Source organism: Candidatus Enterococcus murrayae (genome assembly GCF_017315985.1).
GTDB lineage: Bacteria > Bacillota > Bacilli > Lactobacillales > Enterococcaceae > Enterococcus_A > Enterococcus_A murrayae.
On the sequence record NZ_JAFLVR010000007.1, the window covers coordinates 1 to 57671 of the forward strand.

At 40.7% G+C, this 57671-nt stretch carries 57 protein-coding genes and 1 tRNA gene (1 of these 58 running past the window's edge); 6 read left to right on the plus strand and 52 right to left on the minus strand.

All coding sequences use genetic code 11. The annotated features are described in order from the left end of the window. Positions 1-91: 91 nt before the first annotated feature. Positions 92-162, minus strand: a tRNA-Gly gene (locus JZO85_RS03015). A 132-nt stretch (positions 163-294) separates the two neighbouring features. Between JZO85_RS03015 and JZO85_RS03020 the strand changes: the two genes are divergently transcribed. Continuing rightward, positions 295-633, plus strand: a complete 339-nt coding sequence (locus JZO85_RS03020) for a thioredoxin family protein (RefSeq protein ID WP_207107040.1) — start codon at positions 295-297, stop codon at positions 631-633. A 64-nt stretch (positions 634-697) separates the two neighbouring features. Here JZO85_RS03020 and JZO85_RS03025 read toward each other — a convergent pair whose 3' ends face one another. Beyond that, positions 698-1336 carry a redox-sensing transcriptional repressor Rex gene (locus JZO85_RS03025; protein ID WP_207107041.1) on the minus strand — a complete coding sequence of 213 codons (639 nt, stop codon included), beginning with the start codon at positions 1334-1336 and terminating at the stop codon, positions 698-700. A 202-nt stretch (positions 1337-1538) separates the two neighbouring features. On the opposite strand from JZO85_RS03025, the gene JZO85_RS03030 reads away from it, so the two are divergent. Continuing rightward, positions 1539-3458, plus strand: coding sequence for an ABC-F family ATP-binding cassette domain-containing protein (locus JZO85_RS03030; RefSeq protein ID WP_207107042.1), 1920 nt, complete (start codon positions 1539-1541; stop codon positions 3456-3458). A 67-nt stretch (positions 3459-3525) separates the two neighbouring features. Beyond that, positions 3526-4185, plus strand: coding sequence for a C39 family peptidase (locus JZO85_RS03035; RefSeq protein ID WP_207107043.1), 660 nt, complete (start codon positions 3526-3528; stop codon positions 4183-4185). 268 nt (positions 4186-4453) lie between these two features. On the opposite strand, the gene JZO85_RS03040 is transcribed toward JZO85_RS03035, so the two are convergent. The 9 genes from JZO85_RS03040 to JZO85_RS03080 all read right to left on the minus strand — a co-directional run bounded on the left by JZO85_RS03040 (position 4454) and on the right by JZO85_RS03080 (position 12031). Further along, positions 4454-5092, minus strand: a complete 639-nt coding sequence (locus JZO85_RS03040; RefSeq protein WP_207107044.1) for a bifunctional 4-hydroxy-2-oxoglutarate aldolase/2-dehydro-3-deoxy-phosphogluconate aldolase — start codon at positions 5090-5092, stop codon at positions 4454-4456. 26 nt (positions 5093-5118) lie between these two features. Beyond that, entirely contained in the window at positions 5119-6186 is a 1068-nt protein-coding gene (uxuA, locus tag JZO85_RS03045; protein WP_207107045.1) for a mannonate dehydratase, read from the minus strand. Positions 6187-6209: 23 nt separating this feature from the next. Next, on the minus strand, positions 6210-6653 hold the full coding sequence (locus JZO85_RS03050) for a PTS sugar transporter subunit IIA (protein WP_207107046.1): 444 nt from the start codon (positions 6651-6653) through the stop codon (positions 6210-6212). A gap of 16 nt (positions 6654-6669) precedes the next feature. Beyond that, positions 6670-7542: a hypothetical protein gene (locus tag JZO85_RS03055; protein ID WP_207107047.1), complete on the minus strand. Its 873-nt coding sequence runs from the start codon at positions 7540-7542 to the stop codon at positions 6670-6672. Between the two features lie 33 nt (positions 7543-7575). Further along, on the minus strand, positions 7576-8082 hold the full coding sequence (locus JZO85_RS03060) for a PTS sugar transporter subunit IIB (protein ID WP_207107048.1): 507 nt from the start codon (positions 8080-8082) through the stop codon (positions 7576-7578). An 80-nt stretch (positions 8083-8162) separates the two neighbouring features. Next, a complete protein-coding gene (locus JZO85_RS03065) occupies positions 8163-9035 on the minus strand; it encodes a PTS system mannose/fructose/sorbose family transporter subunit IID (RefSeq protein ID WP_207107049.1) in 873 nt (290 codons plus the stop codon). 23 nt (positions 9036-9058) lie between these two features. Next, entirely contained in the window at positions 9059-9901 is an 843-nt protein-coding gene (locus tag JZO85_RS03070) for a PTS mannose/fructose/sorbose/N-acetylgalactosamine transporter subunit IIC (protein ID WP_207107050.1), read from the minus strand. A gap of 14 nt (positions 9902-9915) precedes the next feature. Beyond that, positions 9916-11019 (minus strand): iron-containing alcohol dehydrogenase family protein, encoded by a 1104-nt coding sequence (locus tag JZO85_RS03075; protein ID WP_207107051.1) that lies wholly within the window; start codon positions 11017-11019, stop codon positions 9916-9918. 13 nt (positions 11020-11032) lie between these two features. Beyond that, positions 11033-12031 carry a D-isomer specific 2-hydroxyacid dehydrogenase family protein gene (locus tag JZO85_RS03080; RefSeq protein ID WP_207107052.1) on the minus strand — a complete coding sequence of 333 codons (999 nt, stop codon included), beginning with the start codon at positions 12029-12031 and terminating at the stop codon, positions 11033-11035. Between the two features lie 293 nt (positions 12032-12324). On the opposite strand from JZO85_RS03080, the gene JZO85_RS03085 reads away from it, so the two are divergent. Then, positions 12325-13185 (plus strand): MurR/RpiR family transcriptional regulator, encoded by an 861-nt coding sequence (locus tag JZO85_RS03085; RefSeq protein ID WP_207107053.1) that lies wholly within the window; start codon positions 12325-12327, stop codon positions 13183-13185. 124 nt (positions 13186-13309) lie between these two features. Here the strand turns inward: JZO85_RS03085 and JZO85_RS03090 are convergent, their stop codons facing one another. The 19 genes from JZO85_RS03090 to JZO85_RS03180 form a co-directional block, all read right to left on the minus strand. After that, the gene (locus JZO85_RS03090; protein ID WP_207107054.1) at positions 13310-13942 is read right to left on the minus strand and encodes a YczE/YyaS/YitT family protein; all 633 of its coding nucleotides are present in this window, start codon (positions 13940-13942) and stop codon (positions 13310-13312) included. Next, the gene (locus JZO85_RS03095; protein ID WP_207107055.1) at positions 13935-15824 is read right to left on the minus strand and encodes a PRD domain-containing protein; all 1890 of its coding nucleotides are present in this window, start codon (positions 15822-15824) and stop codon (positions 13935-13937) included. The genes JZO85_RS03090 and JZO85_RS03095 overlap by 8 nt, the downstream gene beginning before the upstream one ends. A gap of 115 nt (positions 15825-15939) precedes the next feature. Beyond that, positions 15940-17382: a glycoside hydrolase family 1 protein gene (locus tag JZO85_RS03100; RefSeq protein WP_277988918.1), complete on the minus strand. Its 1443-nt coding sequence runs from the start codon at positions 17380-17382 to the stop codon at positions 15940-15942. Positions 17383-17436: 54 nt separating this feature from the next. Next, positions 17437-17778 (minus strand): PTS lactose/cellobiose transporter subunit IIA, encoded by a 342-nt coding sequence (locus tag JZO85_RS03105; RefSeq protein WP_207107057.1) that lies wholly within the window; start codon positions 17776-17778, stop codon positions 17437-17439. A 34-nt stretch (positions 17779-17812) separates the two neighbouring features. Next, on the minus strand, positions 17813-19078 hold the full coding sequence (locus JZO85_RS03110; RefSeq protein WP_242550182.1) for a PTS sugar transporter subunit IIC: 1266 nt from the start codon (positions 19076-19078) through the stop codon (positions 17813-17815). A gap of 3 nt (positions 19079-19081) precedes the next feature. Then, on the minus strand, positions 19082-19387 hold the full coding sequence (locus JZO85_RS03115; protein WP_207107058.1) for a PTS sugar transporter subunit IIB: 306 nt from the start codon (positions 19385-19387) through the stop codon (positions 19082-19084). 211 nt (positions 19388-19598) lie between these two features. Further along, complete coding sequence (gene hemC, locus JZO85_RS03120; RefSeq protein WP_207107059.1) at positions 19599-20495, minus strand: hydroxymethylbilane synthase; 897 nt, start codon at positions 20493-20495, stop codon at positions 19599-19601. Positions 20496-20811: 316 nt separating this feature from the next. Beyond that, positions 20812-21258, minus strand: coding sequence for a precorrin-2 dehydrogenase/sirohydrochlorin ferrochelatase family protein (locus JZO85_RS03125; RefSeq protein ID WP_207107060.1), 447 nt, complete (start codon positions 21256-21258; stop codon positions 20812-20814). Then, complete coding sequence (locus JZO85_RS03130) at positions 21243-21941, minus strand: sirohydrochlorin chelatase (RefSeq protein WP_207107061.1); 699 nt, start codon at positions 21939-21941, stop codon at positions 21243-21245. The genes JZO85_RS03125 and JZO85_RS03130 overlap by 16 nt, the downstream gene beginning before the upstream one ends. A 399-nt stretch (positions 21942-22340) precedes the next feature. Beyond that, positions 22341-23462 carry an aminotransferase gene (locus JZO85_RS03135; RefSeq protein WP_207107062.1) on the minus strand — a complete coding sequence of 374 codons (1122 nt, stop codon included), beginning with the start codon at positions 23460-23462 and terminating at the stop codon, positions 22341-22343. Positions 23463-23596: 134 nt separating this feature from the next. After that, a complete protein-coding gene (locus JZO85_RS03140) occupies positions 23597-24250 on the minus strand; it encodes an HAD family hydrolase (protein WP_207107063.1) in 654 nt (217 codons plus the stop codon). A 49-nt stretch (positions 24251-24299) separates the two neighbouring features. Then, positions 24300-24860, minus strand: a complete 561-nt coding sequence (gene hxlB / locus JZO85_RS03145; protein ID WP_207107064.1) for a 6-phospho-3-hexuloisomerase — start codon at positions 24858-24860, stop codon at positions 24300-24302. Positions 24861-24876: 16 nt separating this feature from the next. Then, a complete protein-coding gene (gene hxlA / locus JZO85_RS03150) occupies positions 24877-25512 on the minus strand; it encodes a 3-hexulose-6-phosphate synthase (protein WP_207107065.1) in 636 nt (211 codons plus the stop codon). A gap of 19 nt (positions 25513-25531) precedes the next feature. Next, positions 25532-26524: a dihydroxyacetone kinase subunit DhaK gene (locus JZO85_RS03155; protein WP_207107066.1), complete on the minus strand. Its 993-nt coding sequence runs from the start codon at positions 26522-26524 to the stop codon at positions 25532-25534. 5 nt (positions 26525-26529) lie between these two features. Next, entirely contained in the window at positions 26530-27180 is a 651-nt protein-coding gene (gene dhaL / locus JZO85_RS03160) for a dihydroxyacetone kinase subunit DhaL (RefSeq protein WP_207107067.1), read from the minus strand. A 6-nt stretch (positions 27181-27186) separates the two neighbouring features. After that, a complete protein-coding gene (locus JZO85_RS03165) occupies positions 27187-28347 on the minus strand; it encodes a mannitol dehydrogenase family protein (RefSeq protein WP_207107068.1) in 1161 nt (386 codons plus the stop codon). Further along, positions 28347-28778, minus strand: coding sequence for a PTS mannitol transporter subunit IIA (locus JZO85_RS03170; RefSeq protein WP_207107069.1), 432 nt, complete (start codon positions 28776-28778; stop codon positions 28347-28349). Before JZO85_RS03170 ends, JZO85_RS03165 begins: the two co-directional genes overlap by 1 nt. 16 nt (positions 28779-28794) lie before the next feature. Continuing rightward, entirely contained in the window at positions 28795-30786 is a 1992-nt protein-coding gene (locus tag JZO85_RS03175) for a BglG family transcription antiterminator (RefSeq protein ID WP_207107070.1), read from the minus strand. Positions 30787-30849: 63 nt separating this feature from the next. Then, on the minus strand, positions 30850-32304 hold the full coding sequence (locus JZO85_RS03180) for a PTS transporter subunit EIIC (protein ID WP_207107071.1): 1455 nt from the start codon (positions 32302-32304) through the stop codon (positions 30850-30852). Positions 32305-32492: 188 nt separating this feature from the next. Between JZO85_RS03180 and hxlB (JZO85_RS03185) the strand changes: the two genes are divergently transcribed. After that, the gene (gene hxlB / locus JZO85_RS03185) at positions 32493-33050 is read left to right on the plus strand and encodes a 6-phospho-3-hexuloisomerase (protein ID WP_207107072.1); all 558 of its coding nucleotides are present in this window, start codon (positions 32493-32495) and stop codon (positions 33048-33050) included. 63 nt (positions 33051-33113) lie between these two features. On the opposite strand, the gene JZO85_RS03190 is transcribed toward hxlB (JZO85_RS03185), so the two are convergent. The 20 genes from JZO85_RS03190 to JZO85_RS03285 form a co-directional block, all read right to left on the minus strand. After that, positions 33114-33980 carry a class II fructose-bisphosphate aldolase gene (locus JZO85_RS03190; protein WP_207107073.1) on the minus strand — a complete coding sequence of 289 codons (867 nt, stop codon included), beginning with the start codon at positions 33978-33980 and terminating at the stop codon, positions 33114-33116. Then, positions 33974-34513 (minus strand): DUF4428 domain-containing protein, encoded by a 540-nt coding sequence (locus JZO85_RS03195; RefSeq protein ID WP_207107074.1) that lies wholly within the window; start codon positions 34511-34513, stop codon positions 33974-33976. The genes JZO85_RS03190 and JZO85_RS03195 overlap by 7 nt, the downstream gene beginning before the upstream one ends. Continuing rightward, positions 34510-35979, minus strand: coding sequence for a xylulokinase (locus JZO85_RS03200; protein WP_207107075.1), 1470 nt, complete (start codon positions 35977-35979; stop codon positions 34510-34512). The genes JZO85_RS03195 and JZO85_RS03200 overlap by 4 nt, the downstream gene beginning before the upstream one ends. A gap of 15 nt (positions 35980-35994) precedes the next feature. Then, positions 35995-37041, minus strand: a complete 1047-nt coding sequence (locus JZO85_RS03205) for a zinc-dependent alcohol dehydrogenase (protein ID WP_207107076.1) — start codon at positions 37039-37041, stop codon at positions 35995-35997. 10 nt (positions 37042-37051) lie between these two features. Then, entirely contained in the window at positions 37052-37882 is an 831-nt protein-coding gene (locus tag JZO85_RS03210) for a PTS system mannose/fructose/sorbose family transporter subunit IID (protein WP_207107077.1), read from the minus strand. Continuing rightward, entirely contained in the window at positions 37875-38639 is a 765-nt protein-coding gene (locus JZO85_RS03215) for a PTS mannose/fructose/sorbose/N-acetylgalactosamine transporter subunit IIC (RefSeq protein ID WP_207107078.1), read from the minus strand. Before JZO85_RS03215 ends, JZO85_RS03210 begins: the two co-directional genes overlap by 8 nt. A gap of 18 nt (positions 38640-38657) precedes the next feature. Then, positions 38658-39134, minus strand: coding sequence for a PTS sugar transporter subunit IIB (locus JZO85_RS03220; RefSeq protein WP_207107079.1), 477 nt, complete (start codon positions 39132-39134; stop codon positions 38658-38660). 29 nt (positions 39135-39163) lie between these two features. Further along, on the minus strand, positions 39164-39577 hold the full coding sequence (locus tag JZO85_RS03225) for a PTS sugar transporter subunit IIA (RefSeq protein WP_207107080.1): 414 nt from the start codon (positions 39575-39577) through the stop codon (positions 39164-39166). A gap of 27 nt (positions 39578-39604) precedes the next feature. Further along, a complete protein-coding gene (locus JZO85_RS03230; protein WP_207107081.1) occupies positions 39605-41506 on the minus strand; it encodes a PRD domain-containing protein in 1902 nt (633 codons plus the stop codon). A gap of 25 nt (positions 41507-41531) precedes the next feature. Next, the gene (locus JZO85_RS03235; protein WP_207107082.1) at positions 41532-42368 is read right to left on the minus strand and encodes a class II aldolase; all 837 of its coding nucleotides are present in this window, start codon (positions 42366-42368) and stop codon (positions 41532-41534) included. A 577-nt stretch (positions 42369-42945) separates the two neighbouring features. Continuing rightward, positions 42946-44025 carry a hypothetical protein gene (locus JZO85_RS03240; protein ID WP_207107083.1) on the minus strand — a complete coding sequence of 360 codons (1080 nt, stop codon included), beginning with the start codon at positions 44023-44025 and terminating at the stop codon, positions 42946-42948. Between the two features lie 407 nt (positions 44026-44432). Beyond that, entirely contained in the window at positions 44433-45719 is a 1287-nt protein-coding gene (locus JZO85_RS03245) for a class II D-tagatose-bisphosphate aldolase non-catalytic subunit (protein ID WP_207107084.1), read from the minus strand. A gap of 249 nt (positions 45720-45968) precedes the next feature. Further along, complete coding sequence (locus JZO85_RS03250; protein ID WP_207107085.1) at positions 45969-47063, minus strand: PTS fructose transporter subunit IIC; 1095 nt, start codon at positions 47061-47063, stop codon at positions 45969-45971. A gap of 15 nt (positions 47064-47078) precedes the next feature. Beyond that, on the minus strand, positions 47079-47393 hold the full coding sequence (locus JZO85_RS03255; protein ID WP_207107086.1) for a PTS fructose transporter subunit IIB: 315 nt from the start codon (positions 47391-47393) through the stop codon (positions 47079-47081). A gap of 59 nt (positions 47394-47452) precedes the next feature. Beyond that, a complete protein-coding gene (locus tag JZO85_RS03260; RefSeq protein ID WP_207107087.1) occupies positions 47453-47926 on the minus strand; it encodes a fructose PTS transporter subunit IIA in 474 nt (157 codons plus the stop codon). 1 nt (position 47927) lies between these two features. Continuing rightward, complete coding sequence (locus JZO85_RS03265) at positions 47928-49847, minus strand: BglG family transcription antiterminator (RefSeq protein ID WP_207107088.1); 1920 nt, start codon at positions 49845-49847, stop codon at positions 47928-47930. A gap of 338 nt (positions 49848-50185) precedes the next feature. Then, positions 50186-51736: a hydantoinase/oxoprolinase family protein gene (locus JZO85_RS03270; RefSeq protein WP_207107089.1), complete on the minus strand. Its 1551-nt coding sequence runs from the start codon at positions 51734-51736 to the stop codon at positions 50186-50188. After that, a complete protein-coding gene (locus JZO85_RS03275) occupies positions 51729-52820 on the minus strand; it encodes an S-methyl thiohydantoin desulfurase family protein (RefSeq protein WP_207107090.1) in 1092 nt (363 codons plus the stop codon). The genes JZO85_RS03270 and JZO85_RS03275 overlap by 8 nt, the downstream gene beginning before the upstream one ends. Positions 52821-52823: 3 nt before the next feature. After that, on the minus strand, positions 52824-54116 hold the full coding sequence (locus JZO85_RS03280) for a cytosine permease (protein ID WP_207107091.1): 1293 nt from the start codon (positions 54114-54116) through the stop codon (positions 52824-52826). 136 nt (positions 54117-54252) lie between these two features. Further along, complete coding sequence (locus tag JZO85_RS03285) at positions 54253-55740, minus strand: PucR family transcriptional regulator (RefSeq protein WP_207107092.1); 1488 nt, start codon at positions 55738-55740, stop codon at positions 54253-54255. A gap of 347 nt (positions 55741-56087) precedes the next feature. Between JZO85_RS03285 and JZO85_RS03290 the strand changes: the two genes are divergently transcribed. Then, positions 56088-56774, plus strand: a complete 687-nt coding sequence (locus JZO85_RS03290) for a phosphoribosylaminoimidazolesuccinocarboxamide synthase (RefSeq protein WP_207107093.1) — start codon at positions 56088-56090, stop codon at positions 56772-56774. A gap of 126 nt (positions 56775-56900) precedes the next feature. Here the strand turns inward: JZO85_RS03290 and JZO85_RS03295 are convergent, their stop codons facing one another. Then, positions 56901-57200, minus strand: coding sequence for a hypothetical protein (locus JZO85_RS03295; protein ID WP_207107094.1), 300 nt, complete (start codon positions 57198-57200; stop codon positions 56901-56903). A 299-nt stretch (positions 57201-57499) separates the two neighbouring features. Next, positions 57500-57671, minus strand: the 3' portion of a protein-coding gene (locus JZO85_RS03300; RefSeq protein ID WP_207107095.1) for a PspC domain-containing protein. 116 nt of this gene lie beyond the right edge of the window; only the last 172 of its 288 coding nucleotides appear in the window; the start codon falls outside the window, past its right edge; it ends in the stop codon at positions 57500-57502.

A 57671-nucleotide genomic window follows, 5' to 3' on the forward strand; every position in this document is an offset into this window, starting at 1 on the left:
ATAAGAGACAGGGGGGCAGTAGAAAGAAAAGTATTAAATACTAAAAACACGGCTGCTTGTTGGTAGAAAGCAGTCGTGTTTTAAAAAAAGAAGCGGGTGACGAGAATCGAACTCGCGACGGAAGCTTGGGAAGCTTCTGTTTTACCACTAAACTACACCCGCATTAGTACATTAGAGAGTATAAACCTTTTTATTAAATCTAACAACTATTTCTACCAGACAATAAAATTGACAATTGAGGCAAATCTGATTATCTTACAGATAGTAAGTATTGATTTTAGAAAGGAAGACTCTATGAAGAATTTATCAACCGTTCAAAAGGCTCTTACTGAAGAAACAAATAATGTAGTCTTCATCTCCTCTGAATCATGTAGTATTTGCCATGTAGATGAACCAAAAGCAAGAAAACTTGCTGAGGATTACAATATTTCTTTTCACCATATGGATATTATGCATGAACCAAGGCTAGCCGGCTTCTTTGAGGTTCTAACAGTTCCTGCCGTTTTGGTTTATCATGATGGAAAAGAAATCGCACGACAAGCGCGTTTCATTGACTTCAAATCGTTGGAAAAGCTTTTACAACAATTACCCAAGGATTCAAAAGCAACAGATTATCAAAATGTATTCACTTAAAAAAGACTGAGCACATTGTAATGCCTCCTTATTGAGGACACTACACCTGCTCAGTCTTTTACTTTTATTTGTTATCTGTATTATGGTGTAAGAAATAAATCAATGTTTGCAATTCGTTGGTTAAATCAACGCTTTGGATAATGACATCATCAGGTGCCGTTAAACGAGCTGCTGTAAAGTTCAAGATTCCTTTAATCCCTGCATCAGCTAATTGATCAACAACTTGCTGGGCTTGTTGGGCCGGTAAAGTCAAAATCGCGATTTCAATCTGCTGTAATTTGATTTGTTCTACCATATTGTCCAATGGATATACTGGAATACCATCAACGATGCGTCCTACAATATCCTCTTTAACATCAAAAGCACAGCTTACACGAATACTGTTGCTTTGGTGAAACTTGAATTTTAACAAGGCACTCCCCAGATTACCAACACCGACTAATGCTACATTAGTCAATTGGTCATCATTTAATATCTTTCCGAAGAAATGCATCAAATCTTCAACATCATATCCGTATCCACGTTTACCTAATTCACCAAAGTAAGAAAAATCGCGACGGATCGTTGCGCTATCGACTTGGATCGCCTCACTTAATTCTGTAGATGATACTTTGGTTTTTCCAGCATTATTTAAAATACGCAAATACCGATAGTATAACGGCAATCGTTTAACAGTCGCTTTTGGAATTGAATGTTCTTTCACAATAACTCTCCTTTATCAAAAAAATTCGTAAATGTTGACTACTGCACTATAATAGCAATAATCTAACTGAAATTGCAACGCACTTGCTCGAAATTTTGTGAAAAAATCACGATTGGCTGAAATGACCGCTTCCAATCGCAACGTCCTTAAAAATATGTTAGACTAAATCCATTCGGAAAAATAAATTTAAGGAAGATATCCAATGATTTTACTACAAGCAAATCAGGTTGCCCGCTACTTTGGTGCGGATACGTTATTTGAAAATATCCATCTCGAGATTGCCAGTAAGGCGCGGATCGGTTTAGTTGGACGAAATGGCGCGGGAAAATCTACTCTACTAAAAATAATTGCCACTATCGAAGCACCAGATGCTGGACAAATTATCAAAAATAAGCAAGCCAGCTTAGGCTATTTGGCTCAAGACACGGGCCTAGATTCTCATGAAACTATTTGGAATGAAATGCTCAAGGCCTTTGATAAGGTGCGTCAAATGGAGAATCGAATGCGAGAAGTTGAAATTGCCATCGGTGAGACGCCAGAAAGCGATAGTCGTTATGCTTCCCTATTGAAGGAATACGACCAGCTTCAACATGATTTCAATGATCAAAATGGTTACGGCTATGAGAATGAGATTCGTAGTGTTCTCCATGGTTTCAAATTTGATGAAAGCTTTTATGATAAAGAGATCAGTACTTTATCAGGGGGGCAAAAAACGCGTTTAGCCTTAGCTCGAATGCTGTTAGTTAAACCTGACATCTTGATTCTTGATGAACCAACAAACCACTTAGACATTGAAACTTTGGCTTGGTTGGAGGATTATCTGCAAGGATATCCAGGGGCCCTGCTGATTGTCTCCCATGACCGTTACTTTTTGGATCGTGTGGTCAATGAAATATATGAGATCTCACGTCACAAAATCCGCCATTATACTGGAAATTATTCCCGTTATCTAGATTTAAAGGCAGCTCAGCTTGCCAGTGATTGGAAAGCTTACGAAAAGCAGCAGGTCGAGATTGAAAAACTGGAAGACTTTGTCGCACGTAATTTAGTGCGTGCTTCAACAACCAAACGAGCGCAAAGTCGACGTAAAACCTTAGAAAAAATGGACCGCCTGGATCGTCCAGATGGGAAAGAGAAATCAGCCAAGTTCATGTTTGATATCGACAAAGTGTCTGGCAACGTGGTTTTACAAGTCGAGGAAGCGGCGATTGGTTATCAGGAAACCTTATCAGAGCCCATCGATTTAGATATTCGTCGTGAAGATGCTATTGCACTTGTCGGCCCAAACGGGATTGGGAAATCGACTTTATTGAAGTCATTGATTGGACAGCTTCCCTTTATTAAAGGAGAGCCGCATTTCGGAACGAACGTTACCGTGGGCTATTACGATCAAGGTCAAGCTGATCTGCATGGAAATAAAACAATCCTAGCTGAGCTTTGGGATGAACACCCTACTACTCCTGAAAAAGATATCCGTAATGTTTTGGGCGGGTTTCTTTTCAGCGGTGAAGATGTAGAAAAGACGATTCCGCTGTTGAGTGGTGGAGAAAAGGCCCGTGTTGCTCTAGCAAAACTCTCTATGAACAAAGAAAACTTTTTAATTCTTGATGAACCAACGAACCACTTAGACATTGATAATAAGGAAGTTTTGGAAAATGCCTTGATCGATTATCAAGGAACGCTGCTCTTTGTTTCCCACGACCGCTATTTTATTAATCGTATTGCGAACAAAGTGATCGAATTATCTCCTGAAGGCAGTAAATTGTATCTTGGGGATTACGATTATTATTTAGAGAAGAAAAAAGAAGAAGAAGAAATCGCTGAATTACAGGCAAAAGAAGAAGCACCTGTTGAAGCGCCAAAGAAGAAATTCTATCAAGATAAGGAGCAGCAAAAATTAATCCGCAGTTTGCGGCGAAAAATCGAAGCAATTGAAGAAAATCTTTCTGCTTTAGATGAAAAGATTGACGAATTAGAAGTACAAATGAGTCAACCTGATGTCTTGAATGACCACGTCCAACTATTAGAACTGACAAATGATTTAGAGGCAAAAAAAGCTGAGCAAGAAGAACAGCTTTCCAGCTGGGAAGAACTCAGCTTAGAACTAGAAGAATTTGAATAACTTACAACTTTTGACCGATGACACCTTCCCTTTTTTTCGTTTTAATGAAAGAGTGGAGGTGTTTTTTATGAGGCGAAAAATTCGACCTTTTTCAATTTTATTTGGCTTTTTTTTAGTGATCGCCAGTCTAGGTATCCTCTCTTCTCGATTCTTTCACTTTAATAATGCTGTCAGCAGTCAGCAAGATTTTTCTGCTAGTGCAAATCAATATCTTCAGGAGCATGGGCAGGATTTTCCCTTATTGCTGCAAACTGACTCGCGCTGGGCGAATAAGGCCTATGGCAGCGGCTCTGATCAAAATGACCTAGCTACGAACGGCTGTGCTATCACCTCTTTGGCAATGATCCTTTCTTATCAGGAAAAGCGGACGGTATACCCTACCGAGATTTTAGAATGGAGCAGTAATCGCTATTATGAAGCCGGGCAAGGAACTGCTTGGTCTATTTTCCCTGCCTTCGCTCAAAATTATGGATTGAGCCTACAAAATCTTGGCAAGGATCAGGGCCAGATCCAACAACATATCAATCAAAACCAACCATTAGTAATCTCTGTCAATCCAGGTGAGTTTACCGATGTCGGACACATTATGGTGATCAAAAAGGATTTACAAAGCGATCAATTAATCGTTTATGATCCGAATGATTCACCAGATAAGGAACACTATAAACAAAAATATTCCTTGGATCAGCTGATGCCGCAACTTGCTAATGCCTGGGTTTATAACTAACTTAAAACAAAAAATAAAGCTGGCAGAAATATGCCAGCTTTATTTTTTTGGGGGTGCCTGCTTTCACAGGGGAAAAAGAATTATTTTTAGGGTTAAGTTCATCTTACGCCAATTATTTGAAAAAGCTATGAGCATTTTAAATAAAAGTTAGAAAAAAATGTGGCGTTATTATGAAGAGCCCTGCTTATTATAATTAACCAAAAACATTCATGCCTTCATTCTTTTTCAAGAAATCCAGCATGAAGGTTTCTTTTTTTAATGTTGGAGGCTATTTGATTTGATCAACTAACGTCTTAAGAATTTGATCCATCTTCTTTCCATTATCCTCTTTGATAATTTTTTCAGAAAGAATAAAGGAACCGCCCACTCCTAATACGTGCGGGTTCTCAAGGTACTCGACAAAATTCTGCTCGTTAATCCCACCAGTAGGCAAGAATTTCATATCATAGAACGGCCCGCTCAAAGCATTAATTGCTTTTAACCCTCCATAAATATCTGCGGGGAAAAATTTTACGATTTTGATGCCATACTCTGCTGCCAGCTGAATATCTCTTGGCGTAGCGGTTCCAGGAAAAACGGGAATGTCCCGTTCCAAGCAATACTCAATTACTTCAGGAACAACCGCGGGAGAAACAACAAAGCACGCACCATTTTCAACAGCGGTTTCAGCTTCTGCTAAGGTTCGGACAGTCCCTGCTCCCACTAGGAGTTTTTCAGATTCTGACAATCGTTTGATTGCCTCCGCAGCTAGCTCACTTCGAAAAGTCACTTCGATCAGTGGAACATCATTTCTCACCAGTATCTCTTCAGCTTTGGATAAATAATTTAAATCAGTTGCGGTGTAAAGCGGCAACAGTTTGGTTTGCATTAGTTGTTCATAAACCTGATGCTCTGTATTTACGGCCATTTTCTCTCTCACTTTCTACGAGATTCTTATTCTTTTCTTCTAGTAATAGCTTCGTGCAGCCCCTGCATATAGGTAATCCCCATCGCACGATCATACAAGCCGTATCCTGGTCTTGCTACTTCGCCCCAAAGCGTCCGTCCATGGTCTGGACGAATGACACCATCAAAGCCGACTTCTATTAGAGCCTCCATAATCGCATACATATCAAGTGATCCTTCAGTGGATAAATGCGCGGTTTCTTTGAACTTGCGATAGCCCAAAAACTCGACATTACGGAAGTGAACAAAGTTGATTCGATCACCAATTGCATGAACGATTTCTACCATATCATTTTCTGGGTCTGCGCCTAATGCGCCTGTACATAAGGTCACTCCGTTGTATGGAGAATCTACCATGCTGATGATGCGTTGCAAATCAGCCAAATTTTTGGTGATTCGCGGAAAACCAAAAATCTCCCAAGGAGGATCATCCGGATGAATCCCCATTCGCACATCTGCTTCTTCGCAAACAGGGATAATTTTTTCAAGAAAGTATTTTAAATTCTCAAATAGATCATCTTCTGTCACACCATCGTACATTTCAACTAGTGAATTGAACTTGTTCAAGCGCTCTTCTTCCCAACCAGAAAGCTGAAAGCCTTTTGATTGGCTGCTGATCAATTTGTACATGTCTCCTGGTTCCATATTGTCTACTACTGCTTGGTCGTAAAGCAAGGCCAAACTACCATCTTCATTTTCATAATTAAGCGTTGTTTTTGCCCAACCAAAAATCGGCTTAAAGCTGTAACAAATCAAGTCTACACCGCAAGCAGAAAGATTTTTGATCGTTTGAATGTAGTTGTCAATATAATGATCTCGTTCAGCTGTGCCTGCTTTGATTGCATCATGAATTGCGACGCTTTCAATTCCTAACAGTTCTAATTTTTCTTTTTCGATAGATTCTTTTAATGCCCGTATTTCTGAAACTTCCCAAACATCGCCTGGTAATTTATTCAACAATGTACCGACAACGCCGTTGATACCGGGGATTTGTCTCACATGATTTAAAGGAATGGAGTCGCCTTTCTCTCCATACCATCTAAAGCCCCATTTCATTAATTCTGGCCTCCTAGTCCTATTTAAAAGTCGTCTTCGTCATCCTCTTCCTCAATTTCGGAAACATGCCAAATATCTAAACTATCTGCGCCCTGTGCCATTATTGCAGGTGCAGCTTCTTGCACGGGTGTGCTCAAAATTTGGTGGTTGATCGTTTCCAGTAACATCGGCAGGTTTACGCCGCCGAGCACATAAACATTTTCTTGAAGTGCTGGATCTAATCCATTGGTAATCAAAACGGATTGATTGTAAGGACTAGCACTGACTAAATCTGTCAGAATGATTACCCCAGCATTTTGGTCGACCTCTTTAACAGCCGCTTCAATTTGGTTTCCTAATTCTTGGACATCGTCTCCAGGATTTAAATTGACCGTAGCAATATTATTGGTTGCTCCGACGATTACTTCCGCTGCATCCTTCAATCCATCACTTAATTTTCCGTGTGTAGCAATTACAATTCCTAACATATGCCCCTCCATTCTCTTACTGAAACAAACTCGTTACAGCAGTAATATTTTCCATGTTCAACTGCTTCGCTTTTAAATCGGCTGGATTTAAATAATAGGCGGCATTTTCCTGATCGCTTCTTGCACTGAAGAGATAACTTACCTTTTGGTCTGCCGGTTGATATTCTATCTTTCCGTTGATGTTTTTATCATTCGGTGATTTACCAACTAAATGTAACGGCGCTGATGAACCAACACTATCTAAATAATAAATTTTGCACTGTCCGCTAACCTGTTTCTGCAATTCCTCCAAGCCCTTATTGCCATAGCTGCCTTCATCTAAAAAGGCATAAGCGATATTTTTTTGCTTATTTTCTGCTATCATTTTTAACATCGCTAACAGAGAAGACGTATTGCGAACCAGTGTTTTCCGGTTAGATAACCCTTTGGTGATTTTTCCGAATAATACAAAGTAGCCTGCGTAAACGGCCATAATCATAAGAGTACTAGGTGAATTGAAGTTAAACGAATTTGGTGAAAACCGCATATAAATCAATGTACCTAGTATCCCTAAAAGGATCGCAATTATCGTGCTGAGCAAAATGAACTTAGTGGTCTTTTGGGCCTGGTCCTTGCGATTGAACAGCTGATAAGACCCGATACTTTCAGGAGGAGTATCATAGAAGGTACAAATCACGCGATCTGCCTGTTTAATGTTACCGACGTAGACATTTCGAGCAGCATATTTCTTTTGCTGGTTATATTCAATTACTTGAATATCCTTACGCATTTTTGCAATATCGGTCACCAATGCCGCTAGAAATCTTTTCTTGCTCTTTTCTGTCCGACGCAGCCGATAAACATATTGGTAACGAAATAGCCAATCTTTGAATACCTCTGTTTGCTCCATCTACACTCTCTCCTGTTCTTCAGTCAGTGAATTCTATAAGCCAAATTGTTTTAAAACATCCTTCAAGCTGGATTTTGGTGCCGATGGCGTCGCTTGGAAATAAATATTTTCGACGCCATAATTTTCATTCATGTCTTTTAATCGTTCCGCATCCTCTTTATTTAAGTAAACAGATTTGGTGACTAATAAATCTTTTTCGGGGTCCTTTTGCGCAATACCTCCGATATTCAACTCTTTCATCGGTACGCCATGTTTTACTAGATCGTAAATCACACTCACCGTTTTTGTGATCAAAATACAGTTATATTCCTTAAAATTGAATTCATCCCAATAGAATTTTGCTTTTTCCGGAGTGATTACGATCGTCTTCTGGCCTGTCCGGCTGCCAGCATTCTTATACAAATCGCGCATAAATTTATCTTTTGCTACTACTTCGTCAACGACAAAGATAGAATTTACTCCACTTTTTTGCGATAAGGTCATCATAACCTGTCCGTGAATCAATCGTTCGTCTACTCGAGCTAAGTTAATTACGCCCATTTAACACACTTCCTTTTCCACATTAAGTATTTTCTTTATTCTTCTAACAATGAAAAGTAGAATAGAGCCTCTTTTCTAAATTATAAGATTCCGACACCGGCTAAAATAATTAGAATCAAGGTCAACCAAAGTAATGCCTGGGTCACCTTCAGCCCTTTTTTCGTATAGAACCAATACACACCCATAACAACAGCCAAAGGTAGAATACCTGGCACAATCTGATCAAGAATTTCTTGGATAACGAATTTCCTTCCTGAGATCGCAAATTTCAGTGTCGATTCCACTTTTACATAGTTACCGGCTAAAATCCCCATCATAAACAAACCAAGTACGGAAAGTGCTTCAATCGCTGTTTGAACGCCCGTACTTTGCATCAAACCTGTTGCATTACGTCCCATTGTGAAGGATTGTCTAGCAAAGAATACACCCAACGCTGCTTGATAAAGCGCAAAGAAAACGAATGGGAATAACGCGCCTAACGCACTTCCTTGCTGTGCCCAAGGGACAGCGATTGCAATAAAGATATATTGCACAGTTCCTGAATCGATCGCATCACCAATTCCGGCTAATGCTCCCATCAATCCTGCTTTTGTGTTATACATCAAATCATCTTGCATCAAAATTTCTTTGTTTTCATATTCTTCTTGCGCCCGTTGCTGCTCCATTGAAGACATCAGGCCTGTGATAACACCGCCGCCCCAGCTCAACTGTGTATTGAAAAACAGAAGTTGCCGTTTGTATGCGGCTTTTAACGCATCATCATCCTTATAGAGTTTTTTTAGAATCGGCATCATTGCATAAAGCAATGATGGTGCCAAATAGCGTTCAAAAGAATGCGGTATTTCATTAGCGAAATGCCATCTTAAATACGCTTTAGTGACATCTTTGCTAGTAATTTCTTCAGGGGCTAGATTATTATTCGTTGCAGCTTGATTAGTTGATACTTCAGTCATATTCTCGTCCTCCTTGTACTTTCTTAAAATCCGTCATCATAATCGTCGTCATCATTGAAGGTGGCAGATGCGCTCTGGCCTGCTGATTCAGCGACAGGTGCTGCCCCTTTGCCTTTTTGCGATTGAACGAAGATCAACGCAATCAAGATTCCAAAGATTGCATAAGTTACCATTGTAATTTCAAGTGATTTCAGTACAACACTCATGAAATAGGCCAAGAAGAAGAAAACCATATAATCCTTTCGACCAATGACATATACCGTTGTTGCGATACCGATGGCTGCTAAGCCACCACCAACTACTTCAAGAATATGAATAACTACGGTTCCTTCTAAAGCATTGATCACATCTGCAATAATAGGTGCGCCTAAATAAAGAGCAATAAATACTAATGGTACAAATAGAACAAAGGAAGCGATCGTTGGATATAAGATAATTGAACGCTTGATTGCTTTCGCATTCAAATCTTCAACCGCCTTATCGGTATATTTCCCTAAGAATGTATTAATGAAAAAGCGGAATTGGTACAAATAACTCCCTAACAGTCCAACCGGTACAGCGACCGCAATCGCTGCTTCTGGCTTTAAATTACCTAATAAAGCTACTGGCACAGCAATCGCCGCAGCAATTGAAGGTTCTGCCGGCATGGAGCCACCAGGTGAGAAAACACCCATATAAATCATTTGCAAAGCCGCTGTAACGATCATTGCTTGCGCAACATCTCCCATGACGATTCCGACGATCAAGCCTGTCATAAGAGGTGAGAATCGTAAAGTCAGCGTCGCGCCGCCTCCTAACCACCTTGACATTACCGCAGCGACCCATAAAGCAATCAACAGACTCTGCATTACACTTAAAGTATCCATAATTTCCTCCTCTTTTAACTCTTATTCATATAATTTTCTAACTCAAAAATCGATTTCTTCAACAAATCAGTCGTTATTGGCAACGGCAGCAGATGAACCTTTTCTTTCGAATCAATGAATGCGACAATTTGATCGATAACAGCTTCGTCTTTCGGAAAAAGCTTCATCTGTTTCAAGGACATTGGTAAGCCCAGTTCCTGATAAAATGGCAATAACAGGTCGATTTGTTCCCACTTCTTTTCAACCGCCAGCTGGTAGAAAATACCGTAGGCAACCTTTTCGCCATGCAGGAAAGCATGGCTTTCCAAAAGGTATTTGCTCATTCCATCATGCATGGCATGAGCGATTGCGTTTCTAGCGTACTTATCCCCTAAACCGCCAACTAGCCCTGCAACCGCGAAGACAATCTCGGATAGATGAATAAATTCTTCTGTCACTTTGCCTTCTTTCATGTCTTTGATTGCTTTCGCAGAGTTATTTAAAATGGCGGCTTTACAAAGCTCTGAGGTATAGCCCGCTAATTGTAAGAAAGGTTCATTTATCAAATGCTCTTGCTGCAAAATCGCGTCAGACTCATACCATTTCGCAATCGTATCGGCTAATCCGGCAACAAAGTAATTGATCGGCGCATCGATGATCAACTTAGGATCCGTAATGAAAAAGGCTGCTTGTCTTAGAAAGTGCTCCGTTTTCCCTTCTGATTCTCCGCTTTCTTTGTACATGACCGAAAGTGGTGTCCAAGGTGCACAATTGCTGGCAAGTGTGGGGATCACACCGAAATTCACATTTAAGCTATGAGCAGCATAGCCAACCAAATCCGTCAGCTTTCCGCCTCCAACACCAATAATGAAATTAATCTGATTCTCATTTACAACTTTGGCAATTCGTTCTGCACCGTAGTAGCTGCATTCACCAGTATATTGCAGGAAATGAAAACGATAATTCTCTTCAGCTAAAAAGCTCAGATAAGGTTTGGCTTTTTCAAATGAGACCTGACCATGAACGACCAGTACATTTTTTGCTGAAAATTCTTGCAATAGCTCAGGGACAAAGTCAATCGCACCAACATGATAGCGATAAAACTGAGGACCTGCTTTGACCTTTAAATCGGTTAACATTTTTGTCCTCCCTCTAGCTGACTAATTTGCTGACTGCTTGAACGGAGCGCTCAGGTACTTTACCAGCAACCACGTCTTCCACGTCTCGCAAACATTTCGCTCCCATCTCCTGTAAACATTCCATCGTATAAGCAGATGTGTGAGGAGTCATCACTACATTATTGAAAGCCAGATAAGGATGATCTTTTCGACCAGGCTCTTCTTCTAAAACATCTGTTGCCAGGCCTGCGATTTTACCGGTCTTTAAAGCGCTGACAATTGCTTCTTCATCAAGTAATGCGCCGCGAGCGCTATTTGAAAGATAAACATTATCCTTCATCTGCTTAATCTCATCAGTCGAGATCATATGATAGTTCTCTTCATTTAAGCTGGCGCAAAGACAGATGATGTCTGATTCCTTTAATAATTCTGGCAGATCGACTTTTTTTGCTCCATAGCTTTCAATATGCAGGGCTGATTTATAAGGATCATACGCCAAAACATGACAGCGAAACCCATTCCTTAATGTTTCAACTACACAGCTGCCGGTATTTCCTACACCGATAACACCAACTGTTTTGTTAAACAATGTCCGTCCAACAAAATTGGCACGATCCTCCCAGCTATCATTCTTCACACTTAAATCTGCTTCAACAGTTTTCCTTAAAAGTGCCAACAGATTGGTGATATTGTTCTCCGCCACTGCATCCCGTTCAACTAAAGCCGGGATGATCGAAACGAGCGTGTCATGCTTGCGCGCTGCCTCAATATCTATATTGTTGTAGCCAATCCCATGTCTTGTAATTAAAATAAGTTCATCTTTATGATCAAAAAATTCCTGAGTAAAAAATGGTGTGACACTTGCAATAATGATATTGTATCCAGCCAACAGCTCTGCCAACTCACATCCAGCGATCTCTCCATCTACTGTAAACGAACGAACCTCGCCGATTTTTTCAAGTCGTTCCAGCTGTTCGTGAAAAATTTTGCCGAAACTACTTGAATTTACAATCGCAATTTTGTATTTTCCCATCACTAAAGCTCCTTTTTGTCTCGTTTGACTCTTCATGACTGACAAATCCACTTATACAACCACTCAATTAGCTATTCTTATTCGCCTCAGCTCCTTTTTTTCATCATTCCAATCGGTCTTCATATCAAACTGCCATATGGGAACCGATTTCTGATAACGCATTCAACTCTATGACTTCATTATACAAAAAATATTTTTTTGTAAACATAAAAAATAAAAAATATTTTTGTTGATTTTTTTTTCGTTTACTAGTATCTTATGAGTACATACTACTGAATAAAGGAGGGATGCAGATGTCTAGCCCTATTCACTTACAAATAAAGTCATTATATAAAGACTTTAGTCCGAAAGAACAAGCGATTGCCGATTATATTTTAGAAAATCCGAGCAAAGTGAGTCACAGCTCCATTAGCGACCTTGCTGCTGAACTTGGGATTGCCGATTCTACTTTTTTCCAATTCACAAAAACATTGGGTTTTAATGGGTTTAAAGATTTTAAGATGGCCATGTTGAAGCAAGAAAATGATTTGTCCGCCATTACAATTCACGAAAATGTTCAAAAAGACGACTCTGAATTAGTAATGGCACAAAAAGTTTTTGATTCAAATATGACTACTTTGACTGATACCAAAAAACTGTTAAAAGAAGCAGATTTAAACAAAGCAGTGAGAATGATTTCTGAATCACGCCGGCTTTACTTTTTTGGTGTGGGCGGATCGGAAATCGTTGCAACAGACGCCTATCATAAATTCTTACGATCTCCAATCCCTGTGGGTCACAGTACGGACTATCATCTTCAATTAATGGAGGCTTCTTTACTTACAGAAGAAGACTGCGCCATGTTTATCTCTCACTCAGGAAAATCCAAGGAAACCATTCATATTGCGGAAGCCGCTAAAAAAAATGGCGCAAAAGTAATTGTTGTGACTAGTCAGGCTAACTCACCTTTAGCCAAATTGGGGGATGTGGTGTTCATATCACTCTCTGAGGAAATCGAATTTCGTTCGGAGGCACTGGCTTCCCGGATTGCTCAATTAAGTATCATTGATTCTCTCTATGTGATTTTGATGTTCCACAATCGAAACAATGCTCAAAATACAATCTCCAAAGTTAGAGAAGTCATTCAAAGTCTTAAAGAGAATAGAACAGATTAAAAACATCCACTTATGATTGTTTGCTTTTGGCCAAACAAATCATAAGTGGATGTTTATTTTGTATTGAGAAAATCAACAACAATCACTATTTTTAAATGAATAACTAGCTCTGTCATACACTGCTTTATTCCGACAATTGCTTTTTCTTCTCACGAAAGCAAGTAGTCGCCTTAAGGAATTTTATAAATGAGAGACAGCCCTGGATCATTGGTCCTAATAGAAAAATGGCAAATAGTGTGCCAACTCCAAAGGTACTGCCTAGTAAAATACCGAAAGCAACAATAACTAAGTCTAATAGTACTCTGCCCTTTTGCAAAGATATCTTAAAAAGTTCGCAAATACAAAACATCATACCTTCTAACGGGCCCGAGCCTAATCCTCCGCTTAAATAAATTGCCGTTCCCAGCGCCATAATACAAAACCCCGAGAATGAAGCATAACTATTATTTTGAAAAAAAGCGATTGATTGAATAACTGAAGATGTTCGATTGATCGTTTCACCTACTAATAACGTATTGATAATACTGCCGATCCCAAGCATCCTTCGTTTATATAAAAAAGTAAGCAGCAAAAATAGTAAGCTGAGCAGCTGACTCCAGCGTCCAAAGGAAATCGTTGAATAGTTCATCAGTCCTAAAATCAAGGTGCTGACTGAATCAAAGCCTCGATTTGCGCTCACAATTATTTCGATCCCTATTCCCATTAAAATCGTCCCGACAATGACCCAAGATATACGAAGAAAAAAGTTTTTACTCATCGGCATCTACCAGCGCTTTTAACCGTAATATGAATTCGTCATAATCTTCACTCATACTCAGCTGCTTCGTATGGATCGGCTCTGAAACAATCTCAATAAATTTTTCAAAAAAGTCATTGAACTCATTGGCTTCTTTTTTGTTGATGGCAATATAGGCAATCAGCTTGATCGTGTGATCCGCCCAAACCAGCGGTTCTTGCAATGTCATGATTGCAACACCGCTTTTTGCAGCCTCTAGCTCCACCGAATGAGGTACCGCGATCCCAGAAGGAAAACTTGTCGGAGACATTCGCTCGCGTTTTTCTACTTTTTCGAAAAATTGATCGTCTACGAACCCTTCATTTACCATTTGCTGATTGATTTGTTTGCGGATTTCGATCGGCTTTAAACCAGCAGGATCAATTTGATTAAAATATAGATTAGGCAAAATAAATTTTTCGATAGCCTGATACATGCGCCGTTTTTCACGCTGTGATTTTAGCGAATGGATTCGTTTTTCAATTTTCTTGATGTCCTTACTGGTTAAAAATGGATGGATAAAAACGGACCCCGCATATTCCGAAGCTGTCTCGCGATCTGTGGTCAACAGTAAATCGTAATCGGCAGTTGCTGATTGCCACTTTTCCGTAACGAAAACAGTGATATTTTCTCCGAAGCGTTCTTCGATCTGTTTGCTCAAATTTCTGGCAATATTATGATAATCATTCACGATCAGCTGGATTGTCACTTGATTGCGAAAATGCTTCTGTGTTTCAAGAAAAGCCCCAATATGTAAAGCAATGAAGGAAATTTCATCATCATTGAACCAAATATCCAGACGATCTTGGATCAAGGAAGAGATGTACACCGCTAAATCATAGGTTAACGGATAAGCTGTTTTTAAATCCAACAGGCTGCTATTACGGGTGAAGGTTTCATAGTGTGAACGATAATACAGGCTCTGCAAATGAATCGCCAGTTTATTGAAAAATTCCTCATCGTGCAGCTCGACCAAATAGGTTCGCTCTACCTCTGCTAAAACATCCTGTAAAGCTGTGATGATTTTTTGATCTACAAAGCTGGATAACTGCTGATTGTTTTGCTTCGTCAAGGTTTCATTTTGCATCCCGATAAATAATAAGGACAATTGCTCTAACTCCGCTTGAGAAAAATGAATATCATATTGTTGCGCCAGCTTATCGCTGATTTCTTCAGCAATTAAAAATTCCGGTTCTCCTTGTTTATTTGCCCCGCTCTTCTTCAAGCTATGTCCCTGGCGAATGCGCTCGATACTGATGGCAAAGTGCAGGACGATATTATTCAATGAGTATTGATTGATTTGAATGGCGTGTTCAGTCAGGACCTCTTGGATCGTTTGCTGCAGTTTTTCCAATGAGATATAGCCGATCATTTGCTGGATACTTGCTTTTAGTTTTTCCTGAAGATCACTCTCGTTATATAAAAGTGAAATAAGATAGCGCCGTTTCGCCCTCTCTGGACCAGTTAGTTTGATATAATCCTGTTCAAAAACAATTTGAATCGCATCATTAGTGATTTCTTTTTTTAATTGCTGGATATCATTTTTCAGCGTTGATTCAGAGATAAAAAGCTTTTCAGCCAGCTCATAAAAATCTACACCCTCGGAAGAATGCTTCAACAGCTCCAAGAAAATCCGAGATTTGCGATCCTCTGTGCCATTCATTTGTACTTTTATTTCTGCATTCAGTTGATAGCCTAAATGGCTGGTCAAAATGAGTTCCGGATTTTTCTGATTGATCCTGGCAACCCGATTTCGGATCGTGCGGGTCGTACAATTACTAAACTCAGCCAATTCATCCGAGGTAATCCATCGCGCCTTCTTATCCAAGTATGCAATCAGCTCTTTTTCTTTTTTCGTCAGCACATTTACACCTCCACAGCTTACTCATTCTAAGAGAAATACTTTCTAAATCCTTATCGACTTACTTACGATGAACTGACAAAGAAAAGTTGATCAAGAAGATCAACTTTTCAATTGATTATAAAACTTCACCGTTTGTAGCAATCACCTGCTTATACCACTCAAAGCTGTCTTTTTTGATACGTTGACCTGATCCTTTTCCTTCATTGTCTAAATCAACATAAATGAAGCCATAACGTTTCTCCATTTGCGCAGAGGAGCAACTGATGATATCGATCGGGCCCCAAGCGCAATAAGCAATGACCTCCACGCCATCATACATAGCCCGCTTCATTTGAGCGATGTGTTCAGAAAGATACGAAATCCGGTAGTCGTCATGGACTTGTCCATTCTCCAATTTGTCATACATCCCGAAACCATTTTCTGCGATGATGATCGCCTTGTGATAGCGATCCCAGTATTGCGACAACGAATTGTACAGTCCCTGCGGATCAACGGCCCAGCCCCATGGATTGGCTTTTAAGTTAGGGTTTGGCGTGACAGACGATGGACTCATGGTATTTTTTGAGGCATCTACCATTTGGGAGTAGTAATAAGAAAGAGCCAAATAGTCCATCGGATGATCCTTCAGCAATTGCTTATCCTCAGACGTAATTTCTAAATGGATGCCATTCTCGGCAAAATAATTCAACGCATATTGCGGATACTCCCCTTGAAATTGAACATCTGTGTAGAAATATTGCATACGGTTCCGCCGTAAAGCCAAATTCACATCAGCTGGATCACAGGAATAAGGATAGGCCGTACAATCAGCCATCATTGTCCCAATCAACAGATCAGGATTAATTTCTTTAGCATATGCGGCCAATTGGGCACTAGCCACAAACTGATGATGAACTGCTTGGAAGCTTGCTTCCTCATAATTGTCTACAGTATCATAAGGAATTGCCGTAGAATTGAAGGGCTCAAACTGAATCAAATTGACCTGATTGATCACAATCCAGTATTTTACCTTGGCTTGGTAACGCTCTAAGACAACTTTTCCGTATTTAACAAATAGATCAATCACCTGTCGATTGTTCCATCCACCATATTTCAATGTAATTTCTACAGGTGTTTCATAATGCAAGATCGTAATAATCGGCTCCATGCCCAGCTCAATAATTTTATCGATCAAGCGATCATAATAGGCTAAGCCTTCTTCATTCGGCTCCTCTTCATCGCCAGTAGGAAAAATACGCGTCCAATCAATTGATGTCCGAAAGGTTTTAAAGCCCATTTGACTTAATAGCTCCAAGTCTGACTCATACGTATGGTAGAAGTCAATCCCATGGCGTTTCGGATAATAGCCATCTGCATCCGCCAAGTTCGCTTTAACATCAGCTAAAGACATGCCTTTATGCTGTTCCTCTGCAATTTCTGCGTTGCTCTTGTCTGGATAATATTTGTGCAAATCAGCTAGACTGATTCCTTTTCCAGCAACTTCATAAGCACCTTCGGCCTGATTAGCCGCAATCGCTCCTCCCCACAAAAAATCCTTAGGCATTTGATAATTCTTCAATGAAATTCCTCCTTGTGTATTCGTACTGACAAGCATCCATTTGTCCTTGTCTGATTATTTTTTACTAAAGGCTTCGAATAAACGAATGAGATGTTCTCCAATTAAAATTTCGCTTTGGGCAGTCATCAGCGTATCTTGCGCGTGGCAAAACAATGTTGAATAACGAATTTGCTCACCAGAGGCTTCCAACTGCAAAGTGTCTGTTTGGAGTCCATGTGCGATCACGACCTCTTTGCGGGCTTCTTTGATTTCTTTTGCTGCTTTTTCAAAATCCATAGCTTCTAAGCTTTCCAACGAATGGACCAAATGATCACGTGCACTGCCGGCATGAACTAAAATGTTCATTGACAGTTGATTTAATTGATCGTTGTCCTCTATATATTTTGTCTCTTCCATAAGCGACCTCCTGCTACTTCTCATATATACTTTTTTAATGAACGGCTTCTGCTTGAGCCTCGTCTAACGCGTCCTGAGCTTCTTGTTTTACTAAAGAATTGTCGTATGCTTTGAAAAACGGTAGGAATACGAGCCAAGTGATCACAAAAATCAAAGCGCAAACAACAATTGCTCGCCAATCCTGTGTTGCCAAATAAGATGTGAACGGATAAGGCATATACCATAGTAAGAACGTACTAGATGGAACATTAACCAATCCCAATGACATCGTCACATAAGCGATCGTCGGCACAATAATACTATTGATCCACATCGGCACCATTAAATATGGATTGAAGGCAATCGGTGCCCCGAAAACTAGCGGCTCATTAATATTAAAGATTGACGGGATAATTACAGCTTTGCCGATTGCTTTTAACTGGGCAGATTTGCTTAATAACAGCATCATCACGGATAAGGCTAAGGTGGTGCCAATCCCGCCCATTGAAGAAAATGCATAACAGGTTTCTTGTGTCGCGATATTCATAGCTTGTCCGCCATTTGCTACCGCTTCAGCATTAGCTGCTAAGCCTGACATATACACTGGATAAACGACTGGCATCATTACCCATCCGGAAATCCCGAAAGTGTACAAGAATACTGGGATGAAGACAGATAGAACAAAACCAGGATACGATTGTACAATGCTTGCTAAGGGACTGAAAACGATCAAAACAACATCGAAGAAATCGATCTTAAATTGAAAGGTAATCAACCAGCCAACAAGCAGGACAAAAGTAATCGGCAGCAAACTATTGAACCAGCCAACCACAAAGTCTGGGATAGGTGTATCTTCATCAAAAAAAGAATACTTCACCGCAAAATTCATCACGAAACCAACAAACAAACCTGTGATCATGGAGAGGAACATCCCTGTAGCTCCGAATCGGGAAAGAATAAACACTGCTTCACCATCAGCCGTCATCGTTGGGAATAACAACATCATGAACAATACCAATGAAGCCGCTCCTGAAATCAATTTTTGACCGCCATATCCCTTTTTCTCCATCAAATAATAAGGAATCAAAAAGGCTACCACTAACGCATACATACCAAATGAAAAGTTGCTGATCATAGAAAAATCAGGCATGCTGCTAAAAATATTTTTTAATAACGAAACAACTGTCACTAGCGAACCTACGAAAACCAACGGTAAAGCCACCATGATTGAATCCTGAATAGCGGATATCCAAGGATTTTTCACTACTTTATTTACTTTGGGTGCAAAGGAATTCGTCATAAAATTCATAATCTTATCCATCAGTTAATCCTCCATCTTTAAAATCAAGTCCAGCGCTTTCTCCCCATTCAATGTTCCATAAACAGCCTGAGGGATCACTGCCGCTTTGACATTTTTATCCTTCGTTTGCTCCTGAAGATCATTCAACATGTAGGATAAATGGGGGCCGATCAGCAAGTAATCGATTTCATTAATACGATCATCCAGTTGCGACTCACTTGCGGCTTTGACCGTCACCTCTACTTTTCTTTTCTTCGCTGCTTTTCTGATCGCCGCTGCCATAAATCCACTGGAGGCACCTGATCCACAAATTAATAAAATATTTTTCATTTTCTTCACCACTTTCATTTATTTACAAGTTCATTATAGGAAACCCCGAGTACGCTTCACAAACTTACTTTTTTCCTAGAGGTGGGAAAATCAGCTAGGCTTTCTGATAGCGCACAAAAAAGGATTGTACCGTAATCTGATACAATCCTTTTTAAAATAATAGCGGGCCTTCAACTGGTCTTCTAAATACGCATCAGCCCACATCCTCTCGTCAACAGAATGGTCTTTGAGGCAGTAGTTGTTGAACAGCTTGCTTGGCTAACAATAATGGATCACTTCCTATCAATTGAATCTGTCTACCTTGAGAATCCATGTTCTCTGCTAAAAACGCATAAAACACCCAGTTTTCTCCCTGTCTTTTGGCAAAAGCACCAATGGGAATGTCGCAATTTCCATTCATTTGACGAAGGTAGAAACGCTCAGCGAGCGCTGCCATATGGGTTTCTTCATCGGTTATTTTTGATAACAGCTCAAAAAGCTCTTGATCTTCCTTTCGGCATTCAACACCTAAAATGCCCTGTCCGATTGCAGGGACACATATTTCTGGTGTTAAGATCTGATAATCGGGCAGACGATCAAAGTAATCCATTCGCTCTAATCCAGCACAAGCTAAAACTGTACCATCCATGTTTTCTTTTACCATCTTATCTAGACGCGTCTCAATTTTCCCACGGATAGGCACGAACCTCATATGAGGATAATACATTTCCAATTGCTTCGCTCTGCGAATGCTGCTCGTCCCGATCACAAGCTCGTCTTTTGAATACAAATCAGCAGCATCCTTTAAAATTAAACAGTCCCAGGGCAGCGCACGTTTCGGTGTAGCAGCCAAAATAAGATCAGCAGGAAGATTGGCAGGCATATCCTTTAAGCTATGTACAGCAAAATCAATATTTTTTTGCTGCAGCTGATATTCTACTTCCTTAACAAAGACACCTTTTCCTCCAATTTGAGTTAAAGGTACCTGCTGCAGCCGATCTCCTTTTGTAGAAAGTCCAACAACCTCAATGACTAATTGCGGACAGAGTTCCTTTAACAATTTTACAACGATTTGTGTTTGTCTTAAGGCCAAGGGGCTTTTTCTTGTCCCCACTTTCAGTTGTCTCATAGTATTCCTCGATCTATTATTTTTCCTCCACTATTATAGGCGAAGGCTCCTGATTTTCCAATCCTTCAGATTTTTTCTTCATTCCAACCTTTAAGGCCAAGAAATGCATGCCCACTAAAACGCCTCCATCGCCGACAATAGACCTTATCTCAAACTAATCAGCATTCCGCTCCAAAAGTTCTTCAACTAATCATACCCCGACCTTACCCTTTTCAGTTACCATTAAACTTGCTTTCAGGATCGCCGTTTCGGTTTCTATTTGGTTCGTATCATCACAACAAGGGAATCTTCTAATTATTAAAAAAAGCCAGCAACCTTACGTCGCTGACTTCAAAAGATTCATTATTTTCTCTTTTAATTTTTTTGTTTGTGTTGGGGACTTTCCCTGCGTAGTGATGGCAATCTCAAAATCCTGTTCCTTAATGACCGCCATGTTAAAGAAATTGCTTCTTGCCTGATTTGTCGTGTCGTTGACAAGCTGCTCTGGGGTCGTTTCTTGGAGAATCAATTGGTTGATGCTCTCGTCATTTGTACAAATAAAGATAAAATGAAACTTACTTGTATCTCCTTTTTGGAAGCCGCGCTGGATGACAACAACCTGCTTATTTTCTGCCAATGCTTTTAGCTCCTCCGTGATGATAGGAGCTATGATCGTTGGAACAGCACCCGATTCAACCAGATTCTTCGCTTTTCTGGTCGCAATTTTTCCGCCGCCAACAATCAACACAGCAAATTCTTTAATATCGATTAAAACTGGATACATGGGATCTCCTCTATTCGCTCGATAATAGCTGAAACCAGAGCTTCACTATCCTGCATCGTCGGAAGCAAGACATCTCGCACTTCTCTTTGCTCTCTGATTTCATTTTTTATTTTCTTAGACAAATACTCTTCTGTAAGAAATAGCCGCTGAATAATCATGGGCTCACTATGCCTTTTTAGTACGGATTGATACGAATGATCGCCATAATAGTTGGAAGGATAGACTCTTCGCTTTACTTTTCTTTCGACTTTTTTAGCGATCTGCTCCAATTGTTGAAATGGTTCTGGAGAACGCGGTGTGCCATGTGCAACCAACAATACCTCGGCTCTGGAGTCCTCCACAGAATGAATTTGTTGAACCAAGAAATCCTCAACAGCATCTGTCGTACCCAAGGTAGGCAAAATGTGATATGGAACTTGCTTCTCAATTGCTTTTTCGGCTCGTTCCGGCAGATCCTCCTTTGCATGTGTTGCTGGAAAAAGCAAAACAGGCAAGAAAACTATTTCTGTCACCTGCTGGTTCAGCAACGACTGAATCGCCTCTTCTAATGTTTGCTGCATCCCTTCCAATAGCCCTAGTTCATAAGGAATCTTGAGATGTTCGGCAGCTTTTTCTACCACTGAAACATTCGCTGAAGATAACTTGTTTTTACGACCATGTAAAACAAAAATGATTCCAACCATGTCACTTCTCCTTTCTATCCAGTATCTCTCCAGTTACAAGGGAAGCTGTTTAATGGATTCTAAAGTTTAGAACCCATTAAGGAGCTCGCTGTCAATTGCTTGGGGCACGTTCCTTCATATTCATCAAGCCAAACCCTTATAATTTTCATTTAGTCCTGTTAATCGTTCACGGATTCACTATTATCATACCAAAGTCTTTGTAATAACCCTATAAGTAAATAGGGATTCAATGGAGAAGATTAGTGTTACTTAAAGATGTTTCCTTGCCTACTTTTGTTTTAATCATTGTTATTACAGTCTTTTTCAATATGGTGACCGTTTTTCAAGTTAGCTGACTTCTTATGTTCCGAGCAATCAAAAAAGCGTAACGAATTCAAGTCATTTCGTTACGCTTTTAGTTTAGATTGTTGCTAGGTATTCAGAGAATTTATTTAGGCCAGCGATCAGCTCTTCCGTGCTGCAGCCATAGCCGATCCGCACACAGGATTCAAATCCAAAACAATCGCCTGGGGTAAATAGCAATCCATGATTATTGATCAAATCAAGGCAAAGCTCTCGACTTGAACGATCAAAGTCATAGTAAAGCAAAGTGACGGTTCCCGCCTGGGGTTTTACGTATGAAATATGCGGCTCCTTCGCCACCCATTCATCTAGGATTTTTAAATTCTCACGAACAATCCTTTGACTTCTTGCTAGAAGCTTGTCCTTATTAGCCAGAGCAATGGCTGCTAGTTCTTCATCCAGCATCCCACAGCTGATAGTATTGTGGTCTCGATGCAGCAGACACTGCTCTAAGGCGGTTTTATCTTTTGTCGCGATCCAGCCTAAGCGCAGACCAGCCAGCGACCAAACCTTTGACATGCTGCTGACACTGATTCCTTTGTCATATAAATCAACGATCGATGGACTATCTGTCTCATCCTGAGTCAAGCCGCGGTACGTTTCATCAGAAAGTATATACGCACCTGCTTTTTCAGCGATATCAATAATTTCCTCCAACATTTTCTGATCCATCAACGAGCCGGAAGGATTGTTGGGATTATTGATAATAATTAATTTCGTTTTCGACGTAACCAGCTTTCTTAATTCTGCTACATCAGGTAAGAAATTATTTTCAGGTGACAAAATATGCTCCTTGACCGTTGCTTGAAATGATGCAGGGATTGAATAGAGCTGCTGATAGGTTGGCAAAACCGCCACTACTTCATCCTCAGGTTCAACCAATGAATAGAGGACTAAATGATTGGCTCCGATTGCTCCATGAGTCGTTGTGATCTCCTCTTCGTTGATCGTTTGATAAAGCGAAGCGATCCCCTTTTTGAAGCGCGGATTGCCAAATATATGACCATAAGTCAGACGCTTTTGGGCTAATTCGCTTAACGTTTCAGTCTTATCTAGTTCAGCAATCTCAAACAGCTCATCCATACTGATCGAGTCAACACAGGTTTCGCCGGTATTGTAAATCGCCTTATCCTCATGTTCATTCATCCATAATTCCACTTTAAACGGTTCTATCTTCATTTAATCGCTCCTTTTTCCAACAATCGATGAAAAGCTCATCATCAAATTTTTATCTTCTTATTATAGAGGATAAACTTCATTGTAGCTAGAAGGGATTCCATTTTTTTAAATAAAACAAGCAGCGTCAATACTGATTAACTCGATGAATGAGTGACCGAGCGGAGTACTTCAAAAAAGTCAGCGTAGCTGCTTTCGACTAGTCGCTCGATCTCTAATGTAGGATCAACAAAATTTTTAATATGGACACAAGAGAGTCCGGCATTAACCGCAGACAGGATGCCGTTTGGCGAATCTTCATAAACTAGGATTTGATCAGCTGGATGACAGGCGATGTCGATCGCTTTATGATAAATTTCTGGATCGGGTTTTCCTTTACTCACCTGATCTCCGTAAACACCAAAAGAAAAATAGGAAGCCAGGCTCGTATTTTCCAGAATCCTTTCTGCTTCTTTTTTATAGCTGGATGTCACAATTCCACAGATAACTTCCTTACCTGCCAAATAATCCAAATACTCGCAACACCCTTCAGTTACTGGAAAAACTGCATTCTTTTGTGCCCGCTTTCGTCGATCCATAAACTCCTCAAATAATTGATCAAACATTGGAATCTCACCAAAATGAGTTTGAAACAGTGTTTTCAAAACTGACGTTGGGGAGCCGACAACGCTTTGATAAAAATCTTTTTCTAAACAATACCCTTCTCGAGCCATTAATTCCCTCCAAATAGAGAAGTAGTAACGCTCAGAATCAATCAGTGTTCCATCTAAATCGAATAGTACAACTTTCATTTTACCCTCCCTAACCAAAGAGCACCGAGCCTTTGCTCGATGCCAATTTTTACTCTAGATTTGCGTGACGGTAATCCATATCCGACTGCTTCTGTTTTAATTCCTTTTTCAAATCAACGATTATTGAATCGTAGACTAGCCAGGACAATTGTTCAAAGGACGAACCATTTGGCTGGATTGACGGCGCTTTTTCAGTCGCCTTATCACCTGTTGAAATACCTGGAATTTGAATCAAAGCATCTGCCATTGTCCCAATCGGATTCTTCGGATGAATCGTGATCGTCGCCAAGCGTGCTTTTTCACTCTTGGCTTTTTTCGCCATATTGACTAATCCCTCAGTACGGCCCGAACCAGATCCGATAATGATCAAATCATTTTCACGAATGGAGGGCGTTGTAGGTTCACCGACAAAATAAACGGTGAAGCCTAAATGCATCAAACGATTAGAAAATGCCCGGGCCGCGAAGCCAGAGCGTCCCGCTCCGGCAATGAAGATACGTTTCGCCTTTAAAATCAATTCCTGTATTTGTTTCAGCTGTTCTTGATCAATCTGTTGAGCATCTTCGGTCAATTCTGCTAAGATTGCCAACAAGTTTGTAGATGGTGTCATCTTTCGCTTCCCCCCTCTACGCCTTGGTAAGCATCGCTTCTTTAATTAAGCGTGCCTCTTCTACTGGATCCGGCGCGTGAGTGATGCTGCTGCCGACAATAATAATATCTGGGTTCATCTCTACATACTTATCGATTGTTTTACTGCTGATTCCGCCAGCCACCGCGATTTTTGTCTTTTTCGCACAAGCGGTCATCACCTTCAAATCATCCAATGGCGTTCGGCCACACGCCTGTTGATCTGCACCAGTATGAACGGCTAACACATCCACTCCCAATTCTTCCATTTCAACAACCTTTTCTTCGAGGTTTGCCACACAGATCATATCAACAACCACTTGCTTTTTAAAATCAGTCCCAGCTTTCACACACTGTTTGATTGTCGCCACATCCGTTACGCCTAAAACCGTCACATATTCTGCTCCTGCTTCAAAACCTAATTGCGATTCATAATAACCGCCGTCCATTATTTTTTCATCCGATAGTATCTCTTTGTTCGGAAATTTTTCTTTGAAGCGCCTAACAGCCTCCATTCCAGAATCAATCACAAATGGTGTCCCGATTTCAATAATATCAACATGTTCTTGGACCTTTTCCGCAAAGTTTAGTGCTTCTTCCAATTTTAATTCATCCAATGCTAGTTGTAATTTCATTTTTAATTCATCCTATCCTTTAGTAGTTTTTCAACCCAATTGCTTGACCTTCTGCTTCCATCAATTCTGTAATCTCTTCATCCAAATCAACGATCGATAATGATATCCCGCCCATATCTAGCGAAGTAACAAAATTGCCAACAAAAACCTTCTCTACCTGATGTCCTTTTTCTTTCAGTGTTTCCAAGACTTGACCGCAAATCACATACTGTTCCATCAACATGGTCGAACCAAGTCCGGAGATCATGACTGCCAAATTCTTTTGCTCGTCAAATTCAAAATCTGTCAAAATTGCCTCAGTCATCTCAATCGCAATCTCTTTTGCGCTGCCTAATGGTTTTTTCTCGATTCCTGTTTCACCATGATGACCGATTCCAAACTCCATTGTTCCATCAGCAATCAGGAAATTCGGGTTTCCTACTGCTGGAATCGTACATGGTTTGACGCCCACGCAAATACTTCTGGTGCGATCCACAACCTTTTTCGCAACTTCAATAACTTCATCTAATGTACCGCCTGCTGCAGCTTTTGCTCCGCCAACCTTCCACATAAAATAACCACCGGCGATTCCGTGACGTTTTTCACGAGTTTCTTTAGGTGAAGACGCAATATCGTCTGTTGCTACCACATATTTCACTTCAATATCTTCATCTTCTGCCATTTGGATCGCCATCTTAACGTTCATTGTATCTCCTGCATAATTTCCGAAAAGACAAGCTACACCTCGCCCGCTGTCTGCCTCGATCATCGCATCTAAAAAAGCTTGTGCAGGTGGCGAAGCAAAAACCTCCCCAATTGCCACTGCATCGAGCATTCCTTGTCCAACATATCCTAGAAATGCCGGTTCATGCCCACTACCGCCGCCAGTGATGACACCGACCTTTTCCTTTTTTTCTTTGAGAGTGACTACTCGATCATTCAAAGTTGAAAGCACAACTTCAGGATGAGCTGCAGCATATCCCTTCAGCATGTCCTCCACGATAAAATCTGGATCATTCACAAAAATTTGCATTAATTTTATTCCTCCACCAGGTCATTTATTGTATTTATGAACGCCTCAATAATCAGGTAACAAGAAGTTGCCCCAGCATCTTGATGACCGATTGAACGATCCCCGATGCGGCTTGCTCGTCCAATCTTCGCTGGAATCTCTTTTGTTTTCTCAAGCCCTGCTTTTGCGGCGGTTAGTGATTGAATTAAACAAACATCGAATGGGGCATCATCAATAAAATATTTTTCGTAGGTTTGGATTGTCGGTACTAATACATCGATCAGACTCTTATCTCCCACCTTTGCGTCTGTTAAGTCAGAAAGATTTAGGTAAGCCTTCTGCAACATTTTCATTACGATTTCGCTTGTGATTATCTCGTTTTTCCTTGCCGCACTGCTTAACCCTTGAAAGAAGCTGCCGTATAAAGGGCCCATTGATCCGCCGATTTTAGTGACCAGCACCTGGCTGATCACCTTGAAGCCATCACTCATAGTGTATTCAGTCATATTGTCCAATTCTTGGCGAGCGAAAGTAAACCCTTTGTTCATATTGATTCCATGATCACCATCACCGCCATGACTGTCGACTTCACATAAGTATTGTTTGTTCGTTTGAATCGTCTCGATGACTGCATCGACAATGCGACTTGCTTCTTGATTTGAAAATTCTGTCCTCATGTTGGCCTACCCCTTTATTTCCAAAAATCGTTGATAGTTTTTCTTGATTTCTCGATGCATTCGATTTTCTAACGGTATTTTAGTGAAATGCACGATTGCTTCATCGATTCCATGTTCAGCTACATAGGCCAATAGTTCGACCGATTGCTCATCCTCTGGGTTATCAAATAGGAAGGCCGCTGCTATTCCTTCTAACAGTCGATTATTTTTCAGCTCTAACTCTTCACATTGGACACAAGGACCGACTAAACGTTCCTCCGGCTGCAGCTTCCGAATCGGTGAGCGAGAGACTCGCGTGATCATATCCTTGATTCCTGGTGTTTGATAACGATCCATGATGAAATCAATATAGTCTGCCATATCTTGTTCAGTAAATCCATACTTTTCCATTAATAGTTGTGCTGATTCCCACATCGTTTCACGAATCTGCTGCACTAAGTCCTCAATATGGAAGACATCTTGGATAATAGAGTAACCATGAACAAAGCCAATATAACCAGCCCAAGCATGTCCGCAATTCACGACATAAAGCTTTCTCTCAATGTATTTTTGTAGATTTGTTGTATAGACAGCATCTTTGATCGGTTTGTCTTCAGGATCTACCAGCTTCGATTCTTCGATCACTAATTCATGATCACGGCCGATATCGATCGTCTTTTTACCATCATGCTCTGAAGCTAATACCATGCGATCGACTGCTGTATTAGGAAATGCAGCGATGCTGTCCAGCCATTCACTCGCCGATGAATCAAGAGCAAGGATCGCCTTACGCAAAATCTCGCTGTTAAACATCGCGTTCTCACAGGCTAAAATGTTCACTCGTTCCCTTCCGCTTTCAGCCCGCTTCTTCAAACCTGCCAAAAGAACCGGCGCAATCTTCGGCAAATTTTCAGCCCATACTGCTGTGGTAATCACATCTGTCGTACTGATTGTTTCAACAATCTCCGTTTGATCATCAAGCGAAGACAAAGCATGGATCTGTGTTAATTGCTTCTTCTTGTAATCCTCATTGATCAAATATAAATCGAAGGTTTTCGTTTCATTGATTTGCTTGACTAACTCGCTGTCAATATCAACGATCGTTACCTCATAATCGGATTCATGTAGTAAATCAGCGATAAAACCGATCCCAATACTTCCTCCGCCAAAGTGTAATGCCTGTTTCATTAAACAACGACCTCCTCAAAAATTTTAAGAATCTCTGCTTTTGATGTTGCTTGACGTAAAATCTCCACATTCTCCATTTCAGAACAAATAGTTGCTATCTGTCCTAAAATCTCCAAATGTTCGTTGTTCTTTCCGGCAATTCCAAATACTAAGTAAGCTGTGTTGCCATCAAAATCAACACCTTCTGGCACTTGCAGCAATGAAATTCCAGACGAGTGGATTTTTTCTACCGACTTTACAATTCCATGAGGAATGGCAATATTGTTCCCGATGTAAGTAGAGACTTCTTCTTCTCTTTCCAGCATATCTTGGAGATAGCTTTCTTCGACATAGCCGTTTTCAACTAGAATTGCTCCAGCTGCTAAAATCGCTTCATTCTTGTCTGCATAACTCTGATTCAACTGAATGTTCTCATTCTTAAAAATTTTCATTTCCTCATCTCGCAATCTATACAATTTCATTCATTTTTACTAAATATGTTTTCAACTCACCCGCGGATTTGATTTTGGTCAACTCGTAGACATGATCGAAGAAAAGCTCCTTGACTTGTCTATAAAACTTCTGACTGAGTTCAGAAGCATCTTCTGAAGTATCGACCACTATTAGATAGTAATTTCCCAGCTGGTTTGAGCTCTCTGAAATCAGCTGAATACGATCAGCTGCTATTGTCGTGTTTCTTCGAATAATGAAGAGGACCGTTTGATTCTGCTGCACAGTCGTTTGAATACTATTTGTCAATTTTGCTTCATCCACTTCCAAAAATACGGCTAATTGTTTTATCGCGTCTCTTTTTTTCTTAACCTTTTTGGTGAAGACTTCTCTTTCACTGAATCGACATTCTTTCATCAGCTCTAGTATTTTTTGGGCGTAGAACATCTTTTTTGTTAAGTGTTTTTCAAACTCTTCGACAGTCATTCGCTTCTGCCGCTGGATCGTCTTTAGATCGGAATACTTATGGTTGTTAATTTTAGTTTGTACCAAAGCCAATTCTTGTTCGTTTAACAAAGGAGAGACTTTTAAGTATTCTTCTGGCGCTAAAGGTAAAGGAATCGTAGATAAAACCAGTTCGTAATCATGCACATTTTTATTATGCAGATCAGTTAATGAAATAATATCCTTTACATAAACCTCCGGTACTTCATATTCCAGACGACTGGTGAGCATTTTTGATGAGCCCATACCGCTGGAGCAAACAATCAATACTCGAAAAGCCTTATTCGACAATTTGTCGATCATCATCACGAAATATAGAACCAAAAAGCACAATTCATCTTCTGGGAAAAAGTCTTTGCCAAACACTTCCGTCGCTGCTTTACTGACAATTTCAAAAATGAATAGGTAATTCTTTTTAATTTCATCCTTCATAGGATTTCTTACAAATAGACCACTATTAATTCGTGTGACGGCCTTTCTTAAATGGGCAGATAAGTCGCGAATTTGCCGTTCATTCCCCTGCAGCTTCACGCCCAGCTGTGCTTCAACGTTATTAACCATCTCCTTCACAGAAATCGCACTATCGTTTTCAAAGCGCGGAAGGTCAAACGCATTTGATGGATCCTGTTGGAAATACAAATGGATGATCCATTTTAAATAATCCAGGAATGATTCAGGATGACTTTTTTCAGCTAAAATCGTTTTTTGTTTCTCAATCATCCGATGATATAATTTGAATCCTGTCGGGTTTAATTCGATGGCAATCGTGTCGATCGTATTATTTGGCAACACCGTCAGGTTGCAAACATCCAGCCACAATGACAGTAAAATTACCAACTCTTGCAGGTCATTATCGTCAATATCCACCTTTAGCTGACCAAGCAAATCATAAACAAAATGGAGCGGTTCTTTGATTTTTTGAAAACAAATCTTTTTGTAAAATGAATCCTTTGAATGCTTTAGTAAAAACCATGCGATAAATTCCGATGAAGCCACGTGTTTCGTCAAGATGTCTAAAATTAGAATATGGCGATTGATCATATCTGTCTCTAACTTGATGCCTTCACCTTTTTTAGAAATCACTCGAATCCCTTTTTCAAGCAGATTATCCGTTAGAAAGGCGACATCTTTTTTGATTGTTGAAAGAGAGACTAATAATTCTGCAGCAATCGCCTGCATCTTGATATAGTCCTCTTCCAACAACAAAATCAGTGTGATTAAATCGACTCGTTCCGTTACAGAAAGAATTGGATGAATATTTTGTTTTTGAAATGCTTGCTTCAACGCAGTTAAATTTTCCGACTTTCCCTGTATCTCGAAACCTTCAGCAGGAATGGAAACCAACTCCAAGTGAAAGGTTTTCAATGTCGTCTTAATATTCTTTAACTCTCTATATACAGTCCGTTCATTAATATTCAACCGGTCACTGATATCTTGTACCGTATGCTTATTTCTACTATTTAACAAAATCGTTAAGATAGAGCTTTCTCTGGTAGATAAATACATTTAGATTCCTCCCCATCATTAGTAGAATTCATCATACTACACTAAAATGAAAGCGGATACACCTTATTCACCATTATTTTCTTTGATGAACTTGATGAATCGATCGTACTCACTGTTGTCCAAGAAATTCTTGATTGTCAAGATGGGCACTTGTTTTCCCTTAGATAAACCTTTTACTCTTTCCAATAAAATCTCATTTGTAATAATTAGATCAGCATCCTCAGGAATATTGTCGACGGAAACGTTCTTGACTGTTACCTCTAACATGTTTTTTCGAGCTTTTGTATTTAACATTGACGCCCCCATGGCACTAGAGCCCATTCCAGCATCACAGGCGATGATTACATTTTTAATCAATTTACCTGCTGGCATAATAGCCGCTTCTTCATTTATTTCTGGAACTGCTGTTTCAAATCCCTCTGCAGAAGGGATTCCGGCTGGTTCAACCGCCAATGCCGCTTCTTCTGCTGCCAAGTCCTTTTTTAAACTCAATTTCAAGAAAAAAGCTCCTACTGCAAAGGAAACCAAGACTGCCGAAGCATACATCGCGATATTTACAACGAAGTTTCCACGAGGTGTCATCATTAATAACGCTAAGAAACTACCCGGTGAGACCGCGCCAACAGTTCCCCCGCCAAAGAGTTGTCCAATGGCCAGTGCTGTCATATTCCCTGCGATTGGACCTAAAATAGTAATCGGTTTGATCATGGCATAAGGAAATGCTACTTCTCCGATACCACCTAAGAATTGAATCAGCATTGATGCTGGTGCTGATTTTTTTGCCATACCTGTTCCAAACATTGAAAAAGCGATCAATAAGCCAACCCAAGCGCCACCGTTTGCCTCAACTAAGAATAATAGCGATTTTCCTGTTTCCAATACTTGCTGCGTTCCTAGTGGAATCATAATTCCGTGATTTACAGCATTATTTAAGAATAGAACCTGTGCTGGTTGGACAAAGATACTAGTCAACGGAATCAAATTCCGTGCCATCAACCAGTCGACACCACCTGAAATAAACGATAGAATAACTGCAAAAATCGGTTCAACTGCTACAAAACCAACCAAAGCTATCGCAAAGCCAAGAAAGCCTAGCGAGAAGTTATCCACTAACATTTCAAGTCCTGGTTTGACTTTCCCTTTAAACAGTTCATCGATTTTTTTCATTAATATTGCGCCGATCGGACCCATAATCATACCGCCGATCAACATCGTGATATCTGCTCCAACTACTACCCCCATAGTTGCCAAAGCGCCGATCGCACCACCGCGCTTTCCATAAACATTGTACCCGCCCGTATATCCTATCAATACAGGTAATAAATAATTCAAAATCGGTGGAACCAGTTCATTTAAATGTTTATTTGGTGTCCATCCAGTCGGGATGAAAAATGCTGCCATCAAACCCCAAGCAATGAATACACCTATATTCGGCATAACCATTGAGCTTAAAAATCCACCCATACGTTGAATTTTCGCTCGCCAGCTGTTTGCATTTGCAGGTTGCTGAAACTCCATTTTCTTTTCCTCCTTGAGAATATTCATTTTTCGAAGGCGCCTTCTGACATTAATTATAGGGGGCGTTATCTCGAAAAGCTATCGCTTGAAAGGACACCTTTGTCAGTCAGTCTCTGTCAAAGATACTCTTGTGATGGTTTTCAATAGTCATTAGACTTTGATTACAACGAAATATTGGAGGGAATTGTATGTCAGTAAAAGTACACACAAGAGAAATCATTGAGGAATTGAGAGCCTTTGTAGAACACGAAAAGGACGAGCAGCTGGATCAATTGGTTCATGCAATCTTACACGCGGATAGTATCTTTCTTTCAGGTGCCGGTCGTTCTGGAGTAGCCATCACAGGTTTCACAAACCGGCTGCTTCATTTAGGCTTATCGGTTCATCTCGTAGGAGAGATCAGCTGTCCAAGAACTAAAAAAGGGGATTTGCTAATCATCGGGTCTGGTTCGGGCACGACTGCTAGCTTAGTCGCTCTCGCTGAAAAAGCAAAAAAGAATGCTGTGAAGATTGCTTTGCTTACGATGGACAAGGATTCAACAATTGCTGACTTAGCTGATGTGGTGGTCGTATTACCAGGGGTTTCGCCAAAATTGAAAGAAAACAACCTCACCTCCATTCAACCAATGGGCTCCGCTTTTGAACAAATCAGTTTTTTAACCTACGATGGAATTATTTTAGAACTGATGGATAAAATGAAGGAAACAAGCAGCACAATGGTAGAAAGACATACGGATTTGGAGTAAATAGCAGCAAAAAGAACGGCAGGGAATGAATCAGACTGATTCAATCCTTGCCGTTCTGCTATTCTATTTCCCACCAAAGATCTTCATTGCCCGCACATAGTCTTCTTTCAACGCTTCCGTCGATCGATTAATGCACTCTTCTAAGAAGTACTCCTGGGAATCTTCCTTCAGGTACTCCTTCAATGCAGTGGCTCCTGCCTTATTTGCATAGGTATAATAATTGATTTTAGCAATGCCGTTTGCGATCGCCGTTTGATAATCTTCGGCATCAACGCCTGAACCGCCATGCATCACTAATGGGATAGTAACGGCCTGATAGATTTCCTTTACACGCTGCAAATCCAGTTTTGGCTCCTTCAGATAGATTCCGTGAACCGTTCCAAAAGCGATCGCCAAGCAATTTACACCTGTTGCATCGACAAATTCCTTAGCTTGTCTGGGATCAGTATAAATATCCGTCTCACCGATTTGATCATCATCGGGTGCACGTCCTTCTCCACCGCCTAAAGAGGAAGTAAAAACATGACCTAATTCTGCTTCTACACTGACACCTAAGCTATGTGCTGCTTTCACAATCTCTTTTGTCCGAGACACATTTTCATCAAATGGCCGATCAGAAGCATCAATCATGACAGATGTAAAGCCCAGCTTCATTGCCTTCATTAGTACATCGTAGCTTTTTCCATGATCTAAATGAACGACCACTGGAACTTTGCTTTCCTTAGCATAATGAAGCATGATCGGACCGATTTCTTCCAAAGGAACTAAGGAACTATGCCCTTCTGCGTGCTGCAAAATTACCGGCATATTGACTTCTTCGGCGGCTTGAATAGCGGCGCGAACCATTTCTAAATTGGGTACATTAAACGCAGCGATTGCTTGTTTATTTGCTCTGGCCTGCTCTAAAACCTCCTTCAAACCTGCTAGCATGCAACGTCCTCCTTCGATTGTTTGATTTCGGCAACGATATTAGCCGCTAATGAACGCATCGTTTTATAGGCCATACTGTCACGGTTGATATAGTTGGGGATCAGCCAAATCTCTCGTGTTTCATTTTCAAGGGACAAAACCACTTTGATAGAGCCCAATTGCTGCTGCTTTTTCTTAACCAGCCTCTCGATCTGCTCCTCCACCACTTGGCAATTGCTGATTTCCGTAAAGGAATAAATCTCCGGCTTCAAGTTTTCCTTGGTGTATTTTTTGTGGTTGGGCAGACAAATCTGCTGGTTCTTATCATCAAAAAAGATCAGTTGATTGATTTTTCTAGAAATTTCAAAGGATGTACCTGCTGGCTCTGACTGCGCATCCTTCAACATAGCCAAAAGTTCCTCTTTAGTCTTTGTTTTGATTGTTTGAGTGAAATTAGCGCTGACTTTTTCGTAGCATTGTTTGCAAACATAGCCGTCGGCACATTTGAATTTGATCCATTTTACTGGTGTGCTGCAAATCAAGCATTTTTTCATTTATCGTCACCTCCGAAACGCATTAAAAGCTGGGGCAGCTTTAAATACTTTTTATATTGCTGATTGTATTTTTCAATTAGAACCGGGTCTGGTTGAATCAGCTGTGCTTCATTTTCTGGAAAAGTGAAACTGCCCTCGACGCCTATAATTGCTAAGATTGCGGCCCCATGAACTGCCTCTTGAGACGTCAGCACACGTTTGATTGGATAGCCTAAACTATTGGCAAAAATTCTGATCCATAGCTCACTTTTGGCTCCGCCGCCAACGATCGTAAAATACTCTGGCTGTTCCTCATTTTTCATGGCCTCGAACAGCTGTCGAATACCAAAAGCCAAACCTTCTAATACTGCCAAATACATTTCTGGTCTGCCGGTTTCGAGGCCTAATCCAAGAAAAGCCCCTCTTAATTCAGGATCAGCGAATAACGTTTTTTCACCGTTCATATGGGGGAAAAAGAAAACCTCGTTCTCCCCAAGTAAATCCTGCGGAATTTCTTGCTGCTCCCCACCATAGTCCTCTGTTTTTAAGATTTTCTCCAGCCACCAGCTATTGATTTTAGCGCCAGCCTGCACCGTCCCTTGTGTGATGATCGCGTTATCTTCTTCAGTAATTCTAGCTGCGACATTTTTTCCCTTCGATTTTAATTGTTGCTTACGATTAGGAATGGCCACTACACCAGATGTCCCTAATGAGATCAACGGCTGCAGATTTTCGAAGCTGCCAGAAACAATTGCAGACGCTACATTGTCGCCTGTTCCTGAAATGACTGGGATAGTCTTGGCAATCATTAATCTCTCGCAGATCTCATTCGTCAATTCTCCAATAACTGCCGATGCAGGGTGAATAGCAGGGAAAAGCTCCTTATCCAGCTCAAATAATTCTTGAACTTCTTTGGACCATTGGTTGGTATGTAAATCATACAAAGAGGACGTTGAGGCATCGCAATAATCTGTCGTATAGGTTCCGGTCAGCCGTAATTTCACATAATCCTTTGCAATCAGAAACTTATTGATCCGCTGAAATTGCTGCGGTTCATTTTCCTTTACCCAAAGTAAACTGGCCAACGGACTGCCGGTTGAAACGATTTTGGCAATATGAGCAGACTCAGGGTGGCTTTTCAAGACCTGTTTGATTGCTGGAAGTGTCTTTTTAGTTCGATTATCGTTCCACATAATAGCAGGCCGGACAGAAAAACCGTGTTTGTCTACAAACACGGTCGTGTGCATCTGCCCAGTAATCCCAATTCCCTTGACCGTTTCAGCAGGAATCTGTTGGAACAGCTCTTTCAAACCGTTCACTGTGATCTTGATCCATGTATCCGGCTCGATCTCTGCCCAGCCATTGTGTGGCGTTTGATAATCGTACGCATAGTGTCTCTCAAAAATAGTTTCCAACTGCTTGGTTACAGCAGCCACCTTGATCGACGTGGTCCCGATATCTAATCCAACATAAACAGATGCACTCATCTTTCTTCCTACTTTCTATTCGTCAAAGGTAATAATCGTTTTTAGCGTATCCGGCCGCAGCGCGTATTCAAAGGCTTCGACAGCCTCGGTATAATCAAAGGTCTTGGCTAACAATGGCGTGACATCCACAATTTTTTTAGCGATCAATTGAACTGAACGATAAAAAGTCGGGATTTTCGGACTGACCGTACCAGTAATCAGCTTCTCATAGGAATGGACACTCCCCATATCCGTCGGTACAGGATCGTTTGGATGCAGCGAGCTGAACATAAAAGTTTGCCCGCCCGTTGCTGTAAAGTCCATCGCCTGTTTGGCAATTTGCGGAAGTGCGGTCGTATTGAAGACCACTTCCGCACCTCGCCCTTCTGTTTGCTCTTTAACGAAGGCGACTGCATCGACTTTAGTTGGATCAAAGGTTACATCCGCTCCTAATTCCTCCGCAAGCTTTCGACGTTCTGGATTCGGCTCGCTGAGAATGACACGAGTACCGGATAATTTTGCCAAAATGACATGGAACAAGCCCATCACACCGCCGCCGATAATTACGACATCCTGCCCAAACATCAATTGCGCCCGTTCCACACTATTGACGACACAAGCTAACGGTTCAGTAAATGCACTGTGAGTGAACGGTACCTCTTTCGGATATTTATAGAGCTCACGACTTTTAACAGCGATATACTGTGACATTCCTAAGAAACCAGAAATACCTTCTGGATTTTGAAAGGTCGTTGACTTCGCGACTTCAATACAAAGGTTCTCCCTGCCTGTTTTACAGTAATGGCATTCTCCGCAAGCAGGAATAATGTATTTCACCACATGATCCCCAACAGCAAAATGCTCAGGGTTCACCTCACTGCCGATTTCTACTACTTCGCCGCTGAATTCATGACCGCCGATTCTAGGATAGGTATACTTCATGTCCCCTAAATAATCCCGTAAATCATTGGTACAAAGACCGTTCGCTCGGACCTTCATCAACACCTCATCTTTTTCAATTACAGGCATTGGCAGCTCCTGGATCTCCAGCTGCTTGACCCCTGTCTCAACAATTGCTTTCATTTTTTCGCCCCTAACCTAAAATCCCAAAGAATCCAGTGACAATACCGACAGCTACAATTAGACCGATGATCTTCAATGAAGACCAGCCGCGCTTCATTAGAAAATAAATCAGCATCGTAAAGGCAAACGGCAGTATATTCGGCATAACTGCGTCTAAGAATTGTTCTTGCACCTTGAAGGTTGTAGTGGAGCTGACGATTTTTAGTGCTACATGCATTTTTACATAGCTGGAGATCAAGCCGCCCATTACCATACAACCCATGATTTCAGCGCCTCGCAGAACTTTGTTCAAAATTCCCTTCTCTAGAAAATCCATGACGGCATCCGCCCCGGCTCGATATCCGAACATAAAGTTGGCATAGCTCATGCCCCAAGCAATCGCGATAATAGCTACAGCATAAATGATTGAGCCCCAAATCGTGCCCTTCAATGTTAAGTCAATACAGATTGCCAGTAAAATCGGGATCAATACTCCTTGGAAGATCGTATCACCGATCCCAGACAAGGGTCCCATCAAGGATGTTTTCAAACTGGTGATAAACTCACTTGGAATCGCTACCCCTTTTGCCTTTTGTTCCTCCAGCGCAATGATCATTCCAATGATACATGAGCCAAATTCAATGTGAACGTTGAAGAATTCTATTTCCCGTTTCATCATTTCCTTTTTCTTTTCCGGATCATCATTGTACAGTCGTTTTGAGATTGGAACAAAAACATGTGCAACCGCCTGTCCCATCATTCGTTCGTAGTTATAGCATGTCTGTGGTAAATTTTCCCAAATCAGCCAAGAACGGAATAAGTCTTTTTTACGAATCAAATTTCCTTCTGCCTCTTTACTCATAGATCTCATCCTCCTCTGAATCAGCTTTATTGCCTGTAGCCTGTACATAAATTAATGCGGTTAAGCCTGCAATTACACCCAGCGGTAATAAATCTAAGCCTGAATAAGTCGCTAAAATGAAACCTAAGAATAAGAAGACTCGCGCCTCGCCCTTAAAGATATATTGCAGAGTAATCGCTACCCCTAATGCCGGCATCATTCCGCCGATAACAGTAAAAATAGTCAACGCTGTTCCGCTCAATGCTTCGATGAAGCCAGAGATGTAGCTTGCGCCAAAGTAAGCAGCTAACCCACAGGGAATGATTGTAATCAGGGCCGTCATGAGCTGAGGAAAGAGAACATTGGCTCGCCAGATTTTGTGATACTCGCCCTTTTCAATATAATTATCTGCCACGTGAACAAAAACTGAACCAAAAGTCATTCGCCCATACCATACGATTGTTCCTAATAATCCGATCGGCACGGCTACAGACAAGGCTGTTTTAGCATCTAACCCGCCAGTAATCGCAAATGCCGTTCCTAAAATCCCTGCCAATGCCATGTCGGCTGGCATTGAGCCGCCGGCCGAGATAAATCCTAAATACACTAAGTTGATAGAAGCTCCGGTCATCGCCCCCATCAATGGATCCCCCAAAATAATTCCGGTAATAAGTCCGCATACCAATGGCCGCTGCAATGACCACAACCCGACGAAGGGCAGATTTCCTATTGCTAGAAAATACACGACCCCACATAGAAATGCTTGAAAAATCGACATACCTTTTTCCTCCTTTTTTTATAATAAATTAGTGATCTCTATCAAACGCTGTTCTGGTACTAATTGATAGAACACATGAACACCCTTATCTACCATTTGACGAATCGCTTCTACCTCTGCCTGATCACAAGCGACATTCTTGATAAACGGCTTACGTTCATCACGGATACCCATTCCGCCAAGGTTGACCTGCGGCAGCTCGATCCCACCTTCAACCAACTTGGCATACGTGATCGGTGTTTTAGTCAATAATAAAATCCGTTCCTTTTCGTTATAAGGCTTTTTCAGCTCCGCAATACCTTCTTCTGTTGTAAAGGCGTCTACTCTCACCTTTGTTGGTGCCAGCGCTTTCAATATTCTTTTTTGAAATGGATCACTGGCTACGATGTCATCGATAATCACAATATGATTGATACTATAGGTCGGTGTCCAAGCCGTTACTACCTCTCCGTGTATCAGACGGTCGTCCACTCTGGCAAATACGATATTTTTCATGTTTCTCTCTCCTTTATTCTTTCTATTTTTTAGTCTTCCAAATTTACAGCTAAATAATGATTGACATCAATAATCGTTGCAGGTGCCTCAGCCAATAATTTTGTACAAATAGCTGTGGCTGAATTGTCTTCATTCATGCGGGACATGAAGGCCTCTAATACTATTGGCAGGTTCATACCGGTAATATGCCGAATGGGATAATCCCCCATTAATGACACCACTGCATTGAATGGACTGCCGCTGAATAAATCGGTGAAGCAAATAATGTCCTTCCCACCGCCAAACGCTTCAATCGCTGCTTTGATTTGATCCTTTAAGCTGCCTATATCATCCTTTGGATACAAGCCAAACGCCACAGCATTTGTTTGCTCCCCAACGATCATCTGCGCACTTCCTAACATACTTTTGGCGAGATCACCATGAGACACAAAAATATAATTCATGTTCAATCCTCCTAATTTACCTATCTTCTAAATATATTCATCCAGCAGTTGGGAAAGATTTTCCTTAAAATTATCAAATGTTGGTTTTTTAATGACTCGTTCGACAAAACCTTTTTCTTGAATGATTTTGGCTAAATAATTCCACAACTGAAAAACTTTTGCATTGTTTTTTTCGATTGCTACCAGCATGACCAGACGTACTCTATTTCCATCAGAATCCCAGTCAAGTTCATTTTTCAATAAAATGACAGAAACAAAGGTTTCAGCCAAGATTGGATTGATTGGATGCGGCAAAGCAATCCCATTGCCAAAATAGCTGCTGCCCAGCTCTTCCCTCAGCTCAACTGCTTCTCTTAATTGGAACACCTTATCGCCAACCTTTGAGACCGAAATGGAGCAGAGCTTATCCAATACTTCCTGTTTCTTCGAAAATTGCCCAAAATGAAACAGTTCTTTATCAAATAAATTGACGATCTCAAACTTATCATTGAATCCATCGATGGCAAGCTTGATTTTAGAGTACTCCTGCTCACTCGGGAAAAAGCTGATTAGGATGGCACCCATCTGATCTGTCAGCTCAGTTTGCTCCGTTGTAAAAATGACATCATAATCCTCAATATCGATCGAGATGACTTCATGGGTATTGACTAAAGTCAGAATCGTGATCTCATTTGAGAACCATGTAGCGAATCGCTGCCTTAGCAGAATACTTTCACTGCGCTTCAAGCTGGTAATGATCAGAATTCGTTTCTTGCCAGAAATGTCATTATACTTCGCTAAATATTGATTGAAATAAATAGCCAGATAAGCGATCTCGCCTTCTTCGATTTTCTTTCCGATCGAATTCTGCAGCAAAAGACACATGTAAGCCGCAATATCAAAACCTAAGGGAAACGATTGCTTGATTTGATCCAATAGTTGATTCTCGTTTTGAATGTTGTATTCAATCCTTGTTAATAAAGGCATCAGATGCAGCGCCAGTGAGATTCGCAAATCAATCTCCTGACGAAAATCGATGTCAAATTTTTCGTTGATCTCCTTCAAAGCATGAAGAATAAAAGTGTTAACCTCTTCTGAGATATAATCATCCTTCTCATAATCACTTTTTCCTTTGATGTAAATCGCCAGGTTGATGATTTCCTCCTGGGAGACCTTAAAATAAGAGCGCTCGGCAAGCCGATGAAAGATCTCAGCCGATACCTCCATTTCAGAATCAAAGTCTTCCCTTCCTTCAAATTCCTCTGAGCCAATATAAAAGCCGCTGTTCATCCGTTTGATCGCCATTTCAATATGAACGATCAGATTCTGGAAAAGGGTTTCTGAAATATGGAAATGGTGCTTCATCAGAACACTGACTAAAACCATTTCAATATCTTGACGAAACATTTCCTCTGTTCCCATATTGCTTTGCTCCTGATGGATATCCAGGTGCCCCAGCTTCAGCAAGCATTTCCTTTTGTCGTATTCATTCCCACGAATAAGGATTCCGGAATTTCTTTTTCGTTCAACACTCAAATGATAATTACTAAGCAGCTTGTCTGCTTCCTTTAAATCTGTGTTCAATGTCGAAGAAGCAATAAATAGCTGATCAAGCAATTTTTGACGATGGATCGGTCTCTTTTGGTTCAATAGTAAAACACATAATTTTCTTACTCTATCTGATTGATTCGATTCACTAGCAGCTTCCTTTTGATGGATATTTACTTGAAAGGCCGTGTAATCCTTGATGATTAATTGGCTGCCTTTAGAGGCTACTGAAATTATTTCAGCGTAGCTGGAAGCGGCTAAGTGCTCGCGTACTTTCTTGATGTCAGATTGGATCGTACGCATACTTACATGAAACTTGTCAACAAAGTGGTCAGCAGTTAAAAAAGAGGGACTGTGTCGTTCAAATTCTTGAATCATTTCTTTTTGTCGTTTATTTAGCACTATATCCCCCTCCTTGATTTAAAACCTATTTTTCATTTACTTCAGTAATGATTGCTTTTACTCGCTCTTCGACATTTTCGATGGCCGATTTTGAAAGGGACATAATATCAAATTCATTATGATTGTTTTCGTAGGCTTGACCGAATGTGCGAATGAACGCCTGACGAAGATCAGAGCCGTAATTTACTTTAATCAGATTTTGTTTTTTCGCTTGTCGGACTTGATCAAAAGGAATTCCTGAGCCGCCATGCAGCACCAGCGGGACAGCAGAGAGCGCCGCGATTTCTTCTAGCAATGGAAAATCTAGATTCGGTGTCAAATCCATCCCGTGCACATTTCCGATGGAGACCGCTAGTAAATCACACTGGGTTCTTTCGACAAACTCTTTCACATCAGCAGGATTTGTTTTTGCATCCTCTTCAGAGATATGATCGTCTTCCTTCCCGCCAATCGCTCCTAATTCTGCCTCAACTGGAATACCGTAGAAGTGGCAGTACTCAACCGTTCGCCTGACCTCTTCAATATTTTCTTCAAAAGGTAAATGAGACGCATCCACCATGATCGAAGTAAATCCTGCTTCGATACACGCCTTTACATCTTCAAAGCTTTTCCCATGATCCAAATGCAGTGCGATCGGAACAGAAACATTTTTCATCGCTGATTTGACCATATCCGCAATGATTTTGGGACTGGAAAGCTTCAGGTTGCTAGATGAGATCGCGATGTATCCGCCTAGTCCCTTTTCCTGATAGCCGCGAATGATGCCGGCTGTTAATTCGTAGTTCGTCGTATTAAATGCCGGTAAGACTAATCCGTTTTCTTTGGCATAGTCCATCAACTTATAGCCATTTACTAATTGCATATCGTGCCCTTCTTTCTCTCTTGCTATCTGAATCATATCCTGAAAAAAGCGCTCTTGGTGCCAAACATTCTGCAAGATGAATCATGCAATTTTTCGAAAACAAACAATTCCTGTCAAACGGTAAACACTGGAACCCCTGATTAACGTAGAACTTTGAAGCCATTCAAAACATAGCTGCCTGAAATGAATTCTTTAATAACTTATAGCGATAGGAAAATTGCAGGATATATCCTGCAGTTTTTGTTTGTTAAGAAGCCGCATGGACAGCTTCTTAACAAACCTCTTTTTTAGCTGCTGACTAGATTGATTATCTCAAAATAGTCCCATGCTTTATAGCTCAATTCGTTTCTAACACTGACAACAAAAAACCTTAAAAGAACCGCAACGGACCGCAATCGTTTTATTACCAACGATTGCGGTTCACTACAGCGATTCTTCTAAGGCACTCCTGTTAAGTTAATACGATTAGCAGTTATAGGATTCAGTTAGCGACTCCAACACCAGATCAATCTAAAGTTTATACGCTTTTTACCCATGACAAATAAACCTTTTTACAAGAATGAAAAAAACTATTTTTCTAATTTCTCCATTTACTTGGTTTAAAATTCTTGATAATCTTTTTCTCTCCTTTTGTCAGCTTTTTACCGCCTGCTCTCGTAGTTGATTTTCCATTTTTAGGCGGTTTTTCCAGCTTTTCATCAATCACAGCTTCAGCTGCTAAAGTTGGCGACAGTAAAGTTGCCATGTCTCCTTGAGCCTCCTTTTCCGCCTTGACGCTTGCTGCTGGAACAATCCTTGAATCCATTTCTGTCTTCCTGCCAAGAATCATATCCGGCGGCAGTTTTTCAGAATTTTCCGGTATTTGAGCAGAAGATTCCTTCTCTTCCGAGGCAGGTTCGACTTCTTCAAAGATTTCTTTGATCAACACAATGAGCTCCTCTTTAGTCAACATAGAAAGATCAAAGCCTTCCAGCATGCTGTTTTCAACGGTAGCTTTCGTCGTTTCTGTCGTCACTTTTTGGGCAGACTGCTCCTGTGGCTGTTCCTTGGGTTGTTTTGTACTATAAATCGTCGTGGTGCCTTTGAAATCACAATCCATGAGTTTGACGAATTGACGAACGTCTCCCTTATGGAAGATCGTCAGAGTTGTCAAGACTCTAAGTATCCGTTTTGTTTCCTCAAGGGTATTGCTTGGATCGGCATCTCTTAGATTCCATGTATGTTTTTTTCCATTGGCATCTTCAAAGATCGAAGTGAGGGTATAGCTATCATATTGATCAGTAATGACAGCATGCCCTCGATCTTTTAGATACCCTTCATATAAACGCATCTTCTTTGTTGCTTTATAATACTTTGTCTCGTTCTTGAATAAACGCTTGATGATACTGAGCCATTCGTGCTCCTCTACATAGTCCTTGAAAAATGGGCAGAACTTTCTCAGCGTATCATTGGGTTGGGCTTGAAAAAGCAGCTCACGAACAATCTCTGGACAAGGTAGTGAGAAATCGCTTACTATTAAGGCATTTCTCAAAATAATCGCCACGATATATTCTACTACTAGGTCTGTGTTTTTCGTCTCTTCCCAAAATTTATGTACTTTCTTTTCAAGGTTCTTTCTATTTTTCATAGTAAAAATTTGTCGTCTTGTCAGCTCCATGCCCAATTGCTCCTTTTCCCTCACATATGTATGCGTTTTCCATATTTATCTCTATGATGCTACAAAAGAAGCAATTTTTGAAACCCAAATTGTTTTAAAAAAATTAAGCTTTTTGTGTATATAATCGATTAAAAACCTGACTATAACAAAAAAATATATTTCAATCTAATTCTTCGCGAAACTGTCAAAAGATTACTTCCTTAAAATCCAAAAATTTGATTCCACCACATAAAAACGGCGATAAAAGAATTAGGAAATAGAGCCTTTTGGTGATTATTTTTTTCGATTTTATCCCCCCTCTATGCAGTTTTTCTTCACCGACCTGTCGCTCACTCATAATTAGCATGATTAAAGTTCAAAAAAAACGAGATCTTCACCATTATGTAGTGAAAATCTCGACCGTATTGTTAGGCTTTTATTTTGTTTAGGCTTTTGATTCGGCTAGTCACACCGGATAAATTGTAGCATTCAGCGTAATCACGAATCGGGCGCTTAATATGATCAATCACATAGCGTTGGCCATCAATGTTGTGGGCCTTTAAATTTGTATACATTTTTTCAATTTCAACTTTCACTTCCTCATCATTAAAGGTATAGTGACCGGCGATATCTAAGATCTCCGCTTGAAGCTCTGTATCATTTTGCGTCATGATTTCTGCAACAGTCAGATTTTTTTGTTCGCCAACCATCCATTTTCTCCAACGTTCACTCTTGATCGCATGCTCCAGCAGCACATCACGTGTATTAGAGACCTCTTTGACTAACCCATATTCCATTAGCTTTGCTTCTACCGCTGCTAGATTCAAATAAGCACGAGTCTCTTCTGTGCCGTACTGTGGTGCAACGTTTGTCGCAGTGATTTGTGACGGTATATGTTCTAATAATGTCACATCATCTAAGTAATCACCATTATGCTCCTTCAAACCAACGCCATAGCCTTTTGCCATTTGCGCCAAGTCATAAGCATTCTTAAAATTGAAGGTGCCCACCTGTTCTGTTTTACGTGTTAAGGTTCCTGTTTGTCCAACAATGAAGGTCGGCATTGGCAGTCCACGTTTTTCCAACTCTTCCTTCAATCGTAAAATGAAGGTCTCGTATGTCTCTGTAGAAGTTAGGCCGCCATTCGTCTCTTCAGTTCCAACCTCATAACCGATTTCTGGTAGGTTGCGAACCTTCCGCTCTTCCTCGCAAAATTCAATCAAATCAACCGTTCGTTCTAATACAGTCTCTAGAGGAATCACTTTACCGACCTCGAAAGGATCTTTCGTTGGATCGATCATTAATAGATCAAAGCCTGCTTCAATATCTGCCACATAAGATTTTTTTCCCAGCTCCATCGCTTTTTCCGTTGGTAAATGATCATTCCGCTCTTTATCTCGCTGCCATGGTCCGCCGTGATCGCGACATAGATAATAGAGATTGTCATAGCCAATTTCTTCCGCTACTTCTTCCACTGCTTCAGCAAACGTAAATTGATTCCACCCATTCACATAGCCGCCGCCTAAATCATCCGCATCCACCTGATTACGACTGGCAATAAACATCACTGGATAATCATCGTCCCTTGATAACTCGAGAGTTGCCTGCACACAATTTTTTGACATTGGCCCAATTCCCAATAAGGTTGCACTCTCACCTGTTGCTTGCAGATCCAGCAATCCTTCTACAACTGCTTTAATAGGTAATTTTTCCATCTCGTTGACATCTCCGTTTCCTGTAATTAAATTTAAGTCCTTGTTTCTTATCACCTCTTAAGTATAGGGTGGAAGCATTCGTCTGAATATTACATTTCTCTGCAACAAGTCCATGCATTAGCGGATCCACTTGTTGCAAGATTGGGCAAAACTTGTTGCAGAGAAAAAGGGGAAATCTGTTATTTATAAAGAAAACGGCAAAAGAAATAGGGTGAACCCATTTTCCTTTGCCGTTATAACATTTGACTATTATTTTGCTACTTCGATTTGTTCATTCGTCTCTTTCTTTTTTTCTTTCGTTGTTTCATCAACCAAGCTTGGTTTAGTGAAATGTAAAATGGCTGCTGAAATGGCCGCTCCAACAATGATTGAGAGCGCGTACCACAATTTTCCATTAACTACCGGCAAGATAATAAACCCGCCGTGGGGGACTAATGCCTCTACTCCAGTGGCCATTCCCATCGCACCGCCAATAGCACTACCGATAATAATTGCGGGCAATACTCGTTTGATATCCTTTGCTGCAAATGGAATCGCCCCTTCCGTGATCCCGATCAACGACATAAAGAAAGCTGAAATACCTAAGTCCTTGTCTTCAGGAGTATATTTTTTTCGATCAATAAAGGTTGAAATAGCCATAGCTAACGGCGGGATCGCACAAGCGATTCGATGTGCGCCATTCGGTCCGTAAACACCTTCCGCCATCAAAGCTAATGTGAACGCCGTTGCAGTCTTATTAATGGGGCCGCCCATATCGATAGCAGTCATCGCGCCTAAAATCAAACCTAAAATAAGCGCGCTGCCGCCTTGCATTTGCCCTAGCACTTGAACCAGCCAATCCATCGCTGCACCAATCGGCACCGCAATGATATAAATATAAAACATTCCTAGTACAAAGGTCGTAACCACTGGAACGATCAGAATGGGCATGATTGTCCGAATAGTAGCTGGTACCTTCCATGTTTTACACCAGCGAACAAAATAACCAGCGGCCACACCCATGATCATTGCCCCTAGAAAACCTGTCTTTATTTGTCCTTCACCGATTGGATTGTTGGCAACAAATCCTAAGATCATCCCAGGAACCAGGCCTGGTTTTCCGGCTAATGAATTGGCAATATATCCTGACAGCAACGGAATCATCATCGCAAAACCTGCGGCGCCCAGATCATTTAGGTTTTGCATGAATGGGCTAGTGATCTCCATTCCGGCATCCGTGGCTTTCCCCGTAGCAAGAGCAACCGCCAAGAAAATCCCACCCACAACCACTGACGGCAGCATAAAGGATACTCCTGTGTTAAAGGCCTTTTGCAAGTCTTTAAAGAACTTGTTCTGTTTTTTCATTTTTATATTTCCCCCCTATAGTTTTTCTGCTGCATCAAGATATTTGGCAGGATACTTGATGATGTCTCCCGGATCGACAGACAAGGTTTTTCCTGTATCTATTTTCTCTTCAAAGCGTTCACTATCTTCCACATCGATTGCAACAGCCAAGATCAAAACATCCGCCTGATCGATCGTTTCCTGTTCCAGCTCATTTTCGATCCCCATACTGCCTTGTGTCTCTACCTGCACTTCATAACCGCGTTTTCTACATTCCTTTTCAATAGCTTCTTGCGCCATATACGTATGCGCGATCCCTGTTGGACATGCTGTTACTGCTACTACTTTCATTCTAAGAACCTCCATATTCCTATTCATTCACTCATTTTAAGTTTTGGTGCTGACACTTTCTAAATGTCAATCGAGCGTAATTGTTCATATACATTGTTTTTATCTGTTTCTGTCAATAATTTTTCTCTAAACGTCTCGTCTAATAGCTTCTTACTTAACTGTGAAATGAATTTTAGATGCATTGTTCCCTCACTGTTTTTAGGAACGCCAATTAAAAAGACCAGTTGAACTTTGTCATCACTTTCCTGGATCCAGTGAAAGCCTTTATTGGTCCTGACAAAGGCGATGAAGGGCTGCAAAACGGTTTCATTTTTTCCATGGGGAATCGCGATACCATAACCGATCGCAGTAGAAACCTCTTGTTCTCGTTTCTTGACTGCCTGAAACAAGATTTCCGAATCCTCCACGTATCCAATAAATTCTGCAACGTCAACAATATGCTGTATGACCTCATCTTGATTATCCAAATCACTGTCTAAAAAAATTAAATCATTCGTAATGACACTTCTGCCGCTCTCCTGCACGTTATCCACACTAATCACTCCCAAGTTTTCTGAATGCCCCTTCGTTTGAGGTTGCTTCCCGCAATTGTTTTAATTGTTCACCATTGTCAATGATGTTATAAATATCCGATAGAATATTTCTTGTTTGATACGTATCCTCTTTCGCAATACAAATCAAAAAGATCAGATCGACATAGTATTTATTCCATTTAAATTTCTTTTTGTTCTTTATCAAAACGATGATCGTTTTATTGACCGCTGTTGAATTGCCGTGAGGAACTGCTGTTCCAGAAGGGAGATCAGTGCCGCCCAATGCTTCTCGTTCTTGAACAGTTTGAATAAATTGCCGATCCACAAAATTCTTCTCAACTAAAAGGGTCCCGATCTGTTCGATCAACTCTTCCTTAGAAGTAAAATCCGTATTTACAAAAATAAATTCTTTAGCGACAAATTTTATCAGATGGTGTGCTCGGACTAAATCGATCACTTTTTCATCTGTATCAGGTAATAAATTTGAGGTTTTTATACGTTCTATGTCCTCTTTCGTCAAAAATGGCGAGACCTGGATCACTTCTTTTTCAGGTATGTCAATCTTAGTTGTAGAAATGATCAAATCATACTCATCAATAGCCAGTTGTTCTACTTCAGCAACGGAAGCAACTTCAAATGTATCCAATGAAGGCAAGATACTTTTTATTCGATTGATCAGCAGCTCCGAAGTAGCAATCCCCATTTGACAAACGATCAAAATTTTTCGATTCATCCGTGCTCGTTCGATTGCGGCCTGAAAATACATAGTCAAAAAAGCAATCTCATCTTCATTAAAACTAATGCCTAACTCTTCTTCATAGCCACTAAGCACGACCCAAATAACATTGAAGGTCAAAGAGAACTCGTTTTTGATCTGAGTGGTAAAGGGATTTTCTGTTTTGTTGTTTGTTTTTAACCGATAGATCATTGGCGGAATATGATTTTTTAGCTGTTCCTCCAGCTTTTGATCACCGGCAAAATCAATGTTCAAGGCTGCCGATACTCTAGCAAGCAGTCGTTCAACGATCACTTCGTCAATTTCATCATCCGGTAATGTTTCAAAGCGATTTGAAATCAGCTGCAAGGATAAATAGTGAACATCCTCATTTGTATAAGACAGCTCCAAACGCAAAGCTGCTTTATGCAGCATTCGGACCGCACTTTCCTCAAAGAAAATCATCGCTTCATTAGCATCCGCTTGTTGATATTCTTCAATGTGATGCCCATTAGCTATCCGATAAACCAAGATAATAAAAATACTCAAGATATTTTGCACATAGTAATCAGAAATCGCATTCACATTTTCTCGAATATACGTGTATAAAATATTCGAGCAAGCGCTGATCAAGGTCTCCCCGTAGTAATCGTTCAATAATTTAATTTTCTCAGCAATGTCTTCGTCTAAATAAATCTCAGAATTACTTAACAAGTAGCGATTGAACTGAAGCATCGCTTTTTGAATATCTTCTTCTGTCCCTATCAGTGAAGTTCCATGAACATCACTGCACAATTTGATCTCGGAACCGACATTCAAAATCTTCATAATGAACTCAAAATCCTTGATGATAGAGGTTTTGCTCACCATGAAGCACTCAGACAAATAGTTAAAACTGACCACCTTCTCTTTAAAAAGCAAGAGGTTCAAAATTTCAATTCTGCGATTGAACGTATTGTAGATGTCACTTCCTTCATTTTTTTCTCTGATCACGCCAACTTCTTTGAAACGTTTCAGCGCGACGCCGACACCGCGCTTTTTTTCAAGATATTCTCCCGAGCTTTGGAGATATTCGTCAATGATCCCCAGTTCGCTATGCGTTGTTCGTTTAGAAACACCCAGTTGACTGGCAAAATATCCTACTGTCTGAAAGTCACTTTGTTGCATCAGCAACTCCAGTAACTCTTTTTGTCTTTTTGTAAGCATAATGATAAACACTTCCTTACTATCTGAAATAAAGGCCTTAATTTTTGATAGCGTTATCATGATCATGACCTTATTATAGTTTGAGTATTTGATTTTAGATATTACATTTCATTGCAACAAGTCGCTACAACATCCAAGATACTTGTTGCAGAGAAACCTCTGATTTTGTTGCAATAGCGCATTCATCCATTCAAAAAAACAAGTGAGCAATAAGTAGAGGTCACTTGGTTTTCCTGTTCCAATCCAATGATAAGTTTTTCTTTCAAGCAAAAAAAGCTTAGAAGACGAAAGCATCTTCTAAGCACTTAATTATTCTCGTATTTTTTTATGAAAATCGATCAACTTGTGACAAAATCTAACTTGCCAGCAACTTTGACTTTGATATTAACCGCCTGCTTGGGTAAATAGGCTAAAGGAATCACTTCTACAAAGATTGTTTTAAGCGAGTCTTTGGAAGCTCCTGAGCGGATCGCTTCCTGTTCCGCCGCGGCGATGGCTATCGCCACTGTCTCCTCTTGCGTTTGTTTTTCTAATGAATACACAGAGTTTACCTCGCCTGAAACTTCTCCCAAGGCAGCTCCAATCGCATTAGCTGCATCATAATTCTCTGGAACGAGCACCTGTGAAACACCATTCATCTCTTTAGGCAAAATAATGCTTCCGCCTCCAACTAAAATAACTGGTATTTCTGTGCTATCTGTTTTCATCTGATCAATTGCATCTTCAATCAGCTCTTTTATTTTCTTTTTGGATTCACTGATCAATGCGGTGTCCAGCTCTTGAGAAATAGCACCAGTAACTGGATGCTCTGTTTGATTCGCGATTGCGACATCAGTTGCACACAAAGTCGTGCCGCCAAAGGACAAGCTTTCTTCCAAAATACGATAGCCTAAGCTTTCTGGACCAACAGTAAGTTCCTCTGCTAAATGAATAATTGTTCCACCGCCTAATCCAATCGAAAGAACATCTGGCATGCGAAAGTTGGTTCGAATGCCGCCAATAAGTGTAGCCAGTGAAGATTCTCGAGGAAATCCTTTTTTCAACACACCAATATCAGTAGTGGTTCCCCCAACATCGACAACTAAAGCATCCTCCAAACGACTTAAGTGCGCAGCTCCTCGAATGGAGTTGGTTGGGCCGCAGCCGATTGTCAACACCGGGTAGCTCAGTGCTTTTTCTAAATCCATCAATGTTCCGTCATTTTGACAAATAAATACATCCGCAGTGATCTGATTATTACTCAATGCTTGTTTTAAGCCCTGAATCATTTTAATGATCGTTTGGGTAAGTGCTGCGTTCAAGATACTCGCATTTTCTCTTTCCAATAATCCAACTGAGCCGATCTCACTAGATAACGTTACTGGAACACCGAGCTCTTGTTCAACGATCCTTGCTGCCTGCTTTTCTTGTTCGTTATTTACAGGAGAAAAAACACCTACTACCGCGACCGCTTCGACCTTGCCCTTCATCTGCTGACAAACTTGTCGAATCTCCTCTTCGTCCACTTCAGCGATCTTATTTCCGTTGTACTCATAGCCACCAGAGACAATTGCAGATTGAGCCATCATTTTACTTGCTAGATCTTCTGGCCAGCCAATCATTGGAGCAACTGCTGTCGTAGCCGGCTTCGCTAAACGAATGATTCCAATCTTGCTCAGCTCTTTTCGTTGGACAATCGCATTCGTGCAATGAGTCGTTCCTAGCATTACGACACTGATTTTTTCTGTCGGAATCTTTGTTTCCTGTAAAATTTTTTGAATGGCAATATCAATGCCTTCACTGACATCATCCATTGTAGGACTCTTGATTTTCCCTACGCAGCGCAACTCTTCATCTAAAATCGCGCAATCTGTATTTGTTCCGCCAACATCGATCCCTAATCTATACATGCACCTTTTCTCCCATCAATTCTTCCACTGGTTTGTAGTCTACTTCATAACCAAAATATTTGGGACCAGCCACCTCAAGCCCCTTTGCTGTCCGCCATTTTGAATCACAAGGTAACGCAATCACATGAATACGGGCGCCATAACGCAGTGTTTCTGTTGTAATCGGCCGCCCTGTTTCATAATCCAACGCACAAATCAAATCCGGTGTGGAGGCTAGAACAACTCCATCCTTTTTAGCCAGCAGCAGTTCATTTTGGAAAAGAATTTCCAGCTCTTCGCCTTTATTGTGATTGATTCCGGTAAACGCAGCTCTTCCTCGCGTAAAGCCGCCTGCAACGTTTCGTTCAATATGACTGATTTTCCCTTCAAACAAAGAAAATCCGGCTAAACGCTCCAGTAATCTTTCGACTGGAGGAACTGACTCATTTAACGTAGTTAACTCCTCGCCGATTTCCTTCGCCAAGCTCAATGTCCCGCGAATCCCGCATTCTTTAACGATTTTCCCAGAAAAAACATTGTCGACCATATTGGCATTACCACCCATAACGTCCGTGACAGCGCGAGCGATCTTTTCAGACCATTCACCGTCCTTCGGATAATAGACGATTCGATTTCCTTGGCTGTCTGCCATTGCGACGATTTCTGGTTGATAGCCCTTCAAAAAGAACGTCACCATTTGCGATTCTGGAAATGCACGACCCATCGCATCAGCGTCAACGATCGGCAGCCCCATCTTCGCCGCACAAGCAATCGGTAATAAAGAGTTTCCTCCGCCAATTTCAATCGGCATGATTGCTTGTGTCCGTTCAGGGAAAAAATCCTTCAGAACTTCGGCTGGCCCATAGACCTCTTCTTCCGAAGCAATCTTCTCATTAGAAACAGAGGGAGCACCGATAGAACCTACAGGCATCACTAACGCTTCATCCTCAAGTTCCTCTACCGTTAAAACTCTGACTGGTCCATACTTCTGGATCGCTTGCAAAGCCATCAACTTTCCGACAAAAGGGTCCCCTCCGCCTCCAGTTCCTAACAATGTAGCGCCAATCGCAATATTTTCTAAATCTTCCGCAGTGATCCATTCCATGAATTATTCCCGTCCTTTAGTCAATTTCGTAATAATGAAGTAGCAGATTCCTGCCGCTAAAATACCATCCAACGCCGATACATTCGTCAAGGTAAACAAGCCGAAACCAGCAGGCGGTTGACTGGTCATAAACGCTACTGTACTGCCTACTACCCATGAAAAGAGCGACGTGGGATAATAATCCTTCAAGTTTTCCTCATATGAGAAGTCATACTTTTCTGTGTAAAAGAAATAATCAATCATGTAAATACCCGCAATCGGCGAGACTAACACCGTGATAATAGATAAAAAGTTTTCAAACATACCATAAATCCCGAACATCGCCATCAGTATTCCTAAGGTTCCGCAAATAACCGTGATAATCTTAGGATTGACGTTTTTAAAGACAATTGAAAAATCCAATGATGCTGAATAAAGATTGTTTGTATTCGTTGTCCATTGAGCTAAGGTCAGAACTAAAATAGAAGGAATCCCTAATCCCAAAGTGAAAAATACAGCAGTAAGATCAGCCGTGTTCATCACTTTTACTAAAATCAATGAGATGATGATCATAAAGCTATTTCCAATCGTAAATCCGACAAAACCGGCAATCATCGCCTGCTTAGGATTCTGCGCCCATCTCGCAACGTCTGGTGCCATAACGACTCCGACCATATACACGCCAATCACTAAAGAAACGGCCAAGCCGAAAGAAATCGGTGATCCTTGAGGCGCACTTGCCAGCCTAGAGGAACCGTTGCTGTTAAGAGACATGATCGTTGCAATAATGATCAAAGCTGCTAATAAAGGAACAGAATAGGTACAAAGCTTTTCAATCGCTTGGTAACCCCAAAAAGCAGATAACATCATCAGTCCGCCGCCAATCAGTGAGAGCAGCCATGAAGGCATATCCGTTCCTGTCAACTGCTGGATCGCCGCACCTATATTTTCAGCGAAAAAGCCAATTTGCACACCAAACCAGCCAAGAGAAGAAATCCCCATGATCGCTCCCATCAATGAAGCACCACTCTTACCGAAAGCTACTCGAGAAATCATTCCAGTAGACAATCCCGCTTTTGCTCCAATGTAGGCTGTTCCAATCGCTAATACTCCTAAGATCACTGAACCAATCATTACCGCAGAGATAGCCGTCCAAAAGTGCATACCTTGTGACAGGGCGACTCCCATGAACATCCCAGACAAATCAATACCGATAGCGATCCAGACCATGCTGATGGACAACCAGCGCTTCCGCTCCTTCTCAGGTACCCGTTCTCTTTCATAATTTCCCGAATTTGTTTCAACTACTTCTTCCATCTATTCCCCTCATTTCTGAATATTCTGACAAATAAATATTTTATCATTATAGCGAAGTGAGAAAATTATGACTATGTTATTAGGACAAAATATAAGAAGCCGCTTTGTCGAAAATGACAAAGCAGGCTTCCCATCGCTATTTATCTGTATACTTACGGAAATAAATCAAATTTTTAATCAACAAATAGCGTGAGGCAGTATGAGAAAAAGATAATCCCAAACGCTCCTGTGCTCGTTTCAAGCGGTACTTAATCGTATTATTATGCAAAAAAAGGAAATCAGAAGTAGCTTTTATACTCTCGTTACAATCCAAGAAATACACAGCCAGCGTGTCGATCGATTCTTTATCCAAGTAGCGCTCCAAAAAGACTGATTCCGTTTCTGGTGTGACATCCTTCAGCAAATAGAGCTCCTCTGGATAAAAACAATGCTTTTTAGGAAAGACCCGCTTGGCCTCCTCGATCTGTTCATCTATGGCTTTCATTTGTTGAGCAATCGCCAATACACCTGACAGCTCTCTGCTGGTAAAAAGCGTATCTTCCATTGGATCGTATATTGGAAGAACCCTATGAGCCTTTTTTTCCTCCTTATTTCCAACTATCCATTCCCGATCTCTTTCTTTGTAGCTGATTCCATTCGAAGGAGAACTTTCCCTAGGCGCTGTTGGATCTTTTCTTTGTAAGCAATATAAAGTCAGCGGTGCCTCTGGATCGATCCCAGCTCTTTGGGCTAACAACGCAGCGGTATAGAAATCTCCCGTTTGACAAGCAGAAAAAAACTGCTGCCCAGTATTCAACAACTGCTCTTCACCAAAATACTTGATTGTTTTTTCAACGATTGTTTTGATGCCCGCCAGCTGGTTTTCACTCAAAGGTTTTTTTCTAAAAAGCGTCAAAAAGTATTGATGACTCAATGTGGGCATTGCTAAAAAAATATCGGTTTGGAAATAAAAGATTCGATTTAATTCTATTGGTGCATTCTTTTTTGATGGATTCATTTCTTTGTGAGCGATAGACTGTCGTAAAGTGGCGTCTAAGCTTCTTGGCCAAGCTTTTGACAGCAACACTTCATTTTCAGCACTTTTAATGAAGAGACTGCACTTCAATTTATCTGATAAAATACTCAAGCCTGTTTCGATTTGGTGAGGCGCTGGCAATTGACGAATCGTCTCCAGCAAGATATCCTGCTGCTGATCGAGTTCCGCTTCTTCTTCGTTGATATATGACAACACTTCAGAAATCACTTCACTGTATCTTAAGTCCATCCGCTTCATCGGCATCAGAATCAAGACCATTCCCAGCTCATTCATTTTAGCAATAACTTTTTCAGAAACTTGAGGAATGATGAGACCCACATAATAAAGGACAATTCCTAGCTGACTATGTTGATGCAAAATAGAAATAATCTCCAGCTGCTTCTCCACATCTTCTGCGATTTGGGCAAATGACGTCAAAACTAGCTCATTTCCAGAGTATTCTCCCTTAAGCGGCATTTGGCTGTACAGCTCTGGTTCAGACACCTCTAAAACAGAAATCGTAGTGACTAAACGATGTCGCTGCTCCACACCTGCAACGATCTTAGCCCCCTTCATTGAAGGCAGCTTCAACATATCCTGAATATTCAAATGCGTCCCTCCATTCCAGAAACATTGGGACTATTTTACCAAATAATGAAAGAATTATCATTTTTTATTCATAATTTTTTTATTTATCATCCGCTGAAATGTTTTTCCTGTGTTGCTTCCCCCATCACTTAACCGACAAATCCTCCTGTTTTAATTCCGATCAAATCAATAAAATACGAACAATATAATACCAATAAATTCTTTAAAACGCCTTTAGCATCAATTATCAGCTAAATCCGAACTTTACTCACTTTTTTTAGACTGAAATCCGAAAAAACATCGACAGAAAAAATATCCAATGTTATCATTTTTGAAAACACTGGATATTTCAGAGAAGGCGGGAAAATATGAAAGAATTGTACGATGGCAAAACAAAAACAGTCTTATTAGATGAAGAAAACAAGGAAGTATACTTATTATTTAAAGACAGCGCGACTGGCGAAGACGGCGTTTTTGATCCAGGCTCCAACACAGTCGGCGGCAGCGTTGACGGTAAAGGAAAGATTGGTCTGACAGTTTCTAAATACTTTTTTGAGTTGATGGAAGAAAATGGGATTCCTACTCACTATCTTGATGCCGATATCGAAAAAGGCGTAATGAAAGTTCGCCAACTAACCGTTCCGAACTTGGAATTTGTGTTACGCTATTTTACCGCTGGCAGTATGTGTCGCCGATTCACTTTGCCTGAGGGATTACCTTTTGACCCGCCTTATTTAGAAGTAACACTAAAAGACGATGAGCAGGGCGATCCATTGATTACTGACCGCTTATGCCAAATGAAAGGCATCCTTAGACCTGGACAATACGACGAAGCACTCGACATTCTAACAAAAGTAGGCGCAGTTCTTAAAGATGCTCTAGCTGAAATGAACTTGACCTTGATTGATTTCAAAATTGAGATTGGCTACGACAACGATGGAAAAATGTATGTCGTCGATGAAATCACGCCAGATATTTGGCGCGTCAAAGATGAAGAAGGCAACATCCCTAACCAAATTGACTGTGCACAATTGATCTTGGATAAAATTCAATAAGCAAAAATAAACTCAGAAAACTTAAATCAAAAAAACACAACTTCACAAAAGCTGCGAAGTTGTGTTTTTTGATTTAACAATCGTACTTGATCCCTTGCTAATACAAAGACCAACTGAAGCCACCAATTATGAATGCCAAATGTGACTCATTTGTACGAAATATTCTGAAATTAGTGATTGTACAGCCTTTGTTCCTTTGATCATCACAGGCAGCATAACAATCATGCCTAATGAGAAACATACGCTCAAGATAAAATTAATGATAAAGAAGCTTTGTAAATTAAGTACCGCTGCCCCAATAACTAGAAGTGGTGAAATAGCAAGCATCCCTGCAGAAAACCAGATACTAGCCATCACTACATAAATCGTAAACAATACCCAAGAAGCCACCAATACGTTAAAAATTACAGCACCCATTTTTTTCATTTAAAACAACTCCATTCCTTTTCTCTTTTTTCAAATATAACAAGTAAAGAGGCGAATAGAATCAACCCTGAAACTGAACTTCCACTCAAACTTTAGTTGTATACTCATACAGCCTTTACAATGAACCAAAGTTTTCTTTTGATAAAAGTGCTCAAGGCCAAGTATTGAAGTCTTTTTGTCACCATTACTCTTCTACTCACTTCGCTGATCCTCAACCATTCCCCAAAAAAGAACAGACCACCTTAAGCAATCTGTCCTTTCGTTTTTATAATTAAGCTCTTAATAAATCGAGCATTATTTTAGAAGTCACCCCAACAATCATCTGCGACTGTTTCTGCTTGATTCGGCTGAGCAGAGCCTGTTGAACGGCTTGAATAGTATTCAAAGCTCGAACTGCTGCTATCAGACGAAGGAATGAGCACCGACAGTAAAATGTAAAGCAAGATTGGTGCCCCAATCAAAGTGATGCTG

Coding starts and splice junctions, on each gene's coding strand:
- JZO85_RS03265 (WP_207107088.1), bottom strand. CDS start 49,847: ATGCTTACAAAAAGACAAAAAGAGTTACTGGAGTTGCTGATGCAACAA.
- uxuA (WP_207107045.1), bottom strand. CDS start 6,186: ATGAAATGGGGCTTTAGATGGTATGGAGAGAAAGGCGACTCCATTCCT.
- JZO85_RS03220 (WP_207107079.1), bottom strand. CDS start 39,134: ATGAAAAATATCGTATTTGCCAGAGTGGACGACCGTCTGATACACGGA.
- JZO85_RS03225 (WP_207107080.1), bottom strand. CDS start 39,577: ATGAATTATATTTTTGTGTCTCATGGTGATCTCGCCAAAAGTATGTTA.
- JZO85_RS03210 (WP_207107077.1), bottom strand. CDS start 37,882: ATGAGTAAAGAGGCAGAAGGAAATTTGATTCGTAAAAAAGACTTATTC.
- JZO85_RS03030 (WP_207107042.1), top strand. CDS start 1,539: ATGATTTTACTACAAGCAAATCAGGTTGCCCGCTACTTTGGTGCGGAT.
- JZO85_RS03155 (WP_207107066.1), bottom strand. CDS start 26,524: ATGCAAATTTTTGTGAATGATCCAGATTTTATCGTGGAGGACATGCTG.
- JZO85_RS03250 (WP_207107085.1), bottom strand. CDS start 47,063: ATGAAAAAACAGAACAAGTTCTTTAAAGACTTGCAAAAGGCCTTTAAC.
- JZO85_RS03070 (WP_207107050.1), bottom strand. CDS start 9,901: ATGGATACTTTAAGTGTAATGCAGAGTCTGTTGATTGCTTTATGGGTC.
- JZO85_RS03195 (WP_207107074.1), bottom strand. CDS start 34,513: ATGAAAAAATGCTTGATTTGCAGCACACCAGTAAAATGGATCAAATTC.
- JZO85_RS03175 (WP_207107070.1), bottom strand. CDS start 30,786: ATGTATTTATCTACCAGAGAAAGCTCTATCTTAACGATTTTGTTAAAT.
- JZO85_RS03040 (WP_207107044.1), bottom strand. CDS start 5,092: ATGGCCGTAAATACAGAGCATCAGGTTTATGAACAACTAATGCAAACC.
- JZO85_RS03115 (WP_207107058.1), bottom strand. CDS start 19,387: ATGAAAAATATTTTATTAATTTGTGGATCAGGTGCCTCCAGTGGATTT.
- JZO85_RS03020 (WP_207107040.1), top strand. CDS start 295: ATGAAGAATTTATCAACCGTTCAAAAGGCTCTTACTGAAGAAACAAAT.
- hxlB (WP_207107064.1), bottom strand. CDS start 24,860: ATGACACCATCTACAAACTTGTTGGCAATCTTAGCAGAATTGACCGAA.
- JZO85_RS03215 (WP_207107078.1), bottom strand. CDS start 38,639: ATGTCGATTTTTCAAGCATTTCTATGTGGGGTCGTGTATTTTCTAGCA.
- JZO85_RS03050 (WP_207107046.1), bottom strand. CDS start 6,653: ATGTTAGGAATTGTAATTGCTACACACGGAAAATTAAGTGATGGATTG.
- JZO85_RS03140 (WP_207107063.1), bottom strand. CDS start 24,250: ATGAAAGTTGTACTATTCGATTTAGATGGAACACTGATTGATTCTGAG.
- JZO85_RS03165 (WP_207107068.1), bottom strand. CDS start 28,347: ATGAAACAGGCATTACACTTTGGCGGAGGAAGTATTGGGATCGGTTTT.
- JZO85_RS03245 (WP_207107084.1), bottom strand. CDS start 45,719: ATGGAAAAATTACCTATTAAAGCAGTTGTAGAAGGATTGCTGGATCTG.
- JZO85_RS03090 (WP_207107054.1), bottom strand. CDS start 13,942: ATGAGTAAAAACTTTTTTCTTCGTATATCTTGGGTCATTGTCGGGACG.
- JZO85_RS03200 (WP_207107075.1), bottom strand. CDS start 35,979: ATGAGTGCATCTGTTTATGTTGGATTAGATATCGGGACCACGTCGATC.
- JZO85_RS03075 (WP_207107051.1), bottom strand. CDS start 11,019: ATGTTAACCGATTTAAAGGTCAAAGCAGGTCCTCAGTTTTATCGCTAT.
- JZO85_RS03085 (WP_207107053.1), top strand. CDS start 12,325: ATGTCTAGCCCTATTCACTTACAAATAAAGTCATTATATAAAGACTTT.
- hemC (WP_207107059.1), bottom strand. CDS start 20,495: ATGAGACAACTGAAAGTGGGGACAAGAAAAAGCCCCTTGGCCTTAAGA.
- JZO85_RS03255 (WP_207107086.1), bottom strand. CDS start 47,393: ATGAAAGTAGTAGCAGTAACAGCATGTCCAACAGGGATCGCGCATACG.
- hxlB (WP_207107072.1), top strand. CDS start 32,493: ATGTCAGTAAAAGTACACACAAGAGAAATCATTGAGGAATTGAGAGCC.
- JZO85_RS03135 (WP_207107062.1), bottom strand. CDS start 23,462: ATGAAGATAGAACCGTTTAAAGTGGAATTATGGATGAATGAACATGAG.
- JZO85_RS03240 (WP_207107083.1), bottom strand. CDS start 44,025: ATGGAGCTGACAAGACGACAAATTTTTACTATGAAAAATAGAAAGAAC.
- JZO85_RS03235 (WP_207107082.1), bottom strand. CDS start 42,368: ATGCAATTAGTAAATGGCTATAAGTTGATGGACTATGCCAAAGAAAAC.
- JZO85_RS03065 (WP_207107049.1), bottom strand. CDS start 9,035: ATGACTGAAGTATCAACTAATCAAGCTGCAACGAATAATAATCTAGCC.
- JZO85_RS03035 (WP_207107043.1), top strand. CDS start 3,526: ATGAGGCGAAAAATTCGACCTTTTTCAATTTTATTTGGCTTTTTTTTA.
- JZO85_RS03295 (WP_207107094.1), bottom strand. CDS start 57,200: ATGAAAAAAATGGGTGCTGTAATTTTTAACGTATTGGTGGCTTCTTGG.
- JZO85_RS03060 (WP_207107048.1), bottom strand. CDS start 8,082: ATGGGCGTAATTAACTTAGCTCGAGTAGACGAACGATTGATTCACGGA.
- JZO85_RS03130 (WP_207107061.1), bottom strand. CDS start 21,941: ATGGTTGGAATCATTTTTGTTTTACATGGTCGTAAAAACAAGTTATCT.
- JZO85_RS03275 (WP_207107090.1), bottom strand. CDS start 52,820: ATGGAATGGATCACTGCGGAAGATTTAGAAAATATTGCGATTGGCGCT.
- dhaL (WP_207107067.1), bottom strand. CDS start 27,180: ATGAGGACAGAATTTTCAAATCAAGAAGCAAGTCGCATTGTCGATGCA.
- JZO85_RS03125 (WP_207107060.1), bottom strand. CDS start 21,258: ATGTATCCAGTTTTAATCGATATTAAAGAATTTGCTGTGTTGATTGTT.
- hxlA (WP_207107065.1), bottom strand. CDS start 25,512: ATGAAATTACAACTAGCATTGGATGAATTAAAATTGGAAGAAGCACTA.
- JZO85_RS03170 (WP_207107069.1), bottom strand. CDS start 28,778: ATGAAAATTTTTAAGAATGAGAACATTCAGTTGAATCAGAGTTATGCA.
- JZO85_RS03110 (WP_242550182.1), bottom strand. CDS start 19,078: ATGGATAAGATTATGAATTTTATGACGAATTCCTTTGCACCCAAAGTA.
- JZO85_RS03055 (WP_207107047.1), bottom strand. CDS start 7,542: ATGGAGCAAACAGAGGTATTCAAAGATTGGCTATTTCGTTACCAATAT.
- JZO85_RS03105 (WP_207107057.1), bottom strand. CDS start 17,778: ATGGAAGAGACAAAATATATAGAGGACAACGATCAATTAAATCAACTG.
- JZO85_RS03180 (WP_207107071.1), bottom strand. CDS start 32,304: ATGGAGTTTCAGCAACCTGCAAATGCAAACAGCTGGCGAGCGAAAATT.
- JZO85_RS03205 (WP_207107076.1), bottom strand. CDS start 37,041: ATGAAAGCAATTGTTGAGACAGGGGTCAAGCAGCTGGAGATCCAGGAG.
- JZO85_RS03290 (WP_207107093.1), top strand. CDS start 56,088: ATGAAAGAATTGTACGATGGCAAAACAAAAACAGTCTTATTAGATGAA.
- JZO85_RS03270 (WP_207107089.1), bottom strand. CDS start 51,736: ATGTATAGATTAGGGATCGATGTTGGCGGAACAAATACAGATTGCGCG.
- JZO85_RS03190 (WP_207107073.1), bottom strand. CDS start 33,980: ATGCTAGCAGGTTTGAAGGAGGTTTTAGAGCAGGCCAGAGCAAATAAA.
- JZO85_RS03080 (WP_207107052.1), bottom strand. CDS start 12,031: ATGGGAAAATACAAAATTGCGATTGTAAATTCAAGTAGTTTCGGCAAA.
- JZO85_RS03280 (WP_207107091.1), bottom strand. CDS start 54,116: ATGGAAGAAGTAGTTGAAACAAATTCGGGAAATTATGAAAGAGAACGG.